Source organism: Kitasatospora sp. NPDC114501 (assembly GCF_055633695.1).
Map to the genome: position 1 here is coordinate 48910 of NZ_JBVKDS010000020.1, position 56511 is coordinate 105420.

The following is a 56511-nucleotide window of genomic DNA, read 5'->3' on the forward strand; positions in this document are numbered from 1 at the left end:
CGACCTTCCGGGGCTTCCGCGTTCTGTCGGCTCCCCTCGGGTCGTGGCGCGGCGGCCCCGTTCGCTGCCCGTGCACCCGTTGGCGGCGGTCCCGGGGCCCGGCCGGGCCCCGGGACCGCCGCAGCCCGAGACGATGGCGGCCACGGTGACGGCGACGGCGACGGAAGAACCGGCCCGCACCGCGCTCCGCCCGTCCCCGAGCCCCGAGACCGCCGTACCGACGGCGTCGGGCCCGGCCGGCACCTCCGCGCCCACGCGGAACGGGCCGGGCGACGGGGTGGTCCAGCGCGCCGCCGTGACCGGTACGGCCGGTGCCGCCGGACCCGCCCGCCCGGTCCTGGGCGCGCCGTTGACCGCGCTGCCCGCAAGCGCCACCCCGGTGGCCGCCGACGGCCCCCAGCGTTCCGGCGCCTCCTCGGGTGCTCCCGCGAGGCCCGCCATGCCCGCCATGCCGGTCGTCCCCGCTGAGACGGGGGCCACCGGCCGTGAGCCGGGCGGACCCGGTGACGTCCGGCCGTCCCCGTCCCCGTCCCCGTCTCCGTCCTTGCCCTCGTCCCGGGCTTCGACGTCGTCCCAGACCCGCCGCGTCCGTACGGCCGGCGGACCGGGCAGCCCGCTACCGTCCCGGCCCGACCGAGGGCCCGCCGCTGCCGCGTCCGTCCAGCGCGCGCCGTCCGGGGCCGGTACGCCCGCGGGCTCCTCCTCGCCGACCCCCGAGCGCCCCGCGCCGGTCCGGCCGGACCCGGCCCAGACCCCGACTCCCGCCCCGGCCCATCGTGGTGGGCCCGCCGCTGACGCAGCGCTCCAGCGCGCGTCGTCCGGGCCCGGTACGCCCGCACCCTCCTCGTCGCCGACCCCGGAACGCGCCGCACCGGTGGGGCCCGACCCGGCTCCCGCCCGTACGCGCGGGGGCCTGGGCGCGCCGCTCGACGCGCTGCCGCCGACGGCGGCCGTGGCGGGAGGCGCCGCTCCGCTGCTCGGCGGGAGCCGGCCGGTGCGGCGGCGGATCACGGCCCCGGCGTCGGGCGCAGCCCCCGCCGTATCCTCCGCCGTCGCCTCGCCGGTGGCCGGTGAGGGGCTGCCCGTGCAGCGTGCCACCCCGCTTCCCGGCGGCGGCCCGGGGGAGACGGCCTCCCCGTTCCGGACCGCTGATGACGGGCGATCGGCGGATCCGATCACCCCGGCCGCCGGTGGCCGGAGCACGCACCCGAGCGCGGACCGAGGCCCCCGTGGACCGGTGGCCGGAGGCCTGGCGGTCCCCGACGCCCCGCAGGGGGCGACGGGCACCGCCGCCGCGGGCCCGATCGCTCCCGGCGCCCGCACACGGCCCGCCGGTGCCGCGCCCGGAGGCGGCGGCGCGGTGGTTCCCGTGACGGTCCCCGCGCGCCCGGCCCCCGGCGGCCTCGGCGTGCAGCGCGCCGTCCAACTCACCGGCCGGCGGCGCGGGTTGCTCGGCGAGCGACGGATGACGGTCTCCCTGGCCGTCCCGCCGTCGTCGCCCGCGACCGGTGCCTCCGCACCCGCCGGCGCCCGCCCGGCGCCCGCCCGGCCCGTGGTCCCCGCCGTCTGGCCCAACGCACTCGCGTCCCGTCCGGACGGCGAAGCGGTGGCCGCGCCGGCCGTGACCGGAACCACCCCGCAGCGCTCACACCCCCGGCACTCGCCCGGCGCCGGGGCCGGTGGCGCCGCGACCAGGGAGCCGGGCTCCCCGGCGGCTCCGGTACGGCCCAACAGCCCGGGGGCGGCCGCCCTGCCGAGCCGTTCCTCCGCCGCGCAGGCGCCGCGCGGGGTGGTGGCCGCCGTGCAACGCGCCTTCTCCCGACGTCCGTCGGAACGACCGGCCGGTCGGACGGCGGCCTCGTCGACACCCGACGCCTCGTCAGCGCACCGAGGCCCGGCGGCATCAGCCGCCGCCCCGGTCGCGCCCGCACCCGGCCAACTCCGCACAGCGGCCCGGACGGTGAGTGTCAGGGGACCGCAGCAGGACGCCACCACGCCGACGTCCGCAGGGCGCCCGAGCCCCGGCATCCCCCGCAGAACCGGTGTCCCCGGTTCGCCGTCCGCCACGGCGGCCGCCCCGGGCCCGCCGGTCGTCCGCCTCAGGCCCGTACCGGCCCCGTCGGTCCAGCGCCTCCCGGCCACCTCCCGGCCCCCGCAGCCGGCTCCGGTCCAGCCGCCCGCCGTCGCGGCCACGGCGGCTCCGGCGGTCCAGGCGGCCCAGGCGACTCCGCAACGCGCCACCGCACCGGCGCCCGTCGTGTCACGCGCCCTGCCGACCGGCCACGCCGCCGCCGGCCCGTCCTCGCCCGCCACCGCACGGCTGTTGCAGCAGGTCGCCGAGCAGGCGGGCCTGACCGGGGTGCCGCTGACCGCGGTGCCCGCGCGCACGCCCACCACCGTGCAACTCGCCCCCTCACCGAGGGCCGCCGCGCCCGCGGCGAACGCGGCCGCCGCGCACGCCCCCGCCACGTCCCCCGCGAAGGCCCCAGGCGGACCACCCGCCGAGGCGCACGCCGACCCCTCCGACCTCGACGAACTGGCCCGGCGCCTGGTCGAACCGGTGGGCCGGCTGCTGCGCACCGAACTGCGCAGGGGCCGGGAGCGCAGCGGCAAACCGTACGACATGCGCCGCTGAGCCGGACCGCGACGCGGACCAGCGCGCGGACCAGAACGTGGACCAGGGCGGACGGCCGACAGCAGGCCGCAGCGACGTGACCGGAAGCAGGGAACGGAACCGATGACCGACAACATCTTCGCGTCCAGTGTGTTCTTCAGTCTGACCATCGGCGGCAACGACCTGGGCGAGTTCACCACCTGCTCGGGACTCGGAGCCCAGGTCGAGATCGAGCAGTACGCGGAGGGCGGCAACAACGGCTTCGCCTGGCAGCTCCCGGGCCGCATCACCTGGTCGAACATCACGCTGAGCCGCGCGGTCACCGCGGACACCGCCAAGATCGCCCGCTGGCTGGCCGAGATCGTCCGGAAGGTAGAGCCGAAGGACGGCGAGATCGTGGCGCTGCGGCCGGACCTGAGCCGGATCATCGGCTGGCAGATCCAGGGGATCGTCCCGGTGCGCTGGGACGGCCCGTCCTTCGATCCCGCCAACTCCCAGGCCGCGACGGAGACCCTGGAGATCGCCCACGCGGGCCTCCGCCCCTCCTGACCCACCCCGCCCACCGGCCGCCCCGCCCGCCAGCCACCCGGCCCACCAGCCCCCCGCCACCCGACCCACGGAAGGAGCACCAGGATGTCCCCAGCGGTCCCCGCGAGCGTCACCCGGGCCCAACTGACCATCATGGAGCCACCGTCGACGGTCGGCGCCCAGCCCGGCGGGACGCTCGCCCAGCTGCGGCTCCAGTTCAACCCGGCGACCCTGGTGCTGCGCAAGACCACCGAGTGGCGGCGCACCCCGTCCCGGATGGCGGGGGAGTCCGCGCTGCCCGAGTTCGTCGGCAGCGGTCCGCGCTCCCTCTCCCTCGACGTGTTCCTGGACTCCACCGCGACCCACGACAACTCGGTGGAGCGGGCGGTGGAGCAGCTGATGACGGCCTGTGTGCCCACCCCGGCCAGCCTGGCGCGCAAGACGCCGGCCAGCCCGTGGATCCGGCTGGACTGGGGCACCCTGAAGACCACGTCGTTCAACGGGGTGCTGACCGGCCTCTCGGTCACCTACTCGCTCTTCGACGTCGACGGGAAGCCGCTGCGCGCGGTCTGCTCGCTCACCATCGACGAGGCCAGCGTCGACCCGGCCGGCCAGAACCCGACCTCGGGCTCGCCGGAGGCCCGCAGCACCCACCGGGTGGTCGCGGGCGACAGCCTGCCGCTGCTCGCCTGGCGCGCGTACGGGGACGCCACCGCCTGGCGCACCATCGCCGAGGCCAACGACATCGACGATCCGCTGGTGCTGGTCCCCGGCGCGGACCTGATCGTGCCGGGCATCGAGGAGCTCACCCGGAGCGGACCGGCCCGGAGCGGACTCACCCCGGACGGACGGTCATGACCACTCCCGAGGCCCGTGGCGGCCGCTCCTTCGCCGCCGATCCCGTCGTCGAGGCGCCGGGTCCGCTGCCGCCGATCTGGGCGACCCAGCTGGTCTCCTGCGACATCGAGGAGAGCGTCGGCCTGCCCGACACCGCGGTGCTGTCCTTCCGGGACGCGAACCACACCTTCCTCTCCGCCACCGGGATCACCATCGGCACCCCGCTGAAGGTGTCCGTGGTCACCGTCCAGGGGAACACCCGGGCGCGGCTGTTCACCGGCGAGGTGACCGCGCTGGAGCTGGAGGTGGACACCACGGGCTCGTACACCGTGGTGCGGGCCTCGGCGCTCACCCACCGGCTGATGCGCGGGCGCCGGGTGAAGGCCTTCCGGAACATGACGACCGCCGACATCGTCCGTCAGGTCGCCGCGGGCGCGGGCCTGACCTGCGGGAAGGTCGACTCCTTCCCGGTCGTCCACCAGCAGCTCTCCCAGGCGAACGTCCCGGACTGGGAGTTCCTCCAGTTCCTGGCGCAGGAGAGCGGCGCCCAGGTGCGGGTGGACGACGACGGGAGGCTGGAGTTCGTCCGGCCCGATCCCGCCTCCGGCGCACCGGCCCCCTCCACGCCCGCGCCGCAGAACCCGCTGGTGCTGGAGTACGGCCGCAACCTGCTGGAGCTGCGCGGCGTGCTGACCGGCGCCGGAGGGGCGGACACGGTCGAGGCGCGCGGCTGGAACGTCACCACCAAGAGCGCCCTGGTCGCCACCGAGCCCGCGGTGACCTCCCGGACGGTGCAGCCGGGGATGAGCCCCTCGGCGGTGGCCTCCGCGTTCCCCGGCAAGGCCAAGCTGACCGTCGCCGACACCCCGTACCGCACCCAGGCCGAGACCGCCTCGGTGGCCCGGTCGCTGGCCGCCTCGGTGGCGTCCGGATTCGGCGAGCTGGAGGTGGTCGCCGAGGGCAACCCGCGGCTGCGGGCGGGCACCGCGGTCGCCCTGGGCAACGTCGGCGCCGCCTTCTCCGGCCGCTACACCGCCACCGGGGTGCGCCACCTGCTCGAACCGTTCCGCGGCTACCGGACCACCGTGGTGGTCAGCGCCGCCCCCGACCGCTCGCTGGCCGGCCTGACCAGCGGCGGCAACGCGCCGCCGCGCGGACCCCGGATGCCGGGCCTGGCCGTCGGCGTGGTCACCGACGTCCGCGAGCCGGGCGGCGGCCAGCGCGGCTGGGTGAAGCTGAAGTTCCCCTGGCTGGACGACACCTACGTCTCCGACTGGGTGCGCACCGTGCAGTGGGGCGGCGCCGGGGGCGGCGGCGTGGTCAGCCCCGAGGTCAACGACGAGGTGCTGGTCGGCTTCGAGCAGGGCGACCTGGACAGCCCGTACGTACTGGGCGGGCTCTACAACGGCGTGGACCGGCCCTCCCCGCACGACGTGCCGCTGGTCGACGCGGCCTCCGGCAAGGTCAACCGCCGTTCCGTGGTGTCCCGTTCGGGCCACCGGATGGAACTGCTGGACGTGCCCGGCGGCAGGTCCGGCGTCCGGCTGGCCAGCGGGGACGGCAAGCTGGAGGTCAGCCTGGACCAGCAGCGCGGCGAGATCGTGCTCACCGTCCACGGCCTCGGCGGCGCGGCCGGCAGCACGGTGCGGCTCTCCTCCGCCGGCATCACCCTGGACGCGGGCACCGGCGCGGTGAACGTGCGCGGCGGATCGGTCACCGTCCGGGGCACGACCTCCGTCACCGTGGACGGCGGCGCCCAGGCGGTGCTCAAGGGGGCGTTCGTGCACATCAACTGACGTAACGTCAAGAAGCAGTGGCAGTATGTCGAGTGGCCCGAACGAGCCCAACCAGCCCCACGAAGAAAGGTATGGACCGCCCATGCCCCCCGCAGCCCGGACCGGCGACCTCACCGACCACGGAGGCGCCCTCACCACCCCGCCGCCAGGCGCCCTCAGGGTGGCGACCGTGCTGATCGGCGGCCGCCCCGCCGCGGTGGTCGGCAGTCTCCACGCCTGCGCCGTCCCCCCGCACCTGGCCCTGGGCCCCGGAAACGTGGTGGCTCCCTCCCCGGGCGCGGTGACCGGGGGCGTGGTGCTGATCGGCGGCCTGCCTGCGGCCCGCCTGGGCGACAAGACGGCCTGCGGCGCCACCATCACCAGTGGCGCGCTCAACGTGCTGATCGGGGGCGCGGCGTGAGCGGGAGCTTCATAGGCCGGGGCTGGGCGTTCCCGCTGCGGGTGAACGCCACCGGCGGCATCGGCATGGTGGACCGGGACCGGGAGCTCGCGGAGGCGATCCGGCTGATCCTCGGCACCGCCCCCGGCGAGCGGCCGATGCGCCCCGAGTTCGGCTGCGGCATCCACGAGTACGTCTTCGCCCCGGGCGACAGCACCACCGCCGGGCGGATCGCCCGCGAGGTGCGCATCGCGCTGGAACGCTGGGAGCCGCGGATCGAGGTCGACGACGTGGTGATCGCCTTCGACAGCGTCGAGGAGGGCACGCTCTACATCGACGTCCACTACACCGTGCGGGCCACCAACGACCGCCGCAACCTGGTCTTCCCCTTCTACACCATCCCGGAGCACCCCGCCGTGGAGTCCGGCGCGACCGACGGGGGTGCGCGCTGATGGCCCTGCCCTCCCCGAACCTGGACGACCGCCGCTTCCAGCAGCTCGTCGACGAGGCCAAGCGGTACGTCCAGCAGCGCGCCCCGGAGTGGACCGACCACAACGTCTCCGATCCGGGCGTCACCCTGATCGAGACCTTCGCCTACCTGGTGGACCAGCTGCTCTACCGGCTGAACCGGGTGCCGGAGAAGAACTACTCCGCCTTCCTCGACCTGCTCGGCATCCGGCTCTTCCCGCCGGCCGCCGCCCGGGCCGAGGTCGACTTCTGGCTCTCCGCCCCGCAGACCGAGACGGTCCTGCTGCGGGCCGGCACCGAAGTCTCCACCCTGCGCACCGAGACCGACGACGCGGTGGTCTTCTCCACCGCCGAGGACCTGCCGATCGTCCCCAGCTCGTTGGAGCGGCTGGTCACCGTCTCCGCCTCCGGCGAGCAGTCCGACGGCACGGCCCGGCTGGCCGACGGCGCGGACGTGCCGTGCTTCCAGCCCCGCCCGGTGGCCGGGGACGCCATGCTCTTCGCCCTGCCGGCCGTGGTGCCGCGCTGCATCCTGGTCGTCCGCCTCGACAGCCGGGTGGAGGGCGTCGGCGTCGACCCGCGCCAGCCGCCACTGGCCTGGGAGGTCTGGGACGGCGCCCGCTGGATCGCCTGCGAGACCGGCGAGGACACCACCGGCGGCCTCAACCGGCCCGGCGAAGTGGTCGTCTTCGTGCCCGCCGGGCACACCGCCTCGGTGGTCGCGGGCCGGCGGGCCGGCTGGCTGCGCTGCCGGGTCACCGAGCCGCGGCCGGGCCAGCCGTTCTACTCCGAGTCCCCGACCGTCCGTCGGGCCGAGGTGTTCACGGTCGGCGGCACCGCGACCGCCGTCCACGCCCAGACCGTCACCGACGCGCCGCTCGGCGCCTCCGAGGGCGTCGCCGGCCAGCGCTTCCGGCTCGCCCGCCCCCCGGTGCTGCTCGACGGCGAGCCGCCGGTGGTCGAGGTCTCGGCCGGCGACGGCTGGGAACGGTGGACGGTCGTCGAGCACTTCGGCGACTCCTCGCCCGCGGACCGGCACGTGGTGCTGGACGCGACCACCGGCGAGTTCCTCCTGCCGCCCGCCGTCCGGGAACCCGACGGCACCCTGCGCGCCTTCGGCGCCGTACCGCCCAAGGGCGCCCGACTGCGCGTCCCGCACTACCGCACCGGCGGCGGGACGGCCGGCAACGTCGCCCGCGGCACCGTCACGGTGCTGCGCAGCTCCGTCCCGTACATCGCCCGGGTGGACAACCGGGAGGCGGCCCGGGGCGGGGTCGACGGCGAGACCGTCGAGAACGCCAAGGCCCGCGCCCCGCACCAGCTGCGCTTGCAGGAACGTGCCGTCACCGCCGGGGACTTCGAGCTGATCGCCCGGCAGGCCGCGCCGTCCGCCGCCCGGATCAGCTGCCTGCCCGCCGCCGGCGGGGAGGCGGGGGCGGTGCGGGTGCTGGTGGTCCCCGACGCCGTCGCGGACGAGGGCGACCGGCTGCGCTTCGAGCAGCTGATCCCCGACGAGCAGATGCTGGCCGCCGTCGCGACCGCCCTCGACGAACGGCGGCTGATCGGCACCCGGCTGGTCGTCCAGCCCCCCGCCTACCAGGGCGTGACGGTGGTCGCCCGGCTCACCACCCGCGCCGCCGACCCCGACCGGGTCCGCGAGGAGGTGCTCGCCGAGCTCTACCGGTACCTCAACCCGCTGCGCGGCGGCGCCGACGGCTCGGGCTGGCCGTTCGGCCGGGCCGTGCAGTACGGGGAGGTGTTCGCGGTGCTCCAGCGGGTGGCCGCCGTCGCGGGCGTCGAGGAACTGCGGCTGTTCCCCGCCGACCCGATCACCGGACGCCGGGGCGCGCCCGCCGAGCGGGTGGAGGTCCCGGCGGACGCCCTGGTCTTCTCCCACCAGCACCAGGTCGTGGTGACCGCGGTCGCCGAGGACGGTGTGTCGTGACCCGGGCGGCCGTCCCCGGGCTGCCCAGCCCGCACCCGATCGGCGAACTGCTGCCCGCGCTGTTCGCCGACGACGACCTCGCCCAGCGGTTCACGGCCGGCCTGGACACCGTCCTCGCCCCGGTCTTCGCGACCCTGGACAACCTGCCCGCGTACTTCCGACCCGCCCTCGCGCCACCCGACTTCCTCGACTGGCTGGCCTCCTGGGTCGCGGTCGAGGTGGACCCGGCCTGGCCGGTGGAGGTGCGCCGGGCGGTGGTCGAGCGGGCGGTGGAGCTGCACCGCTGGCGCGGCACCCGGCGCGGCCTCACCGAACGGCTGCGGCTGGTGCTCGGCGCCGGAGCCGAGATCGTGGACGGCGGCGGCGCCGCCTGGTCCACCGACCCGGACGCCCCGCTGCCGCCCGCGCCCAGCGGCGAGGTGCTGGTGCGGGTCTGGCCGCTGCGCGGGCCGGCGCCGGACGAGGACCAGGTGCGGTCCGTCGTCAGGGCGGGCTGCCCCGTCCATCTGACCTGCCGGGTGGAGATCCTGCCCGGCCCACCCGGGCGAGCGGAGGACTGACGGATGCCGGTGTGCCCCGAATGCGGAACGGCCAACGGCGAGGGGGACGACTTCTGCGGCAACTGCGGCGCCTACCTCGGCTGGTCGCACGGCACCGCTGCCGCCCCGACGGCTCCGGCCGCGCCGACGGCCGGGCCGGTGGCCGTACCCGCGCGGGCCGAGCCCGAGCCGACGCCCGAGCCCGCGCCCGCCCCGGAGCCGGTCCCCGAGCCCGCTCCCGCACCCGCGGAGACCACCCGCCGGAGCGCCTCGCGCCGGACGGCCCGCACGCGGGCGGCGGAGGCCAGGGGAGAGGCCAGGGCCGATGTCAGGGCGGAGGCCGAGGCGGACGCCAAGGCGGAGCAGCCGCCCGCCCCGCGTGCCGAGCCCACGGCCGCCCCCGAGCCGTCGCCCCCGCCCACCGCCGAGCCCGTACGGCCGAGCACCGCCCCGGTACGCCCGAGCACCGCCCCCGTACGGCCGGCCCCCGCGCGTACCCCGGTCCCCGCGCCCGCCCCCGCCCCGCAGACCGACCCGGTGGCCGTCCAGCCCGCCAAGCCGGTCGCGCCCCGCCCGGTCAGCCGGGCGGTCGAGGCCGTCGAGACCCAGGACGGCCCGCCCTGCCCCCGGTGCGGCACGCCCAACCTGCCCGAGCGGAAGTTCTGCCGCCGCTGCGCCGCACCGCTCACCCCCACCCAGGCCCCGCCCGAACTGCCCTGGTGGCGCACCCGTTGGCCGTTCCGGCGCCGGGTCCGGATCGGCGGCTCGGGCAACGCGCTGCGCCGCACCATCGCCCTGCTCGCCCTGATCGCGGTGGTCGTCGCCGGGATCCTGCTGTACCCGGTGGGCCAGACGGTCTTCCAGGACGTGCTGGACAAGCTCCGCGGCACCGCGCCGATCACCCCCTCCGCCACCTCGGCGAGCGCCGCCGTCGAGGGCCATCCCGCCGCCGCCGCCGACGACGGCCTCAGCAACACCTACTGGGGCGCACCCGCGATCGGGGACTCCGTCACCTTCTCCTTCCGCACCCCGTTCCGGCTGGTGGACCTGATCGTCCACACGGGCGACTCGGTGGACCCGCAGCACTTCCAGCAGCAGGGGCGGCCGATCGTCCTCACCCTGGACGTCACGTCGGAGGACGGCGAGGTCCACAGCCAGCAGGTCTCGCTCAACGACCAGCCGGGCCCGCAGACCCTGCCGACCGGCATCAGCGACGTCACCCAGGTGAAGCTCACCGTCAAGGAGGCCGCCGGAACCGGCCCGGGCCGCGCCATCGCGCTCTCGGAGGTGGAGTTCTTCAAGCGCACCTGACCCTGGCCGCCACCGGAGAGGAGCCCATGGTCTGTGGATGCGCTGGAAGCCGCCGGTGCCGGAGGTCCGCAGCAGGGGCGACCAGGAGCTGCGCCCCAGGCCGGATCAGCTCGAGGAGCGGCCCGGCGGCCCCGGAGACCGACGACCGGGCGCCGAACGCGCCCGTACCACGACGTCACGGTTCCTCAGGAGGGTCTCCCAGGCGATTCGTCCACAAGGCCGGCATCGCCCTCGCGGCCGGCTTCGCCGCCGTGACCACGGGCCGGCCGAGGCCGCGCCGGATCCGGCAGGCGCGTTCGACCTGCGACCGGAAGCCGGGCCTCCGGCTTCCTACTCCGGGCCCCGGAACATCACCCGCAGCACCTCCTGGGCCAGTTCCTCCACGTCTCCGCCGTCCCGGCTCTCCGGCAGCGCGCCGTTCAGCCACAGGCTCGCGAAGCCGTGCGCCAGCGACCACGCGGCGATCGTCGTCGCCCGGTCGGTCCCCTCCCCGCGTGACAGCTTCCGCCCGCTCGCCGCCAGCACCGCGCCGGCCCGGTCCCGGGCCGCGGCCATCTCCGGGTCGTCCGCCCGGTAGAGCTCCGGCCGGAACATCACCTCGAAGTACGCCCGGTGGTCCACCGCGAACCGCACGTACGCGACACCCGAGCCGTACGGGTCCCCCGCGGCCCGCTCCAGGGCGTCCGCGAACAGCGCGAAGCCCTCGGCCGCCACCGCCGTCAGCACCCCGGCCTTGTCCCCGAAGTGGTGCGCCGGAGCGGCGTGCGACACTTCCGCCCGGCGCGCCAGCTCCCGCAGGCTCCACCCCGACGGCCCCGACTCCGCGATCGCCTCCAGCGCGGCGTCCAGCACCGCCCTCCGCAGGTTCCCGTGGTGGTAGCTCTCGGCCCTGCCCATGGTTCATCCCTCTCGTCGACGACCCCACGAGCATATCTAGGCATTGACAAGATTGCCTGTCCGCGCGAATCTTTCCAGTGACAAAATTATCTTTCCAGTGACAAGATGGAGTGCCTCCATGGCCCCGCTCATCGCCCTCCTCGGCGGCTTCGCCGTCCTGCGCCTGCTCGGACTGCTCGCTGTCGACTCCCTCGACGCCTGGCAGCCGGCCGTCCGCGGTGCCCTCGCCCTGATGTTCGTCACCACCGGCGTGCCGCACTTCCTGCCCGCCTTCCGGCGCGACTTCGTCGCGATGATCCCGCCGGCCCTGCCTCGCGCCGCGCTGCTGGTCACGCTCACCGGCGTCCTCGAACTGGCCGGCGCCGCCGGGCTGCTCGTCCCGCCGCTCGCCCCCTACGCCGCCGTCGGGCTCGCCCTGCTGATGCTCGCGATGTTCCCCGCCAACGTGTACGCCGCCCGCACCGGCGGCACCCTCGCCGGCAAGCCCGTCACCCCGCTGCCGGCACGCACCGCGCTGCAGGTGCTGTTCGTCGCGGCAGCGGTGGCGGCCGCGCTCTGAGGAAGGAGCGGCGGGGCCGGGGCGGCCCGCCGCAGCAGCGGCGCGACTGGGCCGAACGTGCGAGCGCCGGGGCCGCGACGCCGCCGCGCCGCCTCCGCCGGGGCCCGCCCCCGTACCGTGGGCGCAGCCTCCGCCCGGCGGCGCCGCGTCGCGCGGGGCACCCGGGAACGCGGGGGAGGGACGCGAGAAGGGGAGGGACGGCTTGCGGGTGCGTTCCGTGGAGGAGCCGGGGCAGCGGATGCCGATCCTGATCCGGTACGGCCACCGGTCCTGGCTGGTGCCCGTGGCGGTGTTCGCGCTGGTGGTGGGCGTGGACGCGGTCACGCCGGTCTCCTTCGCGTCCGTCAGCTGGCTGGTGATGGTCCCCGTGGTGGCCGCCGGGCTCTGCGGGCCGGTGGTCACCACGCTGTTCGCCCTCCTCGCCGTCGCCGCCTACCCGGCCCTCGACAGCATCTGGGGCAAGTCGCAGGGGACCGAGGACTTCCTGCTGGTGATCGCCGGGGCCGTGCTCTCGGTGCCGATCAGCGTGTTCCGCGCTCAGGCCGCCGCCTACGTCCGCCATCTCCAGGGCGCGGCCGAGACGACCCGGCAGGTGGTGCTGCGCCCGGTGCCGCCGGGGTGGGGCGGGGTGGACTCGGCGGCGCGCTACCTGGCCGCGGACGTCGAGGCCCGGGTGGGCGGCGACTTCTACGACGTGCTGGCCACCCCGTTCGGGGCCCGGGTGATCCTCGGCGACGTCCAGGGCAAGGGCCTGCCGGCCGTCTCCGCGGCGGCGGCCCTGGTGGGCTGCTTCCGGGAGGCCGCCTTCCACGAGGGGGACCTGGCCACCGTCGCGGCCTGGCTGGAGGAGCGGCTGCTCCGGCAGAACCTGCTGGCGGAGCGGTTGGGGGAGCGGGAGGAGCGGTTCGCCACGGCGGTGGTCCTCTGGTTCCCCGCCGACGCGCCGGGGGAGGTGGAGGTGGTCAACTTCGGCCACGACAGCCCCCATGTGCTCGGCCCCGCGGGGGTGTGGCAGCTGCCGCCGGGCAACGGCGCGCCGATCGGGCTGGCTCGGCTGGCCGGCGGGTTGCCGGAGGTGCGGCGGCTGCGCCTGGGCCCGGACGAGACGGTCCTGATCGTCTCGGACGGGGTGACCGAGGCCCGCGACCGGGCGGGAGTCTTCTTCTCTCTACGCGACCACCTGGAGCGGCTGGCCGGCGGTCCGGGGGCGGCCGACCCCGGGCGCCTGGTCGACGAGGTGGCCGCCGCGGTCGTCCGGCACACCGGCGGCCGGCTGACGGACGACACCGCGCTGCTCGCCGTCCGGACGCTCCCGATGGAGGCGCCCGGTGCCGACGGCGGTCAGGCCGGGGGGACGGGCCGCAGCCGGTAGCCGTCCCCGTGGGCGAGGACGTGCCCGGCGGTGGGCGGGGCGAAGTGGGTGCCCAGCAGCAGGGTGTCCGTGCCGGCGAGGGAGGCGAGCAGCTCCCGGCGGGTGGTCTCGGACCGCCGGGGGTCGATGTCGACGCAGGCGCCGATGGCGGGGTGGGCGAGCTGGACGGGGTGGTGGACGCAGTCGCCGGTGATCAGCGCCGTCCGGCCCCGGCTGGTCAGTTCGACGGCGACGTGGCCCGGGGTGTGGCCGGGGGTGGGGAGCAGGCGCAGGCCCGGGAGGATCCGCAGGCCCTCGGCCGGGACGTCGACCAGGTCCAGCAGGCCGGCCCGTTCGACCGGGAGCACGGAGTCGCGGAACATCTGCCGGCGCGCCTCCTCCATCGCGTACCCGGCCCAGAACTCCCGTTCGGCCCGGGCGGTGACGTACCGCGCCCGGGGGAAGGTGGGCACCCACGTGCCGTCCACGTCCCGGGTGTTCCAGCCGACGTGGTCGGCGTGGAGGTGGGTGAGGACCACGAGGTCGACGGTGTCCGGCGGGAAGCCGGCGGCGGTGAGGCGCTGCGGATAGTCGGTGCGCAGGTCGTGCCAGGCCGGGTCGGCCCGCTGCTTGCCGTTGCCGATGCCGGTGTCGACGAGCACCCGCAGGCCGTCCAGGACGAAGGCGAAGCTGTGGCTGTGCAGGCGCGGCACACCGTCGGCGTCGGCGAAGTGGGGGCGCAGCCACTCCTGGCCGGCCACCACCTCGGGGGTGGCGTCGGGCAGCAGCCACCGTCCGGTGGCGGGCGGCAGCGGGACTTCGTCGACGCGGTGGACGGTGAGGTCGCCGACCCTCCAGGACGGGGTAGGGGCAAGGGGCATGGGAGAGGCTCCTCCGCTGTAAAAGCCATTTGTTTGCGTTAGTGCGACGGTAGAACCTACAGTCGCGTTAACGCAAACCCTTGGCTTTTGGTGCGGGGCACCTCGCCTTCGCGACCCCGCCCCGCCGCCCTCGATCAGGAGCGCACCCATGTCCTCCCCCGAACTGACCCCGCCCGAGGCGGCCCGCTGGGCCGCCCGGGCCGGACTCGACCTGCCGGCCGAACGCCACGCCGAGGTCGCGGCCACCGCCGAGCACATCCGTTCCGTCGTCGCCGTCCTGCGCGAGCTGGACTTCGGGGACACCCCGCCCGCCGCCGCCTACCGCGTGGGAGAGGAGCACCCCGATGCGGCCGTATGAGCTGACCCTCGCCGCCGCCGCGACGGAGATCCGGGACCGGCGGCTGTCCCCCGTGGAGCTGGTCGACTCCGTCCTCGGCCGCATCGACCGGGTGGAGCCGCACCTCGGCGCGTACGTCGCCGTCGCCGCCGAGCAGGCCCGGGACGCGGCGCGCGAGGCCGAGCGGGAGATCGCCCGGGGCCGGTACCGGGGGCCGCTGCACGGCGTCCCGGTCGGGCTCAAGGACCTGATCGACGTCGCCGGAACGCCCACCACCGCCAGCTCCCGGGTCCGGGACGGCCACCGCGCGGCCGCCGACAGCACGGTCGCCGCCCGGCTGCGGGCCGCCGGCGCCGTCCTGGCCGGCAAGACCCACACCCACGAGTTCGCCTACGGCCTGACCACCCCGCAGACCCGCAACGCCCGGGACGGCGGCCGGGTCGCCGGAGGCTCCAGCGGCGGATCCGCCGTCGCGGTGGCCGCCGGCACGGCGACCTTCGCCCTCGGCACCGACACCGGCGGCTCGATCCGGGTGCCCGCCGCGCTGAACGGGGTGGTCGGCCTCAAGCCCACCTACGGGCTGGTGCCCCGGCACGGCGTGACCTCGCTGTCCTGGTCGCTCGACCACGTCGGGCCGATCACCCGCACCGTCGAGGACGCCGCCCTGGTCCTGGCCGCCCTCGCCGGGCACGACCCGCGCGACCCGGCCTCGGTGGCCGCCCCCGCCGTCGACTACCGGCCGGAGCGGGAACCGGACCTGAGGGGCGTGCGGGTCGGCGTGCCGAGCGACCACTTCGTCGACCACGTCGACGCGGAGGTGGCGGACGCCGTCCACCGCGCCGTCGCGCAGCTGGAGGCGCTCGGCGCCCGGCCCGTCGAGGTCCGGATCCCGATGGCCCGCTACCTCGTGCCCACCCTGTGGGGCCTCACCGCGCCGGAGGCCGCCGCCTACCACGCGCGCACGCTGCGCACCGTGCCCGAGCTGTACCAGGCGGACGTCCGGGTCCTGCTGGAGGCCGGCGAACTGATCGGCGCGGGCGACTACCTGCGGGCCCAGCGCGCCCGGACGATGATCCGGGCGGCGTGGGCGGAGGTCCTGGCGGAGGTCGACGTGATCGCCGCCCCGACGGTGCCGACGACGGCGGTCCGGGCCGGCCAGGAGGCGGTCGGCTGGCCGGACGGCACCACCGAGAGCGTTTCGGAGGCCTACGTCCGGCTCTCCGCCCCGGCCAACGTCACCGGCGTGCCCGCCCTGTCCGTCCCGGCCGGCCGCGACGCGGCGGGCCTGCCGATCGGCCTGCAACTGCTCGGGCGGCCGTTCGACGAGCGGACGCTGCTGCGGGTCGGCCACGCCTACGAGCGGACGCGGCCCGCGTGGACGCTCGCCCCGGTGGTCTGAGCCCGCCCCGCCCCGGGGCCTGCCCGCACCCTCGTCTTAACGCAATGCGCAGCGCTTTAAGATGACGGTATGAGTCCTCGGCAGATGGTCCGCCCGGGCGGGCGCAGCGCCCGGGTCCAGGAGGCGGTGCACACCGCGGTGCGCGAGCTGCTCGCGGAGGTGGGCCGCGAGCAGCTCACCGTGCCGATGGTCGCCCAGCGGGCCGGAGTCACCCCGTCCACGGTCTACCGCCGCTGGGGCGACCTCGCCGAACTGCTGTCGGACGTCGCGGTGGAGCGGCTGCGCCCCGACACCGAGCCGCAGGACCACGGCGACCTGCGCGCGGACCTCACGGCCTGGGCCGAACAGTTCCTGGACGAGATGGGCTCCGCCTCCGGCCGCGCCTACGTCCGCGACGCCCTGCTCGGCGACCCGGACGGCGGCAACGCCGGCCAGTGCTCGGCCTACGCGGCCGAGCAGCTCGACCTCGTCCTCGCCCGGGCCCGCGCCCGCGGCGAGGACACCCCCGGGGTCGAGACCGCCATGGACCGCCTCGTCGCCCCCCTGATGTACCGCATCCTCTTCCGCCCCTCCGGCCTCGACGCCGCCTACGCCCGTCGGCTGGTGGCCGGCCTCCTCGACGCGCCGGCGCCCCCTGAGGTGACCTGACTGGCCGTCAAGCCCCTTGGCCGGAAAGTGAATGTGCGCGGCACGAAGCGTGGCCGTGCGCATCCGACCGTGCGCTAACCTCCCCTTGGCATGGCCACATGCCGAATGCCGACCTCTCACCGGAGGAACCGCATGGCAGTCGGACGACGGCAACTCCTCACCTCCGTCGCGCTCGCCGCCCTCGCCGCACCCGTCCTGACCCGGGTGGCCGCGACCCGCGCGGCCGCCGCCCCCGGTCCGGCCGCGGCCACCGGCTCCGGGCCCTTGTTCCTCCAGGTCGTCGCACACGAGGACGACGACATCCTGTTCATGAACCCGGACCTGTCCCACGCGATCGCCGACGGCACCCCGTCCGTCACGGTGTTCGTCACGGCCGGAAACGGGACCGGCGATCCGTGCGCCACGGTCTGCTGGGACACCGCCGGCGAGCCGCTGCGCACGTGGAACCGGCAGATGGGCGCGGTCAACGCCTACTCCCGGATGGCCGGGGCCGGCGACGGCGACCCGACGACCGACGAGGTCGGGCGCTGGACGGTCGAGGCGTGGACGGTGGCGGGCAAGGAGGTCGAACGGTACGTCCTCGACGGGCGGCCGGTGCACCTGATCTTCCTCAACCTGCACGACGCCAAGCTCGCCGGCGTCCTGGCCGGCGGCACCGACACCACGGTCGTCCCGGTCGGCAGCCCGCTGTCCGGGCCGTCGACCTACACGGCCGCGGAGGTCGTCGAGGTGCTGCGGCAGGTGATGGTGACGTACCGGCCGACCGTGCTCCGGGCCCAGGACGAACTCCCGGACAGCCGCTACTCGGGCGACCACGCCGACCACGTCGCCGCCGCGAGGTTCGCCGGCGAGGCGGCCCGGCTGTACGGCGGCTCCCTGATCGAGGTGAACTACCGGGACTACAACATCGGTGACTGCCCGGTGAACCTCGACCCGGTGACGGCCGCCTCCAAGGACACGGCCTTCGCCGAGTACGCAAGCCACGACCACTCGTCGGGGAACTACTCGCCCTCCTGGTTCTCCCGGATGTACTACCGCTGGTCGCGGGGGACCTTCTGGGCCGGGCTGAGCGGGGACGGCCGGCCCCAGGTCTTCGTCGTCCGGGCCGGCGCCCTCCACACCTCCTGGCGGCGGACGGACGGGAGCTGGGGCGGTCCGCTGCGGCTGGCGGACCCGGGCGGCCGACTGGCGCCGGGCGTCGTGCTCGGCACCCACGCCGACGGCCGGCTGGAGGTCTTCGCCCGGCGTCTGACCGACCACCACCTCGTCTCCCTGCCGCAGGCCGCGCCCGACGGCCGGTGGTCGGACACCTGGACCGACCACGGCAACCCCGACACCGGGCGCGGCACCGAGGGACAGGTCGGCGTACCCGTGGTGGCCGCCTCCCAGGACGGGCGGCTGGAGGTCTTCGTCAAGAACGGCGGGGGCGGCCTCAGCACCACCGGGCAGACCGCCCCGGGCGGCGCCTGGGCGGGCACCTGGACGGACCTGGGCGGCACCGACCTCCAGGACCCGGTCACCGCGATCCGCAACGGCGTCGGGGCGATCGAGGTCTTCGCGAGCACCCGCACCGGGATCCTGGGCTGGCGGCAGGGCGCCCCGAACGGCGCCTTCAGCGGCCCGGGCACCATCCCGGGCGCCCGGCCGGCGAGCCCGCCCAGGGCCGCGCTCGACCAGGACGGCCGCATCGCACTCGCCTACCGCGAAGCCGGTACCGGGGCGGTGCTGGTCAGCCGTCAGGTATGGCCCGGCGGTTCGTGGAGCCGGGTCCCGGCCGCGCTCGGCGGACACGGGGGCGCGGGCGAGCCGGCCGCGGCCACCCTCGGAGGCCGGCTCGTCCTGTTCGAGCGCAACCGCGCCGGCGGTGTGAGCACCACCGCCCAGAAAGCGCCGAACTCCGGCTACGGCGCCTGGCAGGACCTCGGCGGCAGCGTCCTCGACCACCCGGCCGCGGTCGTCGACGGCGACGGCGTCCTCCATGTGTTCGCCATCGGTACGGACGGCCGCGTCCACTACCGCACGGGCAGGACGCCCACCACGTTCGACAGCTGGCAGGCCCTGCCGCTCTGACCGCCCGCCGCTCCGACCGCCCGCCGCCCGGCTACGGCTGCTCCGGCGGCGGGGCGAGGAGCACCGGCCCGAACACACGGGGCCACCGACACCGCCGCCGGTGGGGCGTCAGCTCCCGCCCATCAGGCGGTACATGCCGATCGAGTCGTGGGCGGCGGTGTCGGCGAAGCCGAACTTCTCGTAGAGGAAGCGCGCCGGGCCGTCGGCGATCAGCGAGACGTACGCGGTGGCGGGTGCCCGGCGCTCCAGTTCCTCGGTGAGCGCGGCCATGATGCGCCGACCGAGGCCGCGGCCCTGGTGGGCGGGGTGGACGCAGATGTCGGTGACCTGGAACGCGGTGCCGCCGTCGCCGATGATCCGCCCCATGCCGACGGGCCGGCCCTCGTGGTGGAGGACCACGCCGTACCAGGTGTTGGGGAGGGCGAGCGCCACCGCCTCGGGGGCCTTGTCGGAGAGGCCGGCGTCGGTGCGCAGGCGGCGGAAGACCTCGACGGTTGGTACACCGGGACGAATTTCGTAAGGGTCACTCATCGGCATCATGACTTACATGTTACCCGCTCGGCCCTGCTGCCCGGCCCCGGCCGCTCGGGTGAACGCGCGGCACGACATGCCGGACCGGGCGAGGGGTCGCGGGGGCGGAGGCGATGATCGCCGGGTTCCCGGAGCCCACCCCGTCGGAGGCGGACATGCGGATTCCTCTCCTCGCCGGCCCGTTCGACCGGCACGTCCCCGGCGGCGGCCGGCTGCGGCTGCCGCACGACGTCACCGACGAGCTGCCGGCCTGCCGCTCCCCGCGGGCCCTGCCCGCCTGGGAGGCGACGGTGCGCGAGCTGCTCGCGGCGGCGATCGGGGGGACGGCCCCGTGAGCGGCTACCCGGAACGGGTCGAACGCGGCTTCGCGGCCGCCCGGCGGATCGCCGACGCGGTGCTGCTGGAGGGCCACGCGCTCTCCCCGGACCGCACCTCGGCGGCCGAGAGCCGGCCGCGCCGGCAGTCCGGCGTCCTGGTGCCGCCCGAGTACACCGCACAGGGCGGCGAGCACTCCCACCAGCGCACCGACTGCCTGATGGAGGCGCGCGGCGGGGACGTGCTGGCGGTCGAGCTGCGCTTCCTGCGGGTCCAGCGGCGCACCGTCGAACGGGCCACCGCCGCCGGCTTCGAGTCCGTGGAGCGGCTGGAACTGGCGGACCGGGACCTCGCCGAGTGGGACGAGGAAGCCGAAGAGCGGTTCGAACTCGTCCTTCCCATCGAGGAGTTGGAGGATGGAGCGGTGCAGCGGGCGTTCCGGCTGCCCGGCGTCGGCGAGACCGGGCTGGTGCACGAGGGCGGCGCCGTCGTCGGCCGGGTGGTGCGGCGGCGCGAACAGGTCGACGGCCTGGTCCGGTTGCGGGCCGAGGCCGTGCCCGGCCCGCACCGGGCGCAACGGTTGATCGTGGAGGTGGAGAACGCCTCCGCCTGGAGGCCGCCCCGCCGGGCCACCCGCGACCAGGCGCTGCCGCGCTCACTGGTCTCCGTCCACCTGCTGCTCGGGCTGGAGCACGGCGCCTTCCTGTCGGTCACCGACCCGCCCGCGTGGGCCCGCCCGGCCGTCGAGCGGTGCCGCAACGAGCGCACCTGGCCGGTGCTGGCCGGGCCGGACGGCGAACGCGGGGTGGTGCTGTCCTCGCCGATCGTCCTGGAGGACCACCCGCGGATCGCCCCGGAGATCCTCGACGCCCGGAAACAGGAGGCCCCGGGCACCGCCGAGTGGGCCGAACGACCCTGACGGGCGTGACGGCCCCCCGGGGGGGCGGGTGCGGTGGCGGGCGCGGTGCCCCAGAGGGGTCAGCCCAGGAAACGGCGCAGCGAATCCGCCAGGGCGCGCACGAAGCCCTCCCGGACCTCGTCGGCGACCAGGTCGAGGGACAGGTACGGGTTGAGGTCCTCCAGCTCGACCAGGAGCAGCCGGCCGTCCGGCGCGCGGCAGGCGTCCACCCGCTGGATGCCGTGGGCGAGCGTGTTCCACTCGACGAAGCCCCGTGCGAACTCCAGGTCGGCGGCGCTCGGCTGGTACGGCTCCAGCACCCAGCGCCGGGTCGGGTCGGGCGTGTGGAGGGCGTACTGGAAGGCGTCGTCCACGAAGTAGAAGGACACCTCGTAGCGGAAGTCGATCCGCGGCTGGACCAGCACCTCGCCCCACGCGAGGGCGTCCAGCCCGTCGCGGTCGAGGAAGCGCAGGCCGATGCTGTCGGCGCCCTCCCGGGGCTTGACCGCGTAGAGGTCGGCGGCGGGCAGCCGGCCGAGGTCCTGCGGGCGGTCGACGGTGGGGATGACCGGATGCCCCTCCTCTGTCAGGTCCAGCAGGTACCGCTTCCCGGCCATGTCGCCCCGCCCGGTCAGCGGGTTGTAGACCCGCACGCCGTCGGCCAGCGCCCGGGCGCGGAACCGGGCGTACTCCTCCCGGTAGTGCAGCACCGGCCCGCTGTTGCGCACCACGACCGCGTCGAAGCGCCCCATCAGCGCCCGGGCGTCGAGCGGGTGGCACAGGGCCAGGTCGAACCACTCCCGCAGCCGGGAGGTGAGGAGGACGTCCTCGTCGCCCTACCGGCGCCCGCGGGCCGGGTAGGCCAGGTCGGTCACGTACAGCAGGCTGGGCCGGTCGGGCACGGGCACTCCCTCGGTCGGTGGACGGGGAGCGAATCTACCGTCCTCGGCCCGGGCCTCCCCGTCGAGGGCCTCACATCCGGGATCGCAGCACGTCGACCTCGCAGCCCGGCGCGGACGGGTCGAAGCCGTGCTCGACCAGCCAGCGGACCACCACCAGACTCCGCAACGACCACCACGCGCGGATCACGTCGAGGTCGACGTCGGTGCCGTAGCCGGCGAGGAGGTCGGCGAGGCGCTCCTCGTGCCCGAGCGTCAGGATGGCGAGGTCGAACAGGGCGTCACCCCGGCCCGCCTCGGACCAGTCGATGATGCCGGTGACCTCGTCGCCCTCGACGAACACATGATTGATCTGCAGGTCCCCGTGCGTGAACACCGGCGTCCACGGCCGGAGAGCGCCCTCGGCGATCCGGCGGTTGCGGATGACCAGGTCGGCGGGCAGGACGCCGTTCGTCAGGAGCCACTCGCACTCGCCGTCGAGCTCCGCCGCCAACTCGTCGACGCCCCTGCCGGGCCAGCGCGGCAACGGCGCCTCGTGCAGGGCCCGGACGGCGGCGCCCGCCGCGGCCCACGCCGCCGGCGACGCGGTCGACGGCTCGCCGAGGCGGCCGAGCGCCGTCCCCGGGACGGCGGCGATCGCGAGCACGGGCGGCCTGCGCCACAGGACCTCCGGGGTGGGCACCGGCGCCAGGGCCATCGCCTCGGCCTCGACCGCGGTGCGCGCCCGGTCGCCGTCCACCTTCAGGAACACGTCGCCGACGCGCAGGGTCGCGCGCTCGGAGTGGGCGACGACGACCTCTACCTCATGCATGGCGACCAGTATCCCGGGACGACCGTCGGCGGCGCCGGGATTTTTCCACCGGGAGCGGCCGGGGAGCCGCACCAAGCCGCTTCCCACCGTTGGGCGTTCGGGTCAGGAGGTGGTCTCGGCCGTGCAGGTGCCGAGCTGGTCGCCGGGCTGGACGGTGCCGTCGCCGAAGGTCTGGTTCATGACCGTGGCGAACTCGGGCAGGACGATCATCCGGATGTCGGAGAGCGCGAGGTCGACCCGGGGCGGGACCACGGACCGCACGTCGGGGGTGATCCGGGGACGGATGGGGAGGTGGTAGACGGGGATGCGGGCGCCCGCCGGGTCGCTGCTGGACTGCACGACGAAGGTGCTGTCGCCGGAGAGGCTGCCCTCGAGGTTGGAGACCCGCACGTAGTGGCCGGCGGCGTCGGTCAGGGTGAACCCGCCCTTGGCCGCGGTACGGATGTAGACGGAGTTCGCCAGACCGACGGGGTTGCCGACGGCGGTGAGGTCGACGGTGACCGTCCCGGTGGCGTTGACGTCCCGGAAGGACGAGGTGCCGCTGCCCGGGGTGAGGGCCTCGAAGGTGACGCCGTCCTTCGCCCACGAGAGCGTGCACTCGGCGCTGCCGGTGCCCATGTTCATGGTCACGGGGGCGCCCGCGAAGGCGACGGGGGCGAGAGCGACGGTGCCGGCGAGACCCACGGCGACGGCGGCGATCGTTTTCGGGGACATGTGCGGGGACTCCTGGGGTTTCGGGTGCTTCCCCCCCCGGGCTCCGAGTCTTCCGGGCCCGCCGGTGCGCGGCGATCCGGTTGCGCCGAGTAGCGTCATCACCCACGGCCACGGCGGCGGGTCCCGTGACGTCCACCGGCCGCTGCCGGTCGGGCCGTTCGGGAGTCCGCTTCGGTCGGCCGGTCGGTGGGTCGGTGGGTCGGCCGGTCAGGTTCCGCCTCGGCCCGACGGCCGGGTGTAGAGGGCGGCGGCGCGGCGGGTGGCGTCGGCCAGGCGGGCGCGCAGTTCGGGTGGGTCGAGGACCTCGGCCTCCGGGCCGAGGCGGAGGAGTTCGAGGTAGCCGATGTCCCAGGTCTCGACCGGCAGGGTCACGGTGACCCAGCCGTCGGCGTCCGGGGGGCCCGCGGTGGCGAGGGCGTCGGCGGCGACGGTGGGCTCCAGCAGGACGGCGAGGTTCTCGACGGCGACGGGGCTCAGGCGTACCACGGCCCGCTCGCGCAGCATCGCGCGGGTGAACTCCCGTGCCGCGGTGGCCCAGTGGTCGGCGAGGTCGAACTCCGCGTCGCGCTCGAAGCGTTCGTCACCGGCCTCGGCGGTCTCGAAGCGGTCGACGCGGTACGAGCCGAACCGGCCGGACGGGCCGCGCGCCGCGAGGTACCACCGGCCGGCCTTCAGGACCAGGCCGTACGGCTCCAGCCGCCGCTCCCGGGTGCCGCCGCGTGCCGCGTAGCGGCCGTGGAGCACGCGGTCCTCCCACACGGCACGCGACACCTCGGCGAGCAGCGGAGGGGCCTCGGCGTCGCGGAACCAGGCCGGTGCGTCGAGGTGGAAGCGCCGGGTGGCGGCCGCGGGGGCGTCGCCCAGGGCGGCGGCGACCTTCAGCCGTGCGGCGAGGGCGTGCCCGGCCAGGCCCATGTCGCGCAGCGGGCCCGGGAGTCCGGCCAGGTGCAGGACCTCGGCCTCGGCGCGTTCGAGGCCGGTGAGGCGGGTGCGGTAGCCGTCGACGAGCCGGTAGCCCCCGCCGCGACCGCGGTCGGCGTACACCGGCACCCCGGCCTCGACCAGGGCCGCGACGTCCCGCTGCACGGTGCGCTCGGAGACCTCCAGCTCGGCGGCGAGTTCGGCGGCGGTCATCGCCCGCCGGCTCTGGAGGAGCAGCAGCAGCGCGATGGTCCGGCTCGCCCGCACGTCGTTCCCTCCGTCGCCCGTCGCCCGTCGTCGGCGCGCGCCCGCTGGTACGCCGACCGCGCGGGACCATTCTCGCCGGGCGCGGCGGTTCGGCCCGCCCCGCCCCGGGTTCAGTACGGGCGGGGCTACGCCTGACCCGCCGCCGCGCCGAGCTCGGCGGGGTCGGCGGCGAACACCGCCATCCACCGCGGGTGCAGCCGGTAGTAGACCACGTCGTTCTCCCAGTCGAAGGCGTCGTCGCCGTAGAAGTCCCGGAAGTACGCGAGCAGGTCCGGCCAGTCGGCGGCCGGCTCGCCGCCGTGGGGGTTGAGGACCTCCACGGTGCCGTGGGTGAACACGCCCAGCTCCTCCCCGCGCAGGTGCGCGGCGCTGACGGCGGGCCGGGCGGCGAGGTGCCGGGCCTTGGCGGCGCCGACGGCGGTGCCGAAGTGCCACTTTCCGTGCAGGAAGTGCCCGTCCACGCCGCTGATCCGCGGCTCGCCCTTCGCCGTCACGGTGGACAGCGCGAGCGTGCGCATGCCGGTGAGCACGCCGGTGAGCTGCTCGGCGGTGAGCGTGCGCTCGCTGCTGATGATCGACCGCAGGTGGGCCGTGGAGCGGGCGAGCGAGGCGTCGAGGAGGGCCTGGAGCCGGTGCAGTTCCTCGGGTGTTTCGCGCATGAGGGTCCCTTGTCCGTTCGTCGTCCCCGGCCGGCGCCACCACGGAGCCGGCCGGCAACCCCACTGTCCCGGTGAAACCCGACATCCTCTGTCGTGTTTTTCGCGACGGCCTCGGCGACCGGCCGAAGCGGCCGGGCGTACTGATCTGCCGCCCCACCGTCCGTTCCTATCGCAGCACGGACTCCAGGAAGTCGCTGCCGAGCCGGGCCACGACCGCGTTGTCGAGCCGGTGGAGGACGTAGCGGCCCCGGCGCCGGGTGGTGACCAGCCCGGCCTTCTTCAGCACGGCGAGGTGGCGGGAGACCTCGGGGGCGGTGATGCCGTACGCGTCGGCCAGCTCGTTCGTCGAGTAGCTGCCGCGCGCGAGGTTGCGGCACAGGCCCATCCGCAGCGGATGGGTCAGCGCGTCCAGGCGCAGCTTGACCGCCTCCACGGGCTCCGCGCCGCCGATCTCGTGGGCGGCGGCCGGGTACTGGATCACGGGCTGCCAGCCCGGCCCGTACAGGGTGAAGAGGTGCGGCCAGCCGAAGACGGTCGGCAGCAGGGTGACGGCGGTGTCCCGGGCCTGGGTGCGGCCGTGGAGCAGTTTGTCGACGACGATGCGGCTGCCGTGCTCGTCCTCCTCCAGACTCAGCGCCGGTGACGCCGCCGCGAGCGCCGCCGCCAGGCCCTTGCGGCGCAGCAGCTCGGACTTGTGCTGGGCGTCGGCGGCGAGCTGGACGCGGACCCGGCGCCAGGTGTCGGCGAAGAACGCCTGGTCGCAGTCCTCCAGGAGGCGCCGGATCCACGCGCGGGTGGCGGTGGGGTCGGCGAGCATCCGTTCGACGAACGCCGCCTGGCGCGGGCCGCGCGCCGCCGCCAGGTCGAGCGCGCGGCGCCGCGACCACGCGTCGACCAGCGGCGACGGCAGGCCCCTCGGGTAGTGGCTGGTGCTGCAGGAGATCTCCAGGGCCGTGCCGACGAACCGCTCGTCGTCCATGCGGTCGAGGTCGTCCAACTCCTCGGCGAGGGTCTCCCGGGGCCGTGCCGGCATCAGGAAGTCGGAGCGCGTCGACCGCCACATGAACTCGGCCTCCAGCAGCCGGTCGGCCAGCTCCGGTACGAGCGCGGCGGAGGTCGCCGTCGTCCACGCGTGCAGGCGCGCGTGGTGGGCGGGCTCGGCCAGCGCGTGCAGCGCGTTGGCGAGTTCGGCCAGCGGCGAGGGGCAGAAGGTGATCCGCTCGTGCGGCAGTCCGGTGATGTCGATGGTCACGCTCACCCCCCTATGGTGCCGGGCCCCTGACGTGCGGGTTCGGGCGGGGGAGCGCTCCCGCCATTTGACGGGGGCCGTCAATCGACGGGACTTGTGGGGCCACCGGAGTGCACGGTGGGCGCATGAACGCACTGCAGCAGCACCTCCTCGACAGTCACCGGGCCGCCCAGCACGCCGAACCGGCCCCGCCCGTCCCCGGGACCCACGACGTCGAGGTGCTGCGCGCGGCCCGCGACCGCCGCCGCTTCGAGGCGGTCCTCGCCGGCCGCCCGGCCACCGGCCGCCTCCGGCTGGCGCTGCGCCTGGCCCTCCGCCGCCGGCTGCGCCCCCGGCCCTGCTAAGGCGTGTCTGACAATTCCCGCCGGGTGCGCGACGCCGGGGCACGCACCTCGCCGCGTTGTCGTCGGTCACCAATACTCCGCAGTGGCTCCCTCCTCCGCCTTGCGATGCACGCACCCCAACGCCGCGCCCTGATCCGACGCGAATTGTCAGACACGCCTTAGGCCGCACTGCGGGCTCGGCGGAGACCTCGCCGCCGGGGAAAGCGCCGAGCTCAAAGGGCCCGACGGCCGGGGGCGCGGGCTGTTCGCGGCCGGCTCCTGGCCAGGTGGCCGAGGACCACATCAGGAGGCCCGAGGTGTGTGCGACCGACATAGGGAGCGGCACTTCGGCAGCCCTAGGGTGTCTCGGACCGGACCCTCGGCATGGAGGAGTGAACGCGTATGCGAAGAGGACTGGGCTGGGTGCTCGCGGGCGTGCTGGCACTGGTCGGTGCGGCCGTCCCGGCGGTGCCGGCGGTTGCCACCACGGCCGCGGTGCCGTCCAACCTGACCCTGGAGGCGACGTACGGCAGCGTCGCCAACGGCTGGGAACGCGTCGAGCGCTACCTCGACACCACCACCGGCTTCCGGCAGGAGCAGTACCCGCCGGACGGCCGCGGCGACCAGGACGGCCAGCGGCTCACCTTCTTCGGCGGCGTCAAGCAGCCCTTCTCCGGCCGCTTCCTGCTCTACTCGGCCCCGGGCTGGAACACCGGCGCGCACCAGGTCCCCGTGCTGCTGGTGCACGGCGCCAACGACAACCCGGACCGGGCCTGGGCCAACCCCGGTGAGTCCGGCGGCTACGGCTGCGGCTCCGCCTCCTGCCCGAACACCGGGCTGATGCAGAACCTGGCCGGGCGGGGCTACCGGGTCTTCGCGATCGGGTTCGCGCACAAGCAGGGCGACAACCTGATGCAGGCCCAGGAGGTCGGCGACGCCGTCGCGCTGATCCGTGCCAAGCTCGGTGTCCCGAAGGTGGACGTGGTGGGCTGGAGCAAGGGCGAGATGTCCTCGCGGGCCTACGTGTCATCGGTGAAGCCCTCCTGGGGCCGCCCGTACGCGGGCGACGTGCGCAAGCTGATCACCCTCGGCGGCCCGAACGGCGGCTACGACTACCCGTTCGCGCACGGCTGGGCGCACGACTTCTCGATCTGGCCGCAGTGCGGCGGTGCCGTCAACGCCCCCTCCCCCCACCTGCGGATGACGTGCTACGGCACCTACACCTCGCACCCGGAGTTCTCGTTCACCCCCACGAGCGGCTACGACGTCTACCCCGGGCAGCGGCAGATGCTGGCCCGCTGGGACTCGGTGTTCGGCATCGACCAGACCCAGCAGGACTGGTACACGACGTACCACGGCGGGCAGGGCTTCTACACCGACGGCGGCGGCATCCAGGCCGCGATCAACGCCGGCTCGCTGATCGCCCCGCTACAGCAGGCCGGGGTCCCCTCCTCGGTGACGTCGTACCTCCTGGCCGGCGGCACGCCCAGCATCGTCGGGATCTTCAACGAGAACCGCGGGCCCAGCGACGGCGTGGTCTTCGTCGCCAGCGCGCTGGACACCACCGGCTTCGGCACCGTCGGCGGGACCGCGCTCATCACCCTCGCCAACCACCTGCAACTCGGCTGGGACAGCGCGGCCGGCGCGCAGGTCGCCGGCTGGCTGAACTGAGGACCACCCGGATGATCACTGACCGACGGATCGCCACCGACCGGCTCACCGTGAGCCACGCCGAGATCGAGGGCCGCACCGGGGAACCCGTGGTCCTGGTGCACGGCAACGTCTCCTCCGGCGTCTTCTGGCACTCGACCATGACCGCCCTCCCCGAGCGCTACCGTCCGCTGGCGCCCGACCTGCGCGGCTTCGGCGGCACCGAGCCGCTCCCGGTCGACGCCACCCGTGGCCTGCGCGACCACAGCGAGGACCTGCTCTGCTACCTCCGGGCGCTGGAACTCGGCCCGGTCCACCTGGTCGGCTGGAGCATGGGCGGCGGCGTGGTGCTGCAACTGCTGCGCGACCACCCGGAACTGGTCCGCTCCCTCACCCTGGTCAACCCGGTCTCCCCGTACGGCTTCGGCGGCACCCACGGGGTGGACGGGCGGCTCAACTCGCCCGACGGAGCGGGCTCGGGCGCCGGCGGTGCGGCCCCCGAGTTCGTCCGGCTGCTGCGCGAGGGCGACCTGGGCGCCGAGTCACCGTTCGCGCCTCGCTCGGTGCTGAACAGCGCCTACGTCAGCGAGCCGCTGGCGGAACCGGACCCCTTCGTGACCGCGATGCTGACCACCCGGACCGGGGAGGACCACTACCCGGGCGACAGCCGCACGAGCGACGCCTGGCCCGGCTTCGGACCCGGCGACCGCGGGGTGCTCAACTCGATGGCGCCGACCCACTTCCGGATCGACGACCTGGAACTGGTCGAGCCGAAGCCGCCGATCCTGTGGATCCGCGGTACGGCCGACGTGATCGTCTCCGACACCTCGCTGTTCGACCTGGCCCACCTGGGGGCGATCGGTGCGGTCCCGGGCTGGCCCGGCGCCGACGCCTGCCCGGCACAGCCGATGGTGGCGCAGACCCGCGCCGTGCTGGACCGCTACGCCGCCGCCGGCGGGCGGGTGCGCGAGGTCGCGGTCGAAGGCGCCGGGCACAGCGTGCAGTTGGAACGGCCGAAGGAGTTCCTGACGGCGCTGGTGGAGGCGCTGGACGCGGCGTGAGCGGGACGGCCGCCGCGGAACGGCCCGTACGGGTGCGGTGGTGAGGAACCCGCGGCGAACGGCCGGCCGACCTTCGGGCCGGCCGGCCGTTCGCCGCGGCTGGGGACCGTCAGGCGCAGGTGACCTTGCCCGCGTCGTCGGCGGTGCAGACCAGGGTCATCGTGCCGTTGTTGGGATCGCTCGGGTAGGGGCTGGCCGACAGCCGGGTCATGGTCAGCGGGTAGCCGGTGCCCGGGGTCAGCCGACCGACGGTGAACGAGATCAGCGGAGTGATCGTCTGGTGGCCGGCGGCGATGTCCACCATGTCACAGGTGAGGAGCCGCTGCGCCTGGTCGACGGTGCACGCACCCGGGTTGCTGCGGCTGGTGAAGCCCTCGGGGTAGCTGAGCCGGTAGCGGACGTTCGTGGCGTCGCTGGTGCCCACGTTCACCATGTGGGGCGTCACGTAGAGGGTGCCGCCGTTCGCGGTTCCCTCCGTCCGGTCCACGAAGGGGATGGGGTTGGTGGACGGGGCGGGGTGCGACAGGGCGGAGGTGGGCCCCTGCCCGCGCTCGTTCACGGCGGTGACCTGCACCCTGGCGTGGTCCGCCTCGATCTGCGCGACGCGGTCGGCGGGGACCGTCAGGGAGGTCGCGGTGCCGGGTACGGTACCCAGGACCGTCTCGGCGCCGGCCGGGTCACCGGGATCGTGCACCACGGTCACCACGTACTCCTGGATGGCGCTGCCGCCGTCGGCGGGCGCGGTCCAGGTGACGGTCGAGCCGTCCGGGGCGATCGCGGGGTGCTTGGGGGCGCCCGGGAGGGTCGACCCGTGGTGGACCGCCGCCTGGGCGGTGGCGGCCGGGCAGGTGGGCGTACCGGCGGTGGTGGCGGTGACCAGGTCGACGTAGTGGCTGGGCCGGGGGTGCGGCGGGCTGTACAGGCCGGTCTGGTCGACGGTGCCCAGCGATCCGGGTGCCATGGACCAGGTGACCGCCTGGTTGGGGTCGCAGGCCGCCGGCCAGGTCACCGTGTACTGGTGCGAGGCCGCCGCCGCGGTGAGGCTCTCGGACGACGGTGCGGTGGGGCTTTCGGCCGAGTCCGCACTCCGCGCGCCCGCGGTGAGGGCCGCGGCGCTGGACAGGCTCGGTCCGGGGAAGGGCCCGGGGGCGTTGTACAGGTCGAAGGTCTTGCTGTAGATCTCGCCGCCGGCGGAGATGCTGGCGACCTTGAAGTCGACGACGAAGAACAGCGCGACCTTCAGTGGTGCTTTCACCGTCAGCCATGGATTGGCGGAGGTGTCCGCGGTCACCTCGATGGCGGGCGTGATCTCCAGCCGCGGGCCGACCAGGTTGTAGACGAGGATCTCGAGCGCGACGGGGAAGGAGAAGGTGACCTTGGCCGCCGCGTCCAGCGAGTAGTCGAAACTGGTGACCGGGTCCTTGGTCAGGTCCGTCTTGTGGACCGCTCCGGTGTTGTCCCGGCTGATCTTGCCGCCCATCGTCCGCTCGTAGGAGGCGGAGAACGAGAACTTGATCGATCCGTCGATCGCGGTCTCCGTGTACACCGTCAGCGAGGGGCACAGCACGATCGCGTACACCGTCAGGCAGGTCGCCGGTTTGACGGTCAGCAGCGGGTCGCGCTTCGTCTCGTGCTTGTAGGCGACGCCCAGTTCGCCGACGATCGACGCCTTCGCGGTGGCCGTCGCGGTGAAGTCGTAGGTCATGGTGTAACCGCGGGGATCCACCGCGTAGTAGGCGGGATCGCGCTCGAGACCGGCGGTGGCCGACCAGTCGGTGCTCAGGCTCAGGGCCGCGGTGAGCTTCGCGGTGACCGTCGTGTTGTTGCCCAGCCGCTCCTTCATCTTGGGATCGTTGGTGAGCTTCTCGGCCAGGTCGAGGGTGAAGGTCTTGTTCGCGACTGTGCCCGAGCCCTGGGCGGCCACCGACGCCTGGACGTCGGGGTTGAGCATCTTGATCCGGTAGCCCTCGGCCCCGGAGGCGAGCCGGCTGCCGGTGGCGGTGAAGTCCAGGTTCAGGAAGGCCTGTTCCAGTGCGGCCTGACTGGTGGTCAGGGTCACCGTACCGCCGACGGTGCTGATCTTCTCCACCGTGCGCAGCAGCCCGCCGTGGAGCAGCGGGTTACTGCTCTCCCCGACGACGATGACGTTCTTGACCTTCAGACCGGTCACCTGGGCGGGCGGGTTCGTGAACACCACGGTGCTGCCGGTGACCTTGGTGACGGCCGCGGCCGAGGCGGCGGACAGCATCACCGTGCCGGCCGCCAGGACCGGGGCGGGCGCGGCCTTGACGACTGCGCTGGTGGCGCCGTGCTGGCCGTTCTGCTGGGTCGCGGTGACCGTGATCGCGTACTCGACGCCCGGGGCCAGCGCGGTCAGCGTCGTCTGCTTCGCGGCGGCCGGCGCGGTCACCGTGACGGACGGGTGGCCGGCCGCGGTCGCGTCGACCGTGTAGCCCGTGATGGTGTTGCCGCCGTCGTCCAGCGGCGCGTCCCAGCTCACCTTCAGCGAGGTCGAGTCGGGCTGGTTGCCGTCCGCGCCGACCGGCGGCGGTGCGGCGGTCACGTCCTGCGGGGCGCCGGCGGTGTAGGCGGCCCTGGTGAGGACGGTGCCGTTGGAGTTGGCACCGGTGGTCTGGCTGTCGGTGCGGCCGGCCGGGCTGGTCCCGGCGGCGTTGGTCGCGGTGACCGTGACGAAGTAGTACCTGTCGTTGACCAGCCCGGTGACGGCGGTGCTCGTCACGTCGCCCGCCACGTTCACGGTCACGCTGGCGCCCGGGCCGTTCGGGGTCGCGGTGACGGTGTAGCCGGTCACCGGCGAGCCGTTGGGGTGGGCGGGGTTCCAGGCGGCGATGACCCCGCCTTCCCGTCCCAGCAGGGTGGCAAGGGTGGGGGCGAGCGGTGCCTTGGGCGTCTGCGGGCCGCCGACGAAGGCGGGGGAGACGCCGGAGAGGGCACCGCCGACGGTGGTCTCCGTGGCCCGGAACGCGTAGTTGACGTCGTCGGTCAGGCCGCCGACCTCGACCACGGGGGGGTTGGCCGGGTCCGGGCGGTCCACCTTGCCGGTGGCGACCGGTGCGCCGGTCGCGTTGCCGTCGGCGTCCAGCGCGTACGCGGACACGTCGATGTGCGCCACCGCCTCCTGGGCGGTGTCCCCGGGGGTGACGGTCACGTGCACCGTGCCGGTGGCGAACGGCTGCACGGAGTCGATCAGGGGCGTCTGCACGGCCTGGGCCGCGACGCCCGCCCGCCCGGAGGCCGGCGCCGCCCCGGCCGCTCCCACGGATCCCGCGCCCAGCCCCAGCGCGATCGCCACGGCCAGCACCGAGCGGCTGCGTAAGCGCCCGCCCCTGGTCTTCCTCGAGAACCACATGCTCATACCTCTCCGCCCGCGGCACGCATGGGTCCGCGGGATCGGGGCCCCGGCGGAGCCCCGCCGGAATCTACCGACCGGGAACCGGAACCAAACCATCCTCAACACGGCTTCATCACAAGCGGATTGGTGTCTAGGGGGTCCGTCGGGGGTGGCGTATGAAACGTCATCAGATCGCCACGGACGGTGACTGTTTCGGTGGGAGGAGGGCGGAGGGGGGGGAGGGCAGCCCGGACGCGCCATGTGATCGGCCAGGTCCGGGAGATGTGCAGGATGGGGCGGCACGGGTCAGCGGCCGTCGAGCTGACGGAGGCCGCTGTCGGCCGGATCGTCGAGTTCCGCGGACTGCGGGCCGGGGAAGGCCCCGGGGCTACCCGTACGGTCGCCGCCGGGCCGCCGGGCCGCCGTGCGAGGGGCGTCGGCAGAACCAGGGAAACGCCCCCGGCTGGATGGCGACGCACTTCTGGACGGAAGCGCCCGGAAGCGCTCAGGCCCTGGACGGTTGTCACGTCTGGTGGGGCGACCGGGCGGGCATATCACCGACACTCGGCGACGGGCCCGGCCGCGACTCCCCCACGAAGCGCAACCGGGCCCCAGCCGGCCACCGGGCCTGGGCGCGACTCCCCCCACGGAGCAGTGCCTGGGCCCGCATCCTGCTCAACCAGCGACACGCAGCGTACATGCCATCTACACTCAGCGCTACCTGGCTGCGGTCGGTTGGCCTCGCCGGTCTCCGTGACCGGGGCAGCGGGCGTGAGGCGGGGAGCGGGCGCTCGTGACCGGGGTGCGGCGCGGAGGTCGTCCATCCGGCGGTGGACTCGAGCAACAGTAGCCGGTCGTCGTGGTCGGTGAAGAACACGCCGGCGTTGGTGACGCCGTGCGGCGGGGTGGGGGGAACTGCGTGGTCGGGACGAAGGTGGTCATCGCACCCACCCGCCGGGGCCGGGGCGCAGCGTCATGAAGCCGTCGAGGGGCTCGAATCCGAGGGTGCGGTAGAGGTGTGCTCCGGCGGCGGTGGCGCGCAGTTCGACCGCGCCGCAGCCGCGGTCCTTGAGGGCTTCGACGAGGGCGGTGGTGACGGCGCGGCCGTGTCCGCGGCGCTGGTGGGCGGGGTCGGTGGCGACGGTGTGGATGCGGCCCCACAGGCCGGTGGGGAAGGCGGGGCCGAGGTAGCCGCGGTAGATGATGCCGATGGCGCACGCGGCGAGGCCGCCGTCGGAGGGGACGACGTACGCGACCAGGTTCGGGTCGCTGCCCAGGCGTTCGCGCATGTCGTCGCGGAAGGTGGTGCGCCACTCGTCGGTGAGCGGGCCGCCGTCCAGGACGGCGACGCGCAGGCGCAGCAGCTCGTCGGCGTCGTGGGGGACGGCGGGCCGGGCGGCGGTGGTGGGAGTCAACGGCTGGTCCTCTCCACGGTGGGGCGGGTGGTCAGCAGGAGGCAGTGCAGGTCGTCGAGCGGGTACTCGGACACGTCGGCCCAGCCGAACGAGCGCAGCAGGTCGAGGGCGGCCGAGCGCAGGCCGATCGACTCCCAGCCGGCACGCTGGCGTTCGGCGAGCGGGGTGGTGACGAGGAGCCGGCCACCGGGGACGAGGAGGCGCCGCGCGCGGGCGACGGTCGGCACGAGGTCGACGAACGGGAGGAACAACCGGCAGGTGATGAGGTCGAATTGGCCGGCGGGGAGCAGGCTCAGGCCGCCGCGGTCCGTGTCGAGGAGCCGGAAGTCGAGGCCGTCGCGGCCCTGGTACCGGCCCTGGGCGGTGGCGACGGCGACCTGCGAGAAGTCGACGCCCGTGGTGCTGAAGCCCAGGCCGTGCAGGGCGGCGGCGTACTCGCCGGTGCCGCAGCCCAGGTCGAGCGCCCGGCGACCGGCACCCGGGCCCACGCGCTCGGCGAGCAGCGCGACCTCCGGTTCGCCGACCGGGCGGAAGCCCTTGCCCTGCTGGTAGTGGTCGTTCCAGGGGTCGGCGGCGGACACGGCCGCTCCTCTCGGTCAGGGGGCGCTCAGCGGGGCGGGTCAGTCGGCGGGAGGAGGGCCGGGCGGTTGCCGCGGGCCGGTTTCCAGGCGCTCCAACAGCCGCTCCACCCTGCCGTCGGGCCGGTAGAGCGTGCGGTAGGCGTACGGGTGCCGTCCCCCGGGCAGCGTCTCGACGCCCTCCTCGATGACGGTGCGGCCCTCGGCGATGGCGAGCAGCCGCAGGTCGACGTCGGCGGGCAGGGCTGCCTGCTCGCCGGTGGGCGGGCGGCGGTGGCGGCCGGGCATCTCAGGCCCCGACGAAGGCGCGCAGGTCCTCCGAGGCGCCCCAGCCGTAGGTGGAGAATCCCCGGCCGTCGCCGGAGAGGTAGGCGGTGAGGGCGGCGTGCGAGGTGGGGAACATCGGGGTCGGCAGCGCGTCGGCGTCGACCCACAGGACGGCGAGGTGCTTGTCCGGTTCGGCGTTCGTCAACTCGCCCCGCCAGGACGTCGCGACGAACACCGAGAGCAGGAACGGGCCCTTGCCGTCCCAGCCGGTCTTGACCTGGATGGTGTGGACGAGCCGCAGCTCCTCGGCGGCGACCACCAGGCCCGCCTCCTCGCGCAGTTCGCGGGCGGCGGCCTGATCGAGTCGCTCGCCCTCTTCGGCCTTGCCGCCGGGGACGGTCCAGGCGGGGACCGTGGACCAGGAGTCGTTGGCGTAGTGGACGCAGGCGATCTTGCCGGCCTTCTCGTCGTGGACGATGACGCAGACGGCCTGACGCAGGGACTGCATGTGTGCTCCAACCGGTAGGCGGAGAAGGGTAGTTCGCGCGACGGGGTTCGGGTCGCGCAGCAGGTCGCGCAGCGGCCGGTCGACGTCCTGGGGCAGGCGGGGCGCGGTCATGCCGGCCGGCCGACGGTGGACAGGGCACTGCCGCGGGAGATCTCGCCGAGCGCGTGGACGGTGTAGGGCACGGTGTCGGCCGGGAGTCGGTCGAGCGGCCACCAGCGCAGCGCGTCGCACTTGTGCGGTTCGGCGTTGCGGACCCGGCCGTCGTAGAAGGCGGGCCGGAAGAACAGCTGGAGGCGGCTGCGGCCGTCGTCGGCGTCGAGGTGGTGCAGGGTGTGGACGAGCGTGAGATCGTCCTCGGCGATGAGGATGCCGAGGTCCTCCTCGGCCTCGCGCGTCATCGAGCGGGTGACCGCCTCCCCAGGCTCCATGTGTCCGGCCGGCAGGTGCCACAGGCCGTTGGCGTAGGAGGTGTTGCGGCGCCGGCCGAGCAGCACGGTGTCGCCGTCGAGCAGGACGAGGTGGACGCCGACGGCCAGGGTCGGCGGCTCCGTCCCGGTGGGGCGTGGCACGGCGGGACGGCGGATGCCGTCGAGCGGCTTCACGAGGTCCTCCCGGAGGGCGGGCCGGCCGCCTCGGCGAGCATCGGCAGGTAGTGCCGCAGGTAGGGCGGGACCTTCAGATCGAGCACTTCGCCGAGCGGGACCATGCGCACGGCCAGGCCCTCGTCCCCGAGCCTCAGATCGCTCTCGTCTCCCTCCCAGACGGCGTGCAGGACGCGGGTGAGCGGGTGCACGAGGTCGTGCTGCGGACCCTGCACCGGCCGGATTCCGGTGACCGTGATCCCGGCCTCCTCGCGGACCTCTCGGGCCGCGGTCTGCTCGGGGGTCTCGTCCGCCTCCCGCCATCCGCCGATCGGCGTCCAGTGGCCGGGCCAGGCGATACCGGGCTTGTCGTCGCGCTGGTGCATCAGCAGCCGCCCGGCCGGGTCGGTGACGAGGACCATGATGCCTTCGAAGTCGTCGACCGGATCAGGGCGTTCGAAGTACAGCGCCGTGCCGGAACGGTGGGCTCGCAGGATCTGCAGGAGCCGCCGGTAGCGGGCGGGTTCCATGTGGGCGTGCCAGTCGTGGGCGGTCTCGAACCGGAACTCGGTGTGCTCGGACGGGTCGAGGCGGATCCGGGCCTGCTGCTCGGGCGTCAGGACTCCGCCGTCGAAGACGTAGCCGCAGACCGGCACGGGGTACTCGGTGCCGGCCTGCTCGTGGATGACGGCGACCAGGCGCCGCCGGGCGATCACCTCGGGGTTCTCGGTGGCGAGGTCGAGACCCAGCTCCTCCTCCGCCTCTCGCAGGGCGGTGGTGAACGGGGTCTCGCCGTGCTCGACGTTGCCGCCGGGGAAGTTCCACACGTCCGGGTTGATGGTCGAGCGCATCCCGAGGACTCGGCCCTGCGGGTCGGTGACCAGGAGGCAGCCGTAGGAGCTGGGTCGGGCGATGGTGGTGAGGTAGCCGCCGACCGGCCGCCAGCCCGGGATGCCCAGGCGGTGGGTGAGCCACTCGATCACGGCACGCTGCCCGTCGCTGGTCGGCGGCAGGGCGCCCGGGTACGCCCACTGGTGGCCGTCGTGGTCCGGGGAGAGGGCGATCTCGGTGCCGTCCGGCACGACGGTGGTGAAGACGAACTGGCGCACGCGCCGCCCGCGCTGGTCGGTGAAGTCGAGATGACGCGCGTACTCCAGCGGCAGGCTCGTGAGCCCGGTCTCTTCGGCCAGCTCGCGGGCCGCGCCGTCGGGCACCGTCTCGCCGTCCTCCCGACCGCCGCCCGGGTACTCCCACAGGCCCGGCAGGACGTCGTGCGGGGACCTTCGCATCATCAGAATGCGTTCCGAGGAGTCCCGGACCACGACGCCGAGGCCGATCCGTTCGATGCCCTCGCGGGCAGCGAGGTCGGTGAGTTGGTCGAAGTCGATCACTGAACTGGCTCCTCGGAATCGCTGGGCGGGTACGGCCGGTCGTCCGGGAGGCGTGAGGCAGGCAGCGCGTCGGTGGGGTTCTCCAACGAAGTCCTCCAGACAAGGGCGGTGTTCGAGCGCGCGGAGCCGTCCGCCGGAACCGGGCACATCAAGTGCACATTCAGACGCCCGAGTTGGACGGCTTCGCGCGAGCGGAGGCGACTGATGATGGTGCTGTTCGAATGCGGCGCTCAAGCGAATTCCCGCCAGGCGATCCTGGGTCGAACGGGGACTTTTCGAGCATCCCGCGCGGGTGCTCCCATGCCTCCTCCAACCGGCTGCGCAGGACGTCCGGCAGGCTCCCGAGCCCAGTGTGCAGGCGGCGAGAGCCCGTTCGAGTGCCGCGCCCCGGCGCGGGTCGAGGTGGAGCCGGACGCCCTCGTGCAGGAAGGAGGCCGCGCAGCGCGAAGCCGTCGCCGGATTCACTCGTTCGGCTGGCCTGCCGGGAGAGGGTGTTTGGCGGCGGGGGCTCGGGGCTGGCCACGTGATGGTGGGCTCAACGCGCGTGGTGAAGGCGGCCAGGCTCTCGTCCGGATCGACGGCGAGGAGAGGGTGGACGCGAGGCCTCGATGTGACCCCTTGTCGGACCAGAGAGCTAACGTGCTCCAGAGCTCAAGGAGGAGATGGCGTGGCTGAGTCGAGTTGGCAGCTGATGCAAGGAGACCGGCTGGTCGGGACGCTGGTCGAGGAAGAAGTCGACATGTTCTGGACAGACTGTCACTTCGCGCCAGGGCCCGGCTGGGAGGATCTCCGCCCCCTCTTCGAGGCGTCCCGTGACGCCTGGCGAAGCGGAGACGAAGAGGCTGCGGTCGAAGCCGACGAAGTGATTTACGCGCGAGGACTCGTTCTCGCGCCGGTTGACGGCGGGGCGCCGCTCACGGAGTTCCTCCTGCGCATCAACGGTGACGAGGCTCGCTTCCGCTACTGAGATCACGTCATGCCTGGGCACCCCGTCGCCACCGTCGGCGTCGAGGATGCGCAGCGGCATCGAGGTGAAGCGCGTCATGGGGCCGCGGGCGCCGGCTCTGTTGTCGCTGGAGAGATGACGCCCGCAGGATGGAGGCCCGGCCGGATCGGCGATCTCCCGCTCGATGCGGTCGAGGTGAGCGTGGACCGGGGCCGATTGGTCCTGGGCAGGTCGAGCTTGCCGTTCGTGGGGCGACGGGTTCGCCGGATGCCCGAGGTCGCACAGCCGCGCGTTCCCCGACGCTGGGGAACGCGCGGCGCGCTGTGGCCTTGGCTACCTGGTGATCCAGGTGCCTTGGGTGGGGTTCCAGTGGATGACGGCGTTCTGGAAGCGTTGGGCTTTGCCGCCGTTCTCGTCGAGTTCGTCGGTGGTGGGGTAGCCGAGGGTGGTTTCGCGGCCGTTGGCGGCGAAGGCGTCGTGGATGGCGCCGTGGACGGAGTGGGTGCCGGTCTGGGGGGACCAGAGGAAGAGGCCGTGTTCGAAGTACTGGTAGCGGCCGCGGGTGCCGTTCGGCGCACTGGCGGCGTCGGCTTCGTCGGTGGTGGGGAAGCCCCAGTGGCGTTCGGCGTCGGTGTTCCAGAAGGTGGTGAGGATGTCGCCGTAGACGGGGTGGGCGTCGTCGGGGTGCCAGAGGATGATGCCGTTCTGGAACTGCTGGAACCGGCCGCCCAGCGAGGAGTCGCGCTCCCCGGTGATCGGGGCTCCGAGCGCGCTGCCCGCCCCGCCCATCGCGGCGTACTTGGCGCCGATCGACCCGTACGGGACGAGGTCGTCCAGCCGGTTGTACCGGCGGGGGGAGAAGCCGCGCAGCCCGTTGGTCCAGGTGTCCTCCTGGGCCACGTAGCCGTAGTCGATCTCCTCCCGGACCACCGGCTGGGTGTGCGCGCCGTCCGCCCACCGCACGAACAGGGCCACGTGGTCGGTGCCGCCGGAGTCGCGCAGGAGGGCGTCACCGGGCTGGAGATCCGCGGCGGCGATGTCGGAGGTGACGTTCCACAGGGACCAGGTGGTCAGGGAGGAGCTCAGGTTCCAGGCCATGGACACGAAGCCCGAGCAGTCCGGGCGGTAGCAGCCGAACCGGTTGTCGTGGCAGCCGTTGTTGTCGTACGGCACCCTCTCGTCGATCCAGGACTGCGCCCGGTCCAGGACCTCGCCCCGGCCGATCGGCTCGTCGGGGGAGGAGGCGCCGGCCTGCGGAGCGGCGCCGAGTCCCACGGTCACGGCGGCCAGCAGCAGGGCTGCGAAGCGCGCGGCGCGACGCGGGACCGGGGACGAGGTGGGTCGGTTGAACGATGGCATGGGTCCGCCTTGCGGGTCAGTGGGTGATCCAGGTGCCTTGGGTGGGGTTCCAGTGGATGACGGCGTTCTGGAAGCGTTGGGCTTTGCCGCCGTTCTCGTCGAGTTCGTCGGTGGTGGGGTAGCCGAGGGTGGTTTCGCGGCCGTTGGCGGCGAAGGCGTCGTGGATGGCGCCGTGGACGGGGTGGGTGCCGGTCTGGGGGGACCAGAGGAAGAGGCCGTGTTCGAAGTACTGGTAGCGGCCGCGGGTGCCGTTCGGCGCACTGGCGGCGTCGGCTTCGTCCATGGTCGGGAAGCCCCAGTGGCGTTCGGCGTCGGTGTTCCAGAAGGTGGTGAGGATGTCGCCGTAGACGGGGTGGGCGTCGTCGGGGTGCCAGAGGATGATGCCGTTCTGGAACTGCTGGAACCGGCCGCCGAGGGAGGCGTCCGACTCGGCGCGCACCGGCAGGCCGAGCACGCTGCCCGCCCCGCCCATGGCGGCGTACTTGGCGCCGATCGACCCGTACGGCTGGAAGGCCTCGTCGCGCTGGGCGCGGGCGATGTCCTCCGCCTGGTCGTAGCGGTCCGGGTAGGCCGAACGCTGGACGGCCTGGGCGAGTTGGCCCGCGGTGCTGCCCTGCATGTCGGGTTCCATCCGCATGGCCGCCTCGAAGAACCTGCCCGCCGCGTAGTTCACGTCGAGCAGTTGGTCGGGGGAGCCCCAGCCCTGGGAGGGGCGCTGCTGGAAGACCCCGAGCGAGTCCCGGTCGCCGCACGCCAGGTTGTTCATGTGGGACTCGACCCAGCCGGTCTCGAAGCCGGCCAGCATCACCTTGTCGTCCACGTTCATCCGCTGGCCGACCTCGAACACCTTGCGGGTGACGGCGATGTCGCGGTCCGCCGGGACGCCGCAGCCGACGTCGGTCGCGGAGAGGTGGTCCGTCGTGCCCGGGAGCGGCTGGGTGGTCCGCGGGCCTGGGACGGGCCCGGGGGCCTGGGCCCGGGCGGGGCCGGCCAGGACGGCCACCAGCGTGGTGGCCAGCAGCGCGGCGGAGGCCAGGACGGCGGGTCGTGCGGTGCCGACAGGCATGCACGGTCTCCTTCGGGTCGCTTCGTCGGGGGCGGGGGCCGGCGTGGGGGTGGCTGTGGTTCGCCGGGGCCCGGCGGGCGTCACGGGTTGATGCCGTCGTACTGGAGCACCCGGTAGGGCGACTGCCCCTGCTGCCCGTTCCACTGGGAGACGATCAGCGTCAGCGAGTCGGCACCGGCGCTGCCCGGGTGGATGTAGCCGCCGTAGAGGGACGGCAGCTGCGGCCGGCCCCAGTGGCTCGGCGGCCAGGAGCTGTTGCCGGCGATCTGGACCTTGGGCGCCGTCCACACCGCGTCCGGGCGCGGCGCGGTGCGGGTGCAGATCGAGTAGTCGGTGACGTCGAAGTAGCTCATGCAGTACGTGCCGCCGATCCGCTTGACGGAGAACTCCCCGATGTTGTTGCCGGAGAGGATCACCGACGGTCCGGCGGCCGTCGTCCACTGCCAGGAGCCGTTGAGGTAGGCCCAGTTCTCCTGCGCACCGAAGTTCCCGGCTCGGAAGTCGTTCGGCCGGATCCGGAAGAGCTGGATCGCGCCGCCGTCGGCGGTGTTGCGGTGGGTGCCGTTCCAGCGCTTGGAGAAGACGTACAGCCAGCCGTCCGGGTCGATCCCGGCGAAGGACCACATCCCGTACATCGACTGGTTGGTGCCCTGGGTGTCGCCGGGCCAGTGGTACGGGTAGTCGTGCCAGGTCACGCCGTGGTCGTCGGAGTAGGCCACCCCGGACATCAGCGAGCCGTCGTAGCCGGCCGGCGGGGTCCAGGTCGCCACCGAGGTGTACTGGATGTAGGTGCGGCCGCCGAACTCGATGCAGTCGTTGGGGATGCGGCTGAACTCCCAGCCGTGGCCGTTGTCCGTCTGGTGCGCGTAGTCGAACAGCTGGTTGGCCTGTCCGCCGGTGGGCATCGCCCAGGTGAAGGAGATCGGCGAGCCGCCGGTGCGGTCGAAGTCCGCCTGGGCGAGCATCACCGGCGAGCCGAGGTACGGGTCGCGCTGGGCCGGGTTGGCCCAGGCGTCGCCGAAGACGTAGCCCCAGGTGCCGTCGTGCTCCCGGAAGTACGGGATGCCGAGGTCTCCGGAGCCCAGGCCCTGGGCGCTCGCCGAATCACCGGGGGTGTCGCAGAGCGGGGTGCCGTTCTGGGCCAGGGTGGTGGCGGTGCCCGCGCGGGCGGGGCCCGCGGCCGTGCCGAGCAGGCCGGCGCCCAGCGTCAGGCCGGCGCCGGCACGGAGGACGGTTCGGCGGCTGGGCTCGCCGTGGGCGGGCCGGGAAGCGTTGGACATCGACGGATCCTCCTGGGGGTGGTGACGTGCGACGTGGTGAACGCGGCGGCGCGCGCGGCAGGCGCGCGCTGACGGCGTGTGAAGTACCGCACACGGCGTATCCGGTGGAAAGCCGGGGCGCGGCACCCCGGGACCCGGTTTGATCCTTGGCATGACTGGTGCAAAGCCGGGGTGCCGTGTCCATCGAATACGGCGCGGGTCGCGCTGTCACGCGCCGGTGACCTGCTCGGACAAACGCCGGACAACATCAGGACAAGCACGGAACGGGAACTGAGGGGACGAACGGGTGGGACGGCAGGAACAGCCACTGGACGCCGGGGACGGACCCCTGGCGCTCTTCGCGCTCGAGCTCAGGGAGTTGCGACGCCAGGCCGGCAGCCCGCCGTACCGGCGGCTCGCCGCGACCACCAACTACTCGGCCTCCACGCTCGCCGAGGCCGCCGCCGGCCGTCGGCTGCCCAGCGACGCCGTGCTGGCCGCATTCGTGGCCGCGTGCGGCGGCGACCCCGAGGAGTGGGAGCGCCGCCGCGTCCGTACGCACCGGCTGATCACCCGACCGCCGGTGGTGGCCGGGCCGCCTGGACGGGCGGTCGCCGGGGCGGAGGCGGTCGCGGGGGAGCCCACGGAGGAGGCGGTTGCGGCGGCGACCGCGGAGGAGCCCGCGGCGGCGACCGCGGTAGGGGGGAACGAGGCGGCGCCCCATGGCGCTACGGCGCCTGACGTGCCGACGGCGGCGCCCCAGCGCGGGCGCCGGCCGGTCGTCCTGCGCCGGGTCCTCGGCTCCGCCGCCGCCCTCCTCTTCGCGCTGACCTTCGGCGTCTGCGTCCAGGGGGACTCGCCCGCGTCGGGCGCCATGGCACCCGTCAGCGTCCGGGCGCCGGCCCAGGACCCGGCCCGCTGGCTCCGCCCAGGCACCGACGTCCCGGCCCCGTACCGGGACCCGATCATCGAGGCGGGCACCAGCTGCTTCGAACCCGAGGTCACCCCCGCCCTGATCGCGGCGATGCTCAAGGCCGAGAGCGGCTTCGACCCGAACCTGAGCGACCCGGCCGCCGACGAGTACGGCATCGCGCGCTGGACCCCGCGGGTGCTGCGCCACTACCTGCCGGTGGGCCGTCAGGACACCGTTCCCGAACCGCCCTTCAGCGCGGAGGAGTCCATCCTGGCGGTGGGCCGGATGCTCTGCGCCATCGCGCCCGAGCTGCGGGGCGTCGAGGGTGACCCGGCGCTCAACCTGGCCGCCGCCTACCGCACCTCCACCTGGGTGGTGCGCGGGCACGACGAGGCGAGGCTGGCGTCGATCCGGCCGTACCTGGACCAGGTCCGCGGCAATCTCGAGCGTTACCGCCCGGTGCGACCCGAACCGCGGCGCCGCTGAGCCGGTCGGAGCCGCCCGGCCCCGCGGGTCAGGGCGACGCCGGGCGGCCCAGGGGCAGGAGGTACTGGATCGGCTCGTCGAGGTCGTCGAGGGCGAGGAGCTCGTGGGCGAGGTCGTCGAAGAGGCCGCCGAGGGGCGTGGTGCCGAGCCCGAAGGCGGCGGCGGTGAGGAGGAGGTTCTGGGCGAGGTGCCCGGTCTCGACGAGTCCGAGGCGCAGCGCGCGCAGGCCGTAGCGGCGGCGCAGTCCGGCGAGGTCGAGGTGGACGGCGAGCACCGCGGGCGCCTCGTCCACCACCAGGGCCTGCGGGTCCGAGTCGGGGCGGGTGAGGTAGTAGGACAGGGCCTTCAGCTGGTCGATGTCGGGCGCCGGGCCGATCGGGCGCAGGGCGCGCAGCTCCGGTACGCAGTGGTAGGTGCCGGCGGGCAGGCCGTCGACGGCGAGGGCGACCAGCCGGACCCGGACGGCGCGCATGGCGCCCGCGCTCGGGTACGGGCGGTCGCCGGTGGGGCGGTTGGGCGCGTACGCGGACCAGAGCACGCCGCCCAGCTCACCGGCGGTCAGCGGACCGGTCAGCCGGCCCCGGGCGGAGCGGCGGGTGCGCAGCGCGTCGGCGAGGGAGACGGCCGGCAGCGGGTCGGCGGGCAGCGGGAGGTCGCCGGGCGCCGGCCGCGGGGCCTCGGCGGGCGGCACCGGCGCCAGCGCGGTGTCCTCGGGGCGCCCGATCTGGAACTTGCTGTGCTCCAGGTACTGGTGGTCCGGGGCGTGCCGGCCCTCGGGGAAGAAGGTGAACGGCCGGTCCGTCTCCAGGAGGGTGCGGCCGGCGAGCCGGCAGACCGCCCGCTCCTCGTCCGGCCCGACCCCCAGCCGGTTGAACAGCATGTGCAGCTGCGAGGCCCACACCCGGCGCAGCCGCTCCTCGGACGCCTGCGGTGCGCCGGCCCGCATCCGGGCGGCGGCGTCCGCGACGCGCTCCGACCAGTCGGCGAGCCAGGGCGTGGCCGTACCGGCGTCGAGCGCCTCCCGCAGCGCCGCGGCCCGGCGGGCCAGGGCCTGCCGCTGCCGGGCGAACACCACGTTCACCCGGCTGTGCACGGCGGCCCCGGGCAGCGGCTGGAACTCCGTCACCCAGCGCCAGCCGGCGGCGTGGCGCCGCAGCCAGCGGGCGGACGCCAGCTCGTCCAGTCCCAGCGCGTGGGCGGTGGTGTGCGCCAGGTCCAGGGCGACGGGCAGCCGGGCGCCGGGGGAGGCGTCGAGGGCGCGCAGCGCGTGGACGGCCGTGCGGGTGGAGTGGGTGAAGAGCTCCTCGGCGATCGGCAGCAGCGCGGGCCCGCCGTAGCGCTCGGTCTCCGGCTCGTACGCGACGGCGGTGACCTCCCCGTGCCGGGCCGTCCACGGGCCGTCCGGCGGGGTGTACGGGGAGGCGAGCCGGGTGAGTTCCTCCGCCAGGGTGTCCGGGTCCCCGGCCGTCTCCCGGAAGCGGATCCGCAGGTGCGGGCCGCCCTCGCCGTAGCGGATGAAGAACCAGCCCTCGCCCGCGAGGCGGTCCATCAGCGGCGCGAGGTCCTCGGTGACGAAGGCGTCGGTCTCGGGTGCGGGCAGCGGCAGGGCCAGGTGCAGGCTGTGCCAGGCGGCGGTCGGCGGCTGTCGGGTCGTCATCGCGTCCTTCCCGGACGGCAGGGCGGGGATCGAGCGGGACATCAGGGGAACGGGCGGGACATCAGGGGAACGGGTGCGGGTGGAGCGGCAGTTCGTCGTGGCGCAGCGGGCGCGGGGTGCGGCCGAGCCGGTACGGGACCTCCAGCAGCCGCGGCAGGCCGTGGGTGCGCCGGTTGGCCTCGCCGAAGGTCATCGGCAGCGCGCCGGGGACGATCACCTTGGCGCAGTACAGCCCGAGCCGGTCGCGCACGCCCGGCTCGTCCTGGCGGACCACCACGACCTCCAGGCCCTGACCGGCGAGCCGCTCGACCGTCCGCTCCAGCAGCAGCGTCAGGTCGCCCACCGGCTCGGGGGCGTCGGGCCAGCGTTCCCGCCAGGGCACCGGGGGCGGGCCCGCGAACAGGAAGTCCAGGCGGGGCTGCGCCTCGGGCAGGGTGTTGAGGCCGACGTGGTCGTCCAGCACGGCCACCAGCTCGGGCCGCTCCAGCATGGTGCGCAGGCGCTGCGGGTCGCGCGGCCCGCCCGGGGCGGCGGAGCGGTGCGGCGCGTCCTGGACGTTGGTGACCACCTCGGCGACGGCGGAGCGGATCGCCGCCCGCGGGTCGTGGTGGGCTCCGGCGGCCAGGAAGGTGCGCGGGGCGTCGGGGTGGGTGCCCCGGTAGCGGCACAGGGCGAGCACCGACGGGATGCCCAGGTCGTCGGTGGCGTCGAGCAGGGTGAGCCGGTAGCCGAGCAGGTCGGCGCGGTCGGCGAGTTCGGCAACCTCCGGGTCGTCGACGGGCACGGCGACGGAGGGCAGCGGGGTCCGCGCGTACCAGGCCAGCAGGAAGGCGTCGCGCTCGGCGACCTCGAACAGGCCGTACAGCGCGGCCTCCTCGGGGCTGTTGCCCAGGCCGCAGCCGTTGGAGGACTCGTACGCCACCCGGGGGCGGCCCGGGCCCGGCGGGTCCCAGTATGCGAGGTGCTCGGGGACGGCGACCGGGCGGTCGTGGGTGAGCGACCAGCCGTGCACCCAGTCGAGCACCAGCTCCGGGGTGAAGGGGACGGTGGTGCGGGCGGGGTGGACGCCGGGGTCGGGCAGACCGAGCCGGACGGGGTCGAGGACGGCCTCGGGCCCGCGCTCGGCGACCAGTTCGGCGTAGGAGGCGCGCAGGGTGGTGCGGCGGCCGAGCGGCCGCATGCCCGCGAGCCGCTCCACGCCCTCGAACAGGGCCACCCGCTCGCTGGAGCGGAAGTCCACCGACCGCCCGTAGCCGCCGTCGTCCCCCGCCCGGCCGTCGGTGACCAGGGCGGTGGTGAGGGCGAAGGCCGAGTCCTCGGTGCGGTAGAGGCGGCGGACCGGGCCGAAGCGCTCGTCGTGGAGTTCGGCGCGCAGCCGCTCGACGGTCGTCCGGTCGTTGGCGCCGCGCAGTACGGCGGGGTCGGGCAGCGGGTGGGGCGTGCGGGGCAGGCGGGCGTCCTCGGGGGCGTCCTCGGGGAGGGGGTGGCAGACGGGGCAGCCGCCGACCGGGCGGACCCGGTGGGTGGACCAGGTGGCGCGGTCGCCGTGGACCACGTGGACGGTGGCGTGGGTCGGGGCGCCCGGGGGCTCGCCGGGGGGCGCGGGGTCGGCGGCTCCTTCGGTTTCGGCGAGGTCGGCGGCCAGGGCGGCCACCGCCTCGGAGAAGGCCGGGGTGCCGGTGCCGGCGAGGGCGAGGGCCGGGCTCTGCCAGGGCACCCGGCCGCCGGCGGTGGCGAGCCGCTGGAACTCGGCGCAGTGCAGGCAGGCGGGCGAACCGGGGTGCAGGACGGGGCCGACCACGGTCAGCGCACCGTCCTCGCGCACCGGCACCAGGCGGACGGGGTGCGCCAGGGCGTGCCGGCTGAGCTGCTCGGCCAGGCCGAGGGTCCAGGCGGTGAGGTGGACGACGGCGGTGCCGCTCGTGGTCGCCAGGGCCTGTTCGGGGGTGAGGACGGGGAGGTCGGTCACCGGGCGCCTCCGGCGGGCACGAGGGCGGGGGCGGGCACGCGGACGGGCCCGAGGACCGGCACGAGGACGGTGAAGCCGCAGCCCTCCAGGGCGTCGGCCAGGGGGCGGGCGGCGGCCGTGCCGGGCCGCCAGGCGGCGGTGCGCAGCCCGGTCAGGTCGTGCAGCGCGGCCTGGAGGTCCGACTCGCGGTCGGCGAGTCCGGCGAGCCAGCGGCTCGTCCAGCCCTCGTCGACCCAGTCGACGAGCTGCTGTCCGGCGGCGGCCAGCGGGGCGGCGGCGCCGCTGAACGAGGTGTGGTGGGCGGCGGACAGTCCGAGGTCACGGGCCGTCAGCCGGGTGAGGGCGGTCAGGGCGGCGACGGCGACCGCGTCGGCGGCGGTGGCCTCGACGGCCCGGCTCCCCTCCACGGTGGCCAGGAAGGCGGAGCCGGCGAGCCAGCGGACCGTGAGGGCGGCGTCCCGGCCGAGGTGTCGGGCCAGCGCCGCCGTCCAGTGCCCGGCCTGCGGGTGCTCCCGCCACAGGGCGTCGGGTGGCGTCCCGTCGTCGCCGGGGACGGTGAGGGCGGCGCGCCGCAGTGCCCGGCCGAGGGCGTGCCCGGGGCCGGCGCCGACCGTGACGCCGACCGTGACGCCGACCGAGACCCCGGCCGTGACGCCGTCCGCGGCATCGTCTGCGGCATCGACTGTGGCGGCCACGCGCCGTTCGGCGGTTCCCGGATCGGCGGCCGCCACCTGGAGTTCGGCGGCCCGGACGGCACCCGCCAGCCGCGCCAGGTCGGTCCGGGCGGCCCCGGCCGCCAGGATCCCGTCCGGCGTACGGCAGACGACCAGGGCGGCGGGCAGCTGCGGCAGGTCGCCGGGGGAGGGCGCGTCGAGCACACCGAGCCGGGGGTCGCCGAGCGCGGCGATGCGGCGCAGGGCCGCGTCGAGGTCCTCGGGCGGCTCGGCCGCGCGCCCGGGCCCCGCCGCCCAGGGGCGGTGCTCGGCGTGGAGCGGACGGGCGTCGGCGACGAGGACGGCGGGGCGGTCGGCGAGCAGCCGGGGGTCGTCCCGAGGGTCGGCCGGGTCCGGCAGCCCGGCCACGGCGCACAGCAGCCGCTGGGCCGTCGCGGCGGCGAGCAGCAGCGGCAGCGCCCTGGGGACGGAACCGCCGTCGCCGCCACCGGAGTCGGGACGCAGGCGCTCCGCGAGCGCGGCGAGATCGGCGCGGGCGCGCTCGGGGTCGGCGGGCGCGGTGACGAATCCGCCGTCCGGGTCGCACCGCACACCGACGGCCACCGGCGGTTCGCCCGCGACGGCCAGCACCTGACCGGCGGGCAGCGAGGGCTCGGCGACGACCGTCGGCCGGGCCCCGCCCCGGGCGAGGGCGCGTGCCACCGCCCGGGCCGTCGCGTCGTCCGGGTCCGCCGAGGCGACCACCGGGTGCGCGGCGGCGAGGGCCGCCGCCGCGTCCCCGGGGCGGTCGGCCACCGAGCCGGGCCAGGGCGGCAGGTCGGCGCCGTCGGGGTGGTCGACCAGCAGGTCGTGTTCGCGCAGGCGGGCGGTGACGGTGGCCAGCGCCGCCTCCACCTTGGGGTGTCCGGCCTCCGCGATGGCCGCCGGATCGCCGTCGAGCCGCGCGGACAGGACCTCCCACAGCGCCGGCAGCGAGCGGCTGCCCTCCAGGGTGACGCTGGTGCTCCGGCCGCGCAGGTGCAGTCCCTCCCGCAGCGGGGTGACCGCCACCCCGGGGCGCAGGTGCGGGCGTCCGGTGACCGGTTCGGCCGTCACGCCGCCCCCTCGACCGTGGCGGTCACCTCGGCGATGTGGTCCTGCCACCGGTGCCCGGTGAGCCCGGGCACGCTGCGCACGACGAGGTGGGCGGCCAGGTAGCGTTCCACCGGCCGGACGTCGCAGATCGCGAAGAGCCGGTACAGGGCGTTGGTGGCGGTCCGGTAGACGAGGTAGTCGGCGCGGTCGAACATCGTGCCGTCGGGATCGCTGCGCGACAGCATCCGGTGGAACTCGCTGTAGCGGGTGCGCAGTTCGGCGTTCCAGCGCTCGGCGGTGGCCCGGTCGCCGAGGGCCTCCGCGCGCTTGCGGTACTCCTCGCCGCGGCTGGAGAGGTCGACCCCGGCCGCCAGCAGCCGCTCGGCCCGGTGCCAGGCGGTGGCCGACCAGCGCGCCCAGTCCTGCTCCCAGCCCCGGGTGTCCCCGGCCGCGACGCGGCGGACCAGCTCCGTGACGGCGGGGCCGCCCTGCTCCCAGCGCTGCTCGAAGGCCGCGCGCAGGCGACCGTCCGGATCCTCGTGGACGAGGAAGTCCTCCAGGTGGGAGAGGAAGGAGTAGTGCCCGCCGACCAGCCCGTCCGGATGGGTGCTCGCGTGCGCCGCCAGCGCCGTGACCGCCAGCTGCACCCGGGCCTGCGCGGTGTCGCCGTGCTCCCCGAGGAACGCGCAGGCCGACGCGGTCGCGGGCAGCCCGAGGCGCATCAGCTCGTCGCGCAGCGCGGCCGGTTCGGCCCCGATCAGGGCGTGCAGGTCCGCCGTGGCGGCCGGGTCGACGGGCACGGTCCGGACGGTGTTGTCCGGCACCAGCGGGCCGTAAGGCGGCGCGATCAGCTCGGCCCGTCCGGCGACGGCGGCCTCGGCGAGCAGCTGCTCCGGCGTGCGGTCGGCGACGGACGGGTGGGCGGCCGCCCACGCCCGCAGCACCTCGGCGGACTCCCGCGCCACGGCGGCCACCCGCTCGGCCGGGCCCTCCAGCCGCAGCCGCAGGTGCGGCCCGAACCGCCAGTGCCGCTCGACGTGGGCGCGCAGCCCCTGCTCCGTCGCCCGCAGCGCCAGCGGCAGGACGGCCTCGCGCAGGGCGCGTGCCTTGACGGGCTGGTAGTAGGTCAGGATCACGTCGACGGCGGTCCCGGGCGCGGGCCGGTCGGCCGGATCGGTCGTCGGATCGCTCATCGGCTCACTCATCGGGCGACTCCTCGGCGCCGTGGCGGCGGTGCGGCCGCGGGTGCGGGGTGGGCGGGGGCACGGGCGTGGTGGCGGCGCCGGGCCGGGCCGGACGGTAGGTCTCCGCGACGAGTTCGACCGTCCGGGTCGGTTCCGGCTGCCCGCCGATGAAGGGCAGGGCCTCCTCCAGCAGGGCGCCGTGCGGGTGGCGGGCGAGCCACCGGTCCAGGTGCCGCAGGTGGAGCGGGTTGCCGAGGTCGACGGGCTGGGGCTTGGGCGCCCGGAGCCGGTCGAGGAAGACGTCGACGGCCGCCGCGTCCTCGGCGGGCCGCGTCACGGGGTGGAGGAAGAGCTGCTCGGGCAGGCCGAGGCGGGCACGCCAGCGGGCGACGGCGGCGAGCGGGACGCCGTCCGGGCCGGGGTCGGCTGCGAGGTCGGCCCGCAGGGCGTCGAGGACCCCGGCCGGGAGGTGCCAGCGGCGGCGGGCCAGGACCACGTGCCGGTGCCGCAGCCGCGGGGTGCGGGTGACGGTGCCGCCGGGAGCGGGCAGGGCGGTGCGCGGCAGCAGCGGCTGGAGGACGACCACGCCGTTCGGGTGGTCGGCGAGCAGCGGGGCCAGCCGCTGCGGCAGCATGATCGGGGAGAGGAAGCCCAGGTAGAGGATGTCGAGGTACTCGCCGGTGGAGCGCAGCCGGAACCGGAGCTGGTCGCTGTCGACGTCATGGACCAGGTCGAGGTCGGCCTCGGCGAGGGCGGACCACCGGCGGTCGGGCCCGATCTCCTCGGCGAGCAGCAGCGGGTGCAGGTTGGCGTTGAAGCCGCCCACCGGGCGGAGCTGGACGGCCCGCGCGTTCCCGCCGAGCCCGTCGCGGATCTGCCGGGCGACCTCGGTGGCGGCCTGCGGCGCGGTGGCGTCGAGGAACCGGCTGGTGAAGCGCCCCCAGCCGCAGTAGACGTGGTTGACGCACAACAGGCCCTCGGACGGCTCCCGTTGGACGAACCAGGAGTAGCTGAGCGGCCGGGCCGCCGTCCAGGCGGGCAGCCGGCCGGCCAGGGCGCGGACCCGGTCGGCCGGCAGCACGACCTCCCCGTCCACCTCGGGCAGGTCGGCGAACTCCCGTCGCAGGGCGGCGATCTCGTCGGGAGCGGGAACGTCGGCCCAGGCGTCGCCGACGTCGGCGCCGAACTCCCACGGCGTGGAGCAGACGCCGCCGGCGCCGTACCGGGCGACGAAGCGGTCCCGGGCGGCCAGCCGGGTCAGGTGACCGTGGTCGAACAGCTCGGCCAGCGCCGTGAGTTCACCGAGCGCGGCACGGTCCGCGGCGTCCAGCCGGGCGTGCGGCGGCGCGGGGGCGTGGACGTCCTCGCTGAGCACGCTGACCGGGAAGGCCTCCTCGGGCAGGGGGCGGCCGGCCTCGGCGAGCACCCGGCGCCAGTCGGCCGCCAGGGCGGCGAGCAGGCCCGGCCGGCGCTCGGCGGGCGCGGACGGGTACGCCGCCGTGTCGTCGGCGAGCTTCCGTACGCTCCGGGCCAACCCGGCGTCCTCGGGCCAGGTGCGCAGCCAGGCGGCGAGCTGTTCGAGCGGCTCGGGGCTCTGCGGGTCGACCGGCTCGGTGGGCACCAGCAGCCCGGCGTCGAGGAGCCGGTCGACGAAGCGCCCGACCGCCGGGTCCGCGCCGGGGCGCCCGAGGGCCTCGGCGAGCCGGGCGACGAGCCGGTCCGGCGGGTCGGGGGTCTCGGCGAGGGAGGCGAGCAGTGCCAGCTCCGGTCGGGCGCCGAGTTCGACCTCCTCCTCGCGGCTGGCCAGGTAGCGGCCGCCGACGAACACCGTCCGGGTGCGCTGGTAGTGGGCCCGTCCGGCGTCGACGCGGGCGGCGCTGGTCATCCGGTGCGGCAGGCTCCGGCTGCGCCGCGGTTCGTCGAGCAGCGCCTGGACCAGCGCGCCGACCAGGGTCCGGTTCACCCGGACGACCGCGCGCGGTGCGGTCGGCGACTGGCTCGGGCCCGTCTTCGGGCAGGGGTCGTCCGAGGCCCAGCCGACCGCCGTGAACCAGGACAGCGGGCTGGTCTTGCCGGTCGCGCGCAGCGCGTGGCGCAGGACCTTGGCCTCCTCCTTGCGGGCCCGGCCGCCCCGCCCGGGGCTCGGGTCCGAGGCGTTGACCACCGCGCGCAGCAGGTCGGCGCTGCCCAGCGCGACGGCGCGCCGGAACGCGGGCTCCCGGCACACCCCGGCCAGCGCGGCCCGTTCCGCCGCCAGGGCCGGCGGTACGGTCCGCGCGAGCTCGTCCAGCAGCCGGGCGCGCTGCTCCCGCAGCTCCAGCCACCGGGCGAGCCGGGGGAGCCGGGCGGGCAGGTCCCCGAGCCGGTCGAGCTGCGCGGCGCGCGCCGCGCGGCCGTTGTGGACGTCCCGGCGCAGCGGCAGGACGACCCGCCGGTGGAACTCCTCGTCGTGTCCGGCCCGGCTGGCGTACAGGTCGTCGGCGAGCACGGGGCGGAGGGCGGCGTCGGCGGCCTCCGCGGCGGTGAGCCGCGCCAACAGGTCCCGTACCAGAGCGGAGGGCGCGGACTGCGCGGCCTGGGCGAGCACGGCGGCGCGCACCAGGGTGTACGGCGCGGTGGAGGTGGCGACCGGCGACACGGGCGCCGACGGGGCACGGGTGGGCACGGGGGCGACCTCCGATGCTGGCGGATGGGGAAGCGGGAACCCGGCGCGTTCGCACCGGAACGCGCCGGGTTCCGTGGTGTTCCGGTCCTGAGCAGCACTGCTCGGTCCTGCTCGGGACGGCTCGGTGCCGCGGCCCTCAGACCTCAGAGCTGCGTCGTGGGCGGGTGCACGATGCTGGAGTTGGAGGACGACTGGCAGGAGCTGGAGGCGGGGTTGCTGGAGGCCCCGCCCTCCGGCAACGCGATGCCGTCCCGCAGCGCGGTGACGGTCAGCTCGCCCAGGTCGAGGTCGTCGAGCGCGAGGACGTCCTGCAGGTGGTCGGCCATGAAGGCTCCCGAAGGGTGTCGAAGGGATGGACCCGGCGGATCGTCAGGACGTCTCCGTGCCGGGCCCGCTGGGCTCGGCGCACGAGGGCGGACCCGGGCAGGAACACGATCCGGATCGGACCGATCACCGGCCGGGCGCCACCGCGTCGCCGAGTGTAGGTCGGGTCGGTTCCACCGAGCGGGCGCTGCGGTGATATTGGCTGGTAATCCGCTCCAGCCCTGCGAGGCCGTCCGCACCCCGCCGGGCTCCGCGGTGTCCGGTTCGCCCCCATGCGTACGCCTACGAAGCCTCGACGGATCCGGCTCACCCCCGCGAGCGGTGCGGTGCGACGGGGGAGCGGGTTCGTCGGCGGACTTGGGAAGAGGCAGCTCCGGCCCCGTACGGCCGTCGACGGATCCTTCACCCGGGCTTCACTCCGCCTCCCCGACCCTTCGACCCGCACCCCGTGCCGCGGCGGTGGGCACACCGGAGCGGAGCCGTGCGGATTCGGCCAGCCGCCGGACCGCCCGGTGGACGGAACCGGTGCCGGAGACAACGGAAGCCGGCCGCGAAACCGGACCGCCCGGTCGCCGACTCGGCAGAGTCGGCGACCGGGCGGTCCGGTTTCGCGCGGGAGGCGCGTCGTGCGGTCAGACGGTGACCCGTTCGGTGTGCTCCGCCTGGACGTCGGCGGGCCGCTCGGCGGTCGCGGGGGTGTTCTCCCGGGGGGTGGGGAGCACGGCCATGATCACGCCGGAGATCACGATGGTCGCCGCCCAGGCGAGCCCGTACCGGCCGACGGGAGTGTCGGAGAGCGGGCCGGCGAACCAGTCGCACTTGGTGAAGGCGAGCCCCATCAGCAGCGCGAGCACCCAGGACACCATCGCCTGCCAGCAGAAGCCGCCCACGTACCAGTAGCGGCTGTTCCTGCCGGTGTCCATCAGCGCGGCGGCGTCGTAGCGCACCGCGCGCGACCGGCGCCGGAACATGTCCACCGCGTAGACGCCGATCCAGGCCGAGAAGGAGACGGCGAGCAGGACCAGGAAGGTGATGAAGGAGCCCAGGAAGCTCTTGGCGACCAGCATCAGCAGCAGGCCGCCGACCAGCGAGATCACGGCGTTGATGCTGACGGCCATGGCGCGGGGCAGCTTCACGCCCATGGTCTGCGCGGTGAAGCCGGCCGAGTACATGGAGAGGCTGTTGATCAGCAGCATGCCCACGATCGCGGTCAGCAGGTAGGGCACGGCCAGCCAGGTCGGCAGCAGGTCGCCGAGGAAGGAGACCGGGTCCGCGGCCTGCGCCAGGCCGGGGGAGGCCACCGCCATCACGGCGCCCATCAGCACCATCGGCACCATGACCAGGCCGGCACCGGAGACCGTCACGCCGACGATCTTCCGGCCGGAGGCGGAGTGCGGCAGGTAGCGGGCGAAGTCCGGGCCGGTGGGGACCCAGCTGATGCCGCCGGCGGCGATGGTCCCGATGCCGGCGATCATCATCGCGGTGGTGCCCGCGGGCTTGGCGAAGACCTCGCTCCAGTCCATGGTCGCGACCAGGTAGCCCAGCACCAGGACGCTGAAGACGCCGAAGAGGTACGTCGACCAGGTGTTGCAGACGTTCAGCGCCTTCCGGCCCATCCCGGAGACCAGGAAGGTGCAGGCGACGAAGGCGAAGAGCGTGATCACGATCAGCGCGGTGTTGCTCTTCACGCCGAAGAGCAGGTCGAGGACGGTCAGCACGGCGTAGGCGCCGGTGACGGCGTTGATCGTCTCCCAGCCGAACCGGGCGATCCAGAGGATCGCGCCGGGGAAGAGGTTGCCGCGCACGCCGAAGGTGGCCCGGGAGAGCGTGGCACCCGGGGCTCCGCCCCACTTTCCGGAGACCGACAGCACGCCGACCATGCCGAAGGAGGCGAGTGCGGCGCACGCGGCGACGATCAGGACCTGCCAGAAGTTCAACTGGTTGAACACCACCAGGGCCGCACCCATGGTGAGGAGCAGGACGCTGATGTTGGCCGCGACCCAGGTCGGGAAGAGCTCGCGGACTCTGCCCCGGCGCTCGTCGTCCGGGACGGGTTCGATACCGCGGGTCTCTATCGCGCCGCCGGTTTCGGCGGTGGACGGGTTGTCCATGGGGGTGGCTCCGTGCGTGTGAAGCGGTAGATGAATCGGACAAATGGAGTATTCATGGAACTCTTCGCGCGTAGCACGAGAGTTACGTCATCCTACTTTGTCCAGTTCGGCTTCAAGACCCGCCCGGCGCCGGGCCGGTGCGCCGGGCGGGGTGGTGCCCTCGGCGGGTCTCAGGCCTCAGGTCTCAGGGCTTGACGGCGACGGCCGCGTAGAAGGAGACCTGGGCGTCGGTGACGGTGGCCGGGACGGTGTCGTCGGCGGGGGTGTCGGTGTCGTCGTCGTGCCAGCGGTGGGCGGGGACGATGCCGGGGCCGAGGAGGTCGAGGCCGTCGAAGAGGGTGGCGAACTCGGCCTTCGGACGCAGCCGCAGGGAGGTGCCCGCCTGGTTGTAGATCTTCTCCACCTGGGAGGCGCCGGCCGGGTCGAGTTCGGCGGTGGCGTGGGAGAGGACGAGCGCGGAGCCCGCCGGCAGGGGTGCCACGAGGTGGTCGACGATGGCGCGGGCGTCGTCCAGCTCGGGAACGAAGTGGAGCAGGGCCACCATCGACACGACCAGGGGCCGGGTGAGGTCGAGGGTCTGCGCGACCTGGGGAGTGGCCAGGATGGCGGCCGGGTCGCGGACGTCGCCGTGGACGTAGGCGGTGCGGCCCTGGGGGGTGCTGGTCATCAGGGCGCGGGAGTGGGCCAGGACGACGGGGTCGTTGTCGGCGTAGACCACGCGGGCCCGCGGTTCGACGGCCTGGGCGACCTCGTGGAGGTTCGGCGAGGTGGGGATGCCGGTGCCGATGTCCAGCCACTGGCGCAGGCCGCGGCGGGCCAGGGCCCGGGTGGCGCGGCGCATGAAGGTGCGGTTGGCGTGGACCGCGGTGCGCATGGTGGGGAAGACGGTCAGGACGCGACCGGCGGCCTCACGGTCGACCGCGAAGTTGTCCTTGCCGCCGAGGAAGTAGTCGTACATCCGGGCGCTGTGCGGGATGTCCTGACGTATGTGCAGGGCGGCCGATCCGTCGGACCCGAACTCGGCGGCCCTCGCCACGGTCTCGTCGGTGCTCATTCCCTGCCCCTTCGTCGGTGATCATGCCAGGCCCGCCGCAGTCTAGCCAACTCGCCTGCGCCGCGCGGGAAGTCGGCCTCAGCCCCGCACCTGCTCGCGGGCGGGGCCCAGTCGGCGGACCACCACCGCGAGGATGTCGCCGCGGTCGACGTAGCCGAGGTGGCGGGAGTCGTGGCTGTGCGCGGCGTTGTCGCCGGTGACGACGAACCGGTGGGGCGGGACGGGCCGGCCGGCCTCGGCGGCGAGGGCGGGCCCCAGCCCCGGGGGCACCGGGTCGCCGGGGCCCGCCACGACGCGCTTGATGATCCGGCCGCGGGCGCGGGGCGGTTCGCCGTACGCCCCCGCGTCGTCCGTACCGGGCGGCCCCGGGGAGGGCGGTCGCAGGGCGGCGACGACGACGCTGCCCCGGCCGGGGCCGGCGCGCCCCGGGCGGCCGGTCCGGTCGAGCCGCCGGATCAGCAGCCGCTCGCCGTCGCGGTGGGCCGGTTCCATGCTGATGCCGGCCACGGTGACCACGGCGTAGCGGCGCCGCGCCAGCAGGGCGCCCAGCAGGACCGGGGCGACGGCGGCGGCGAGCGGGAGCAGCTGTCGGCGGGATGGCCGCATCGGGGGACCTCCTCAGGTCAGGGACGCGACGGGGGGTACGGGCGACGGCGTGACGGGTCGCGGGTTCGGGCTGTGGTGCGGCCGGGACCGCGGGCGGGATCTCAGCCGCCGGGGCCGCCGCGCGGTAGCCGCTGGCCTGCACGGCGAACAGCCGGGCGTAGGCCCCGTCGGCCCGCACCAGCTGCTCGTGGGAGCCCCGTTCGGTGATCCGGCCG

Annotated in this window: 49 protein-coding genes and 2 pseudogenes (1 of these 51 only partly in view); 22 read left to right on the plus strand and 29 right to left on the minus strand. The window is 75.0% G+C overall.

What is annotated here, in order from left to right:
* The first annotated feature begins 2257 nt into the window (after positions 1-2257).
* From ACZ7RU_RS31885 to ACZ7RU_RS31925, 9 genes are all read left to right on the plus strand, one after another.
* Entirely contained in the window at positions 2258-2635 is a 378-nt protein-coding gene (locus ACZ7RU_RS31885; protein WP_470344447.1) for a hypothetical protein, read from the plus strand.
* A 102-nt stretch (positions 2636-2737) separates the two neighbouring features.
* Positions 2738-3163, plus strand: a complete 426-nt coding sequence (locus ACZ7RU_RS31890; RefSeq protein WP_470344448.1) for a phage tail protein — start codon at positions 2738-2740, stop codon at positions 3161-3163.
* 84 nt (positions 3164-3247) lie between these two features.
* Positions 3248-4000, plus strand: a complete 753-nt coding sequence (locus ACZ7RU_RS31895) for a CIS tube protein (protein WP_470344449.1) — start codon at positions 3248-3250, stop codon at positions 3998-4000.
* On the plus strand, positions 3997-5775 hold the full coding sequence (locus tag ACZ7RU_RS31900; RefSeq protein WP_470344450.1) for a VgrG-related protein: 1779 nt from the start codon (positions 3997-3999) through the stop codon (positions 5773-5775). Before ACZ7RU_RS31895 ends, ACZ7RU_RS31900 begins: the two co-directional genes overlap by 4 nt.
* An 82-nt stretch (positions 5776-5857) precedes the next feature.
* Entirely contained in the window at positions 5858-6175 is a 318-nt protein-coding gene (locus tag ACZ7RU_RS31905) for a PAAR domain-containing protein (protein ID WP_470344451.1), read from the plus strand.
* On the plus strand, positions 6172-6606 hold the full coding sequence (locus ACZ7RU_RS31910) for a GPW/gp25 family protein (protein WP_470344452.1): 435 nt from the start codon (positions 6172-6174) through the stop codon (positions 6604-6606). The genes ACZ7RU_RS31905 and ACZ7RU_RS31910 overlap by 4 nt, the downstream gene beginning before the upstream one ends.
* Positions 6606-8567: a putative baseplate assembly protein gene (locus tag ACZ7RU_RS31915; RefSeq protein WP_470344453.1), complete on the plus strand. Its 1962-nt coding sequence runs from the start codon at positions 6606-6608 to the stop codon at positions 8565-8567. The genes ACZ7RU_RS31910 and ACZ7RU_RS31915 overlap by 1 nt, the downstream gene beginning before the upstream one ends.
* Positions 8564-9127: a phage tail protein gene (locus ACZ7RU_RS31920; RefSeq protein WP_470344454.1), complete on the plus strand. Its 564-nt coding sequence runs from the start codon at positions 8564-8566 to the stop codon at positions 9125-9127. Before ACZ7RU_RS31915 ends, ACZ7RU_RS31920 begins: the two co-directional genes overlap by 4 nt.
* 3 nt (positions 9128-9130) lie before the next feature.
* Positions 9131-10417 carry a zinc ribbon domain-containing protein gene (locus ACZ7RU_RS31925; RefSeq protein ID WP_470344455.1) on the plus strand — a complete coding sequence of 429 codons (1287 nt, stop codon included), beginning with the start codon at positions 9131-9133 and terminating at the stop codon, positions 10415-10417.
* 330 nt (positions 10418-10747) lie between these two features.
* Here ACZ7RU_RS31925 and ACZ7RU_RS31930 read toward each other — a convergent pair whose 3' ends face one another.
* A complete protein-coding gene (locus ACZ7RU_RS31930) occupies positions 10748-11314 on the minus strand; it encodes a TetR/AcrR family transcriptional regulator (protein WP_470344456.1) in 567 nt (188 codons plus the stop codon).
* 118 nt (positions 11315-11432) lie between these two features.
* Between ACZ7RU_RS31930 and ACZ7RU_RS31935 the strand changes: the two genes are divergently transcribed.
* Together ACZ7RU_RS31935 and ACZ7RU_RS31940 are read left to right on the plus strand one after the other, a co-directional pair.
* Entirely contained in the window at positions 11433-11873 is a 441-nt protein-coding gene (locus tag ACZ7RU_RS31935; RefSeq protein WP_470344457.1) for a DoxX family protein, read from the plus strand.
* Positions 11874-12111: 238 nt separating this feature from the next.
* Complete coding sequence (locus ACZ7RU_RS31940; protein ID WP_470344458.1) at positions 12112-13245, plus strand: PP2C family protein-serine/threonine phosphatase; 1134 nt, start codon at positions 12112-12114, stop codon at positions 13243-13245.
* Here ACZ7RU_RS31940 and ACZ7RU_RS31945 read toward each other — a convergent pair.
* Positions 13215-14105, minus strand: coding sequence for an MBL fold metallo-hydrolase (locus tag ACZ7RU_RS31945; protein WP_470344459.1), 891 nt, complete (start codon positions 14103-14105; stop codon positions 13215-13217). The genes ACZ7RU_RS31940 and ACZ7RU_RS31945 overlap by 31 nt on opposite strands.
* A gap of 148 nt (positions 14106-14253) precedes the next feature.
* Between ACZ7RU_RS31945 and ACZ7RU_RS31950 the strand changes: the two genes are divergently transcribed.
* The 4 genes from ACZ7RU_RS31950 to ACZ7RU_RS31965 all read left to right on the plus strand — a co-directional run bounded on the left by ACZ7RU_RS31950 (position 14254) and on the right by ACZ7RU_RS31965 (position 18559).
* Positions 14254-14463: a hypothetical protein gene (locus ACZ7RU_RS31950; protein WP_470344460.1), complete on the plus strand. Its 210-nt coding sequence runs from the start codon at positions 14254-14256 to the stop codon at positions 14461-14463.
* The gene (locus ACZ7RU_RS31955) at positions 14450-15841 is read left to right on the plus strand and encodes an amidase (protein ID WP_470344461.1); all 1392 of its coding nucleotides are present in this window, start codon (positions 14450-14452) and stop codon (positions 15839-15841) included. The genes ACZ7RU_RS31950 and ACZ7RU_RS31955 overlap by 14 nt, the downstream gene beginning before the upstream one ends.
* A gap of 69 nt (positions 15842-15910) precedes the next feature.
* Positions 15911-16489: a TetR/AcrR family transcriptional regulator gene (locus ACZ7RU_RS31960; protein ID WP_470344462.1), complete on the plus strand. Its 579-nt coding sequence runs from the start codon at positions 15911-15913 to the stop codon at positions 16487-16489.
* Positions 16490-16621: 132 nt separating this feature from the next.
* Complete coding sequence (locus tag ACZ7RU_RS31965; protein ID WP_470344463.1) at positions 16622-18559, plus strand: DUF8189 domain-containing protein; 1938 nt, start codon at positions 16622-16624, stop codon at positions 18557-18559.
* Positions 18560-18667: 108 nt separating this feature from the next.
* Here ACZ7RU_RS31965 and ACZ7RU_RS31970 read toward each other — a convergent pair whose 3' ends face one another.
* Complete coding sequence (locus ACZ7RU_RS31970) at positions 18668-19099, minus strand: GNAT family N-acetyltransferase (RefSeq protein ID WP_470344464.1); 432 nt, start codon at positions 19097-19099, stop codon at positions 18668-18670.
* A gap of 146 nt (positions 19100-19245) precedes the next feature.
* On the opposite strand from ACZ7RU_RS31970, the gene ACZ7RU_RS31975 reads away from it, so the two are divergent.
* Together ACZ7RU_RS31975 and ACZ7RU_RS31980 are read left to right on the plus strand one after the other, a co-directional pair.
* Positions 19246-19425, plus strand: coding sequence for a DUF6084 family protein (locus ACZ7RU_RS31975; protein WP_470344465.1), 180 nt, complete (start codon positions 19246-19248; stop codon positions 19423-19425).
* Positions 19422-20324 (plus strand): hypothetical protein, encoded by a 903-nt coding sequence (locus tag ACZ7RU_RS31980; RefSeq protein WP_470344466.1) that lies wholly within the window; start codon positions 19422-19424, stop codon positions 20322-20324. The genes ACZ7RU_RS31975 and ACZ7RU_RS31980 overlap by 4 nt, the downstream gene beginning before the upstream one ends.
* Positions 20325-20383: 59 nt before the next feature.
* On the opposite strand, the pseudogene ACZ7RU_RS31985 reads toward ACZ7RU_RS31980, so the two are convergent.
* The 6 genes and pseudogenes from ACZ7RU_RS31985 to ACZ7RU_RS32010 form a co-directional block, all read right to left on the minus strand.
* Positions 20384-21211: pseudogene (locus tag ACZ7RU_RS31985) on the minus strand (ATP-grasp domain-containing protein).
* 64 nt (positions 21212-21275) lie between these two features.
* Positions 21276-22013 (minus strand): phosphotransferase, encoded by a 738-nt coding sequence (locus tag ACZ7RU_RS31990; protein ID WP_470344467.1) that lies wholly within the window; start codon positions 22011-22013, stop codon positions 21276-21278.
* Between the two features lie 102 nt (positions 22014-22115).
* On the minus strand, positions 22116-22727 hold the full coding sequence (locus tag ACZ7RU_RS31995) for a hypothetical protein (RefSeq protein WP_470344468.1): 612 nt from the start codon (positions 22725-22727) through the stop codon (positions 22116-22118).
* Between the two features lie 207 nt (positions 22728-22934).
* On the minus strand, positions 22935-23915 hold the full coding sequence (locus ACZ7RU_RS32000) for a helix-turn-helix transcriptional regulator (RefSeq protein WP_470344469.1): 981 nt from the start codon (positions 23913-23915) through the stop codon (positions 22935-22937).
* Between the two features lie 125 nt (positions 23916-24040).
* Positions 24041-24574, minus strand: coding sequence for a pyridoxamine 5'-phosphate oxidase family protein (locus ACZ7RU_RS32005; protein WP_470344470.1), 534 nt, complete (start codon positions 24572-24574; stop codon positions 24041-24043).
* 166 nt (positions 24575-24740) lie between these two features.
* Positions 24741-25832: a DUF5937 family protein gene (locus ACZ7RU_RS32010; RefSeq protein ID WP_470344471.1), complete on the minus strand. Its 1092-nt coding sequence runs from the start codon at positions 25830-25832 to the stop codon at positions 24741-24743.
* A gap of 116 nt (positions 25833-25948) precedes the next feature.
* On the opposite strand from ACZ7RU_RS32010, the gene ACZ7RU_RS32015 reads away from it, so the two are divergent.
* The 3 genes from ACZ7RU_RS32015 to ACZ7RU_RS32025 all read left to right on the plus strand — a co-directional run bounded on the left by ACZ7RU_RS32015 (position 25949) and on the right by ACZ7RU_RS32025 (position 28857).
* Positions 25949-26167 carry a hypothetical protein gene (locus tag ACZ7RU_RS32015; protein ID WP_470344472.1) on the plus strand — a complete coding sequence of 73 codons (219 nt, stop codon included), beginning with the start codon at positions 25949-25951 and terminating at the stop codon, positions 26165-26167.
* Between the two features lie 381 nt (positions 26168-26548).
* Positions 26549-27817, plus strand: a complete 1269-nt coding sequence (locus ACZ7RU_RS32020; protein WP_470344473.1) for an esterase/lipase family protein — start codon at positions 26549-26551, stop codon at positions 27815-27817.
* 11 nt (positions 27818-27828) lie between these two features.
* Positions 27829-28857: an alpha/beta fold hydrolase gene (locus ACZ7RU_RS32025; protein ID WP_470344474.1), complete on the plus strand. Its 1029-nt coding sequence runs from the start codon at positions 27829-27831 to the stop codon at positions 28855-28857.
* Between the two features lie 109 nt (positions 28858-28966).
* Here the strand turns inward: ACZ7RU_RS32025 and ACZ7RU_RS32030 are convergent, their stop codons facing one another.
* From ACZ7RU_RS32030 to ACZ7RU_RS32060, 7 genes are all read right to left on the minus strand, one after another.
* Positions 28967-32227 carry a fibronectin type III domain-containing protein gene (locus ACZ7RU_RS32030; RefSeq protein WP_470344475.1) on the minus strand — a complete coding sequence of 1087 codons (3261 nt, stop codon included), beginning with the start codon at positions 32225-32227 and terminating at the stop codon, positions 28967-28969.
* Between the two features lie 920 nt (positions 32228-33147).
* Positions 33148-33624, minus strand: a complete 477-nt coding sequence (locus ACZ7RU_RS32035; RefSeq protein WP_470344476.1) for a GNAT family N-acetyltransferase — start codon at positions 33622-33624, stop codon at positions 33148-33150.
* On the minus strand, positions 33621-34205 hold the full coding sequence (locus tag ACZ7RU_RS32040; RefSeq protein WP_470344477.1) for a class I SAM-dependent methyltransferase: 585 nt from the start codon (positions 34203-34205) through the stop codon (positions 33621-33623). Before ACZ7RU_RS32040 ends, ACZ7RU_RS32035 begins: the two co-directional genes overlap by 4 nt.
* Before the next feature lie 39 nt (positions 34206-34244).
* The gene (locus ACZ7RU_RS32045; protein WP_470344478.1) at positions 34245-34490 is read right to left on the minus strand and encodes a hypothetical protein; all 246 of its coding nucleotides are present in this window, start codon (positions 34488-34490) and stop codon (positions 34245-34247) included.
* Position 34491: 1 nt separating this feature from the next.
* Entirely contained in the window at positions 34492-34977 is a 486-nt protein-coding gene (locus ACZ7RU_RS32050) for an NUDIX domain-containing protein (RefSeq protein ID WP_470344479.1), read from the minus strand.
* Positions 34978-35084: 107 nt separating this feature from the next.
* Positions 35085-35579 (minus strand): NUDIX hydrolase, encoded by a 495-nt coding sequence (locus ACZ7RU_RS32055; RefSeq protein ID WP_470344480.1) that lies wholly within the window; start codon positions 35577-35579, stop codon positions 35085-35087.
* The gene (locus ACZ7RU_RS32060; RefSeq protein WP_470344481.1) at positions 35576-36949 is read right to left on the minus strand and encodes an NUDIX hydrolase; all 1374 of its coding nucleotides are present in this window, start codon (positions 36947-36949) and stop codon (positions 35576-35578) included. The genes ACZ7RU_RS32055 and ACZ7RU_RS32060 overlap by 4 nt, the downstream gene beginning before the upstream one ends.
* 667 nt (positions 36950-37616) lie before the next feature.
* On the opposite strand from ACZ7RU_RS32060, the gene ACZ7RU_RS32065 reads away from it, so the two are divergent.
* Positions 37617-37916 (plus strand): hypothetical protein, encoded by a 300-nt coding sequence (locus ACZ7RU_RS32065; RefSeq protein WP_470344482.1) that lies wholly within the window; start codon positions 37617-37619, stop codon positions 37914-37916.
* A gap of 312 nt (positions 37917-38228) precedes the next feature.
* Here the strand turns inward: ACZ7RU_RS32065 and ACZ7RU_RS32070 are convergent, their stop codons facing one another.
* The 3 genes from ACZ7RU_RS32070 to ACZ7RU_RS32080 all read right to left on the minus strand — a co-directional run bounded on the left by ACZ7RU_RS32070 (position 38229) and on the right by ACZ7RU_RS32080 (position 41600).
* On the minus strand, positions 38229-39254 hold the full coding sequence (locus ACZ7RU_RS32070; protein ID WP_470344483.1) for a hypothetical protein: 1026 nt from the start codon (positions 39252-39254) through the stop codon (positions 38229-38231).
* A 16-nt stretch (positions 39255-39270) separates the two neighbouring features.
* Entirely contained in the window at positions 39271-40320 is a 1050-nt protein-coding gene (locus ACZ7RU_RS32075; protein WP_470344484.1) for an LGFP repeat-containing protein, read from the minus strand.
* 80 nt (positions 40321-40400) lie between these two features.
* Positions 40401-41600 carry a DUF4185 domain-containing protein gene (locus ACZ7RU_RS32080; protein WP_470344485.1) on the minus strand — a complete coding sequence of 400 codons (1200 nt, stop codon included), beginning with the start codon at positions 41598-41600 and terminating at the stop codon, positions 40401-40403.
* A 286-nt stretch (positions 41601-41886) separates the two neighbouring features.
* On the opposite strand from ACZ7RU_RS32080, the gene ACZ7RU_RS32085 reads away from it, so the two are divergent.
* Positions 41887-42978, plus strand: coding sequence for a helix-turn-helix domain-containing protein (locus tag ACZ7RU_RS32085; RefSeq protein ID WP_470344486.1), 1092 nt, complete (start codon positions 41887-41889; stop codon positions 42976-42978).
* 28 nt (positions 42979-43006) lie between these two features.
* On the opposite strand, the gene ACZ7RU_RS32090 is transcribed toward ACZ7RU_RS32085, so the two are convergent.
* From ACZ7RU_RS32090 to ACZ7RU_RS32135, 10 genes and pseudogenes are all read right to left on the minus strand, one after another.
* Positions 43007-44677, minus strand: coding sequence for a thiopeptide-type bacteriocin biosynthesis protein (locus tag ACZ7RU_RS32090; protein ID WP_470344487.1), 1671 nt, complete (start codon positions 44675-44677; stop codon positions 43007-43009).
* 19 nt (positions 44678-44696) lie between these two features.
* Positions 44697-46604: a TOMM precursor leader peptide-binding protein gene (locus tag ACZ7RU_RS32095; RefSeq protein ID WP_470344488.1), complete on the minus strand. Its 1908-nt coding sequence runs from the start codon at positions 46602-46604 to the stop codon at positions 44697-44699.
* On the minus strand, positions 46601-48373 hold the full coding sequence (locus ACZ7RU_RS32100) for a hypothetical protein (RefSeq protein ID WP_470344489.1): 1773 nt from the start codon (positions 48371-48373) through the stop codon (positions 46601-46603). The genes ACZ7RU_RS32095 and ACZ7RU_RS32100 overlap by 4 nt, the downstream gene beginning before the upstream one ends.
* Positions 48370-49557 (minus strand): hypothetical protein, encoded by a 1188-nt coding sequence (locus ACZ7RU_RS32105; RefSeq protein ID WP_470344490.1) that lies wholly within the window; start codon positions 49555-49557, stop codon positions 48370-48372. Before ACZ7RU_RS32105 ends, ACZ7RU_RS32100 begins: the two co-directional genes overlap by 4 nt.
* Complete coding sequence (locus ACZ7RU_RS32110) at positions 49550-52201, minus strand: lantibiotic dehydratase (RefSeq protein ID WP_470344491.1); 2652 nt, start codon at positions 52199-52201, stop codon at positions 49550-49552. The genes ACZ7RU_RS32105 and ACZ7RU_RS32110 overlap by 8 nt, the downstream gene beginning before the upstream one ends.
* Positions 52202-52344: 143 nt before the next feature.
* On the minus strand, positions 52345-52527 hold the full coding sequence (locus ACZ7RU_RS32115) for a thiazolylpeptide-type bacteriocin (protein WP_470344492.1): 183 nt from the start codon (positions 52525-52527) through the stop codon (positions 52345-52347).
* Positions 52528-53157: 630 nt separating this feature from the next.
* Complete coding sequence (locus ACZ7RU_RS32120; protein ID WP_470344493.1) at positions 53158-54636, minus strand: purine-cytosine permease family protein; 1479 nt, start codon at positions 54634-54636, stop codon at positions 53158-53160.
* 184 nt (positions 54637-54820) lie between these two features.
* Complete coding sequence (locus tag ACZ7RU_RS32125; protein WP_470344494.1) at positions 54821-55690, minus strand: SAM-dependent methyltransferase; 870 nt, start codon at positions 55688-55690, stop codon at positions 54821-54823.
* A 78-nt stretch (positions 55691-55768) separates the two neighbouring features.
* Complete coding sequence (locus tag ACZ7RU_RS32130; RefSeq protein WP_470344550.1) at positions 55769-56296, minus strand: S26 family signal peptidase; 528 nt, start codon at positions 56294-56296, stop codon at positions 55769-55771.
* Positions 56297-56354: 58 nt separating this feature from the next.
* Positions 56355-56511, minus strand: a pseudogene (locus ACZ7RU_RS32135) (ABC transporter ATP-binding protein) (its annotated part continues 1805 nt past the right edge of the window); the annotation flags it as partial.

Coding starts and splice junctions, on each gene's coding strand:
- ACZ7RU_RS32115 (WP_470344492.1), bottom strand. CDS start 52,527: ATGGCCGACCACCTGCAGGACGTCCTCGCGCTCGACGACCTCGACCTG.
- ACZ7RU_RS31975 (WP_470344465.1), top strand. CDS start 19,246: ATGCGGATTCCTCTCCTCGCCGGCCCGTTCGACCGGCACGTCCCCGGC.
- ACZ7RU_RS32015 (WP_470344472.1), top strand. CDS start 25,949: ATGAACGCACTGCAGCAGCACCTCCTCGACAGTCACCGGGCCGCCCAG.
- ACZ7RU_RS32105 (WP_470344490.1), bottom strand. CDS start 49,557: ATGAGTGAGCCGATGAGCGATCCGACGACCGATCCGGCCGACCGGCCC.
- ACZ7RU_RS32045 (WP_470344478.1), bottom strand. CDS start 34,490: ATGCCCGGCCGCCACCGCCGCCCGCCCACCGGCGAGCAGGCAGCCCTG.
- ACZ7RU_RS32005 (WP_470344470.1), bottom strand. CDS start 24,574: ATGCGCGAAACACCCGAGGAACTGCACCGGCTCCAGGCCCTCCTCGAC.
- ACZ7RU_RS31915 (WP_470344453.1), top strand. CDS start 6,606: ATGGCCCTGCCCTCCCCGAACCTGGACGACCGCCGCTTCCAGCAGCTC.
- ACZ7RU_RS31935 (WP_470344457.1), top strand. CDS start 11,433: ATGGCCCCGCTCATCGCCCTCCTCGGCGGCTTCGCCGTCCTGCGCCTG.
- ACZ7RU_RS31945 (WP_470344459.1), bottom strand. CDS start 14,105: ATGCCCCTTGCCCCTACCCCGTCCTGGAGGGTCGGCGACCTCACCGTC.
- ACZ7RU_RS32075 (WP_470344484.1), bottom strand. CDS start 40,320: ATGCCTGTCGGCACCGCACGACCCGCCGTCCTGGCCTCCGCCGCGCTG.
- ACZ7RU_RS31965 (WP_470344463.1), top strand. CDS start 16,622: ATGGCAGTCGGACGACGGCAACTCCTCACCTCCGTCGCGCTCGCCGCC.
- ACZ7RU_RS31925 (WP_470344455.1), top strand. CDS start 9,131: ATGCCGGTGTGCCCCGAATGCGGAACGGCCAACGGCGAGGGGGACGAC.
- ACZ7RU_RS32125 (WP_470344494.1), bottom strand. CDS start 55,690: ATGAGCACCGACGAGACCGTGGCGAGGGCCGCCGAGTTCGGGTCCGAC.
- ACZ7RU_RS31960 (WP_470344462.1), top strand. CDS start 15,911: ATGAGTCCTCGGCAGATGGTCCGCCCGGGCGGGCGCAGCGCCCGGGTC.
- ACZ7RU_RS32070 (WP_470344483.1), bottom strand. CDS start 39,254: ATGCCATCGTTCAACCGACCCACCTCGTCCCCGGTCCCGCGTCGCGCC.
- ACZ7RU_RS31995 (WP_470344468.1), bottom strand. CDS start 22,727: ATGTCCCCGAAAACGATCGCCGCCGTCGCCGTGGGTCTCGCCGGCACC.
- ACZ7RU_RS31990 (WP_470344467.1), bottom strand. CDS start 22,013: ATGCATGAGGTAGAGGTCGTCGTCGCCCACTCCGAGCGCGCGACCCTG.
- ACZ7RU_RS31930 (WP_470344456.1), bottom strand. CDS start 11,314: ATGGGCAGGGCCGAGAGCTACCACCACGGGAACCTGCGGAGGGCGGTG.
- ACZ7RU_RS31940 (WP_470344458.1), top strand. CDS start 12,112: ATGCCGATCCTGATCCGGTACGGCCACCGGTCCTGGCTGGTGCCCGTG.
- ACZ7RU_RS32025 (WP_470344474.1), top strand. CDS start 27,829: ATGATCACTGACCGACGGATCGCCACCGACCGGCTCACCGTGAGCCAC.
- ACZ7RU_RS31900 (WP_470344450.1), top strand. CDS start 3,997: ATGACCACTCCCGAGGCCCGTGGCGGCCGCTCCTTCGCCGCCGATCCC.
- ACZ7RU_RS31955 (WP_470344461.1), top strand. CDS start 14,450: ATGCGGCCGTATGAGCTGACCCTCGCCGCCGCCGCGACGGAGATCCGG.
- ACZ7RU_RS31895 (WP_470344449.1), top strand. CDS start 3,248: ATGTCCCCAGCGGTCCCCGCGAGCGTCACCCGGGCCCAACTGACCATC.
- ACZ7RU_RS32020 (WP_470344473.1), top strand. CDS start 26,549: ATGCGAAGAGGACTGGGCTGGGTGCTCGCGGGCGTGCTGGCACTGGTC.
- ACZ7RU_RS32050 (WP_470344479.1), bottom strand. CDS start 34,977: ATGCAGTCCCTGCGTCAGGCCGTCTGCGTCATCGTCCACGACGAGAAG.
- ACZ7RU_RS31970 (WP_470344464.1), bottom strand. CDS start 19,099: ATGATGCCGATGAGTGACCCTTACGAAATTCGTCCCGGTGTACCAACC.
- ACZ7RU_RS32130 (WP_470344550.1), bottom strand. CDS start 56,296: ATGCGGCCATCCCGCCGACAGCTGCTCCCGCTCGCCGCCGCCGTCGCC.
- ACZ7RU_RS31905 (WP_470344451.1), top strand. CDS start 5,858: ATGCCCCCCGCAGCCCGGACCGGCGACCTCACCGACCACGGAGGCGCC.
- ACZ7RU_RS32120 (WP_470344493.1), bottom strand. CDS start 54,636: ATGGACAACCCGTCCACCGCCGAAACCGGCGGCGCGATAGAGACCCGC.
- ACZ7RU_RS32090 (WP_470344487.1), bottom strand. CDS start 44,677: ATGTCCCGCTCGATCCCCGCCCTGCCGTCCGGGAAGGACGCGATGACG.
- ACZ7RU_RS31950 (WP_470344460.1), top strand. CDS start 14,254: ATGTCCTCCCCCGAACTGACCCCGCCCGAGGCGGCCCGCTGGGCCGCC.
- ACZ7RU_RS32080 (WP_470344485.1), bottom strand. CDS start 41,600: ATGTCCAACGCTTCCCGGCCCGCCCACGGCGAGCCCAGCCGCCGAACC.
- ACZ7RU_RS32030 (WP_470344475.1), bottom strand. CDS start 32,227: ATGTGGTTCTCGAGGAAGACCAGGGGCGGGCGCTTACGCAGCCGCTCG.
- ACZ7RU_RS31890 (WP_470344448.1), top strand. CDS start 2,738: ATGACCGACAACATCTTCGCGTCCAGTGTGTTCTTCAGTCTGACCATC.